We start from the raw sequence: 56,966 nt of genomic DNA, 5'->3' as shown, positions 1-56,966 counted from the left end.
GGTGCTTCTTCTCCATATACCTTTTTCCATATTTTCCTCAGCTCTACTAGCGATTTTTTCTCTAAATTCAATACTTTCTTTTCTGTTTCTTCCTCCATATTTTTAGCCTTTCATAAATAACTTTTCTATTCTGTCTGTTTCTTTCTTTAATATATCGGCTATTTCTTTGTTATTTTTTGCATAATCCATTGCTGTCATTCCAAATTTATCTGCTTGCTCTATTTCTCCTCCGGCTTTCACTAGCTCTTTTATTATCTCTTTTGTTATTCTTCCTTCTGCCCCTGTTTTGCATGCTATATGCAGTGGTGTATATCCTTCATGATCTCTCGCATTTACTTCACCTCCCGCTTCTAATATCGCTCTCACGTTCCCTATTTCCCTCATAAATACCGCACTATGCAATGGCGTTCTTCCTATGTAGTTCCCAGTATTAACATTTGACCCCGCTTTTATTAACTCCCTTACTGTCTTTTCACAACTCATTAAGCTCGCACTATGTAATGCCGTATATCCTCCATCGTCTATAGCATTTACATTTGCTCCTCCTTCTATCAGTACTTTTACATTCTCTACCCTTCCATAGAATGCTGCTAGGTGTAATGGTCTGTCTCCGTTATTATTTTCTATATTTATTTCTGCTCCTTTTTCTATTAGTAACTTTATTACTTTTTCATCAGAAAGGTATGCTGCTAAATGCAACACAGTGTTGCCATCTTCTCCTCTCTCATCTATTTTTCTAAATGAATTCTCCTTTAATTTTTCCAGTCTTTTATTTAAATTGAACATTTTCACTATAAAAACCACAAAATTTTAGTGCTTGGTAATTTTTTTTTGTTTACCTACCACTATTCCAGCTATGCCTGTTTTACCATCAAAAGCAAGTTTTTTTTTACAAAATACACACATTTTTTTCGTATGTTATATTAAAATATAAATTTATATACTTAATATCTTAAGTCTGCCTCCAACACTTCATCTATCATTTCGTTCACTCGGCTCATTATCTTGCTTGCTAAATTTTTACACTCTTCCTTTATTAGCTCCTTATCTCTCTTTCTTATTTCTTTTATCTCTATTATTTTTAACTCCGGTAAATAGCTTCTATCTAACATATATGCTATTTCTTCCACTAAACTCTCTATTTCATAGCATGTCACTTTTCTACTTTTTGTTATTCCGCCTTGTTTTCCTAGGAATTTCCTCGCCTTCTCATTCTCTCCATTATCCCATAGACCATACCTTTCACTCTCCCATATATAATACATTGGTGTTGCACCATATTTATCCAGTTGATTAACTGCAGCTCCCGCTTTTACTAGCTCTTTTATTATTGCAATGCCTGCCCCTATCCTACATGCAGAGTGTAGCGGTGCACATCCACCGATATATTGAGTGGCATTTACTTCTGCTCCTGACCTTATCAACACCTTTACATTTTCTAAACTTTGCACAAATACTGCATAGTGCAGTGGTGTATAACCATTTTTATCTCTTGCATTGACCTCCGCTCCTTTTTGTATTAATAACCTCACTGTTTTGCGATCAGAGATTTCTACTGCATGGTGCAATACTGTTTCTCCTTTTTCATCTTTTTCGTTAATATTCTTAAACGAGTTCTCTAATAATTCATAAAATGACTTATTAAAAGCTTCTCTCTTTTCCTCACTGAACTTCATACATACCTCACTATAAAAACATACGCCAATTTGGCTTTCTTTAGTGCAAGATTAATTTTTTTTGTTTACTTGCTACTATTTAGGTTATGCGTGTTTTAGTATAAAAAGGCAAGTCTTTTTTCGCGTAGTACACCTTTCTTAACTAAATGCTAATATAGTATATGAAGATATAAATATATATGTTTAGTATATTAAGCATATGGGCTGTCTTTCTTTCCAAGACCTGTTCAAATGTCGATGTTCGTGCCACGTTAGTACACCTGGGTAAAACACTAAAATGTAATTTTCTAACTCCTGTATTGAATCCTTTTGCTCTGAATTTAATTCGCTTTCAAAATGAATGTAGTGTTCTGCTACGCTAAATCTTATTATTTTGGGGGTAGAGAAATTCTTTACTTGATAGTGGTGAACGGCAAAAAATCTTTCTAAAATTGGCTTATATTTTAAATTCCACAGTTGTTCAGATAGCTTATCACTTCCTAGTAAAAACCTTTTTCCCCTCTCTTCTATACTACTTACTGGAAAACATGCGTTTATTTCTCCTAAACTCCAACTGTCCGATAATACTATCTGCGCTTTCGCAAACTTTATTGCCGGTAATAAGCTCTGTGGTAGAGGATATAGCGTTTTAAAGTTATTCCACTGATGACTTCTTTCATAAATACCTTTATAATTCTTTGTGTGAGGCTCGGTTTCTCCAAGGATTGCTACATCTAGGCGATATATATCATTGCTTAAAGCTTGTTCATAATGATCTCGCAAGTAATTATCTATAATCTCTACTAATGGACCATTAGACCTGAAAAAATTCACTCTTCCAAATGATAACACTTGGCCATCTTCTTCTATTTTTACACCTGAGTAATCCGATAACAAATTTCCAAAAAAACTTTCATCTAAAATAAATCTTCCAATATTGTAGTGGTCGTTAAAAATTCTCATTAGCCTCGATCTTGCAGGTAATGATAGCTTTGCTAGTTCTACTACTGCATCAACGAAGAAGTCATTCGGAACATCTTTTATCCCTATCTGCAGTTCAAAGAAGTGCTTGCCAGATGGTTCCTCGATAATTGTAATATCTTCTATATTTGCCCATTTTAATGCTATTTTCAGTGAGGCAGGTGTTCCTCTTAAACGCTGAAATTTTATCCCTTTTTTTATCGCCTTTCTTTTGTCTTTTACCCAATGTAGGATTTCTCCTAGCCCATATTCCTCTATTATCCATGGCAATACTTTTTCCCCTGGGCTAAATTTAAATCCTTTTACACAGCTTGGGTCTACTTTGTAATCGATTGCATCAATCAGCGCTTTTTCTTGCTTTGTTGCATTTAGCATTAATTCAACTCAACATTTAAACTTTTTAAGAAAGCACACTCATTCCCCAGTACCACAACATCCTCTTTTGGCTCGATTAATTCTACGTTTTCTACTCCTTCTACGAACAAATTCGCTATAATCCATGATCTTGTCACCTTCCATCCCAATCTTTTCGTTGTTTCAAATTTTTCTATAAATTTCTTCTTCACCGTTTCAATAATATCTGATCTGTTAATGCTAATTTTACTGTGGATATCTATTTCAATAATGTTGCATCCAACTACTGTTATCGTGTCGGTCAATACCCTTATATCATCTCTGGTAACCTGCTTTCTTACAATATCAAGTAGTTCTTCAGACGCTATGCCATTTGTGGATAACCCTGTGGATAAAATTGAGATCTCCACACTTCCTGGCACTTTTGATTCAACCAGCGCATCCTTTACTCTATTATCTGCTGACAGTGCGTGATATCTATAATTTCCTCCTATGCTTGAGCCAACTATTCTTGCCTTGATTCTTTTTCTAAAGCGTTCGTCATCTTCTTCTTTTTGCCTTTCTACTCCATAAAACTCAGCCAAGTTATCAAGATCTTCTCCTGTTGCAAATTTAAGTAAATTACTTTTTATACCTTCATTTATTCTTTGTCTCAGCACAAGCTCTCTCCATGCTGCTACTTCTAAAATCTTTATCGCTGGGTCACTTTCTACTAATGCTGTAAAACTTGCGTCACGCTTCACCAACTCTTCCTTCATTCTCGAGAATATTTCTTCGTAGCTCAGTTTTTCAATTATCTCTGGCTGCTGCATTTTTAAACAACTACTCCATTAATATTTATGAACTTACCTTCTGAAAGATAGACACCTTCTAAATCCAATGTTACTCTCCCTTCTTTTACTTCTGTTATCTTCACTTTCTCTAATTTAAACCTTCTCTCCCATTTTTCTAGTGCTCCTGCTACTGCTGCATAAATTTCCAGCGTAAAATCCCTATTGATTGGCTTGTCAACTAATTCGAACAACCTCGACCCATAATTTCTCCGCATTATTCTGCTATTAATAGGAGTAGTTAATATATCAATAATTGATTGCTTTAAATGTTCTATTCCTTCTAATTCCTTTCCCGTGCTAGCATTCATGCCTCTCATTCTGCAAATACATTTTTGCTATCACCCATCACATGGAAACCACACGATACCAAGTCTCCTGTTCTCGTTACCCCAATACCATTCACAAATACGCTGTTTGACCCTTGCGTTAGTTTCTCTCCTAGAGTTAAGATATCTCCTTTTCGACACACAGATCTACCGTTTACAAAAACGTCGTTACTACCACTCATACAAACATGTGCCGGTATTCCTGTACAATGATCTCCTACACTCACAACGGATTTGCTCATTTTTCTTTAGTTTAAATCTATTCGTTTAGCGCTTAATTTTATTCCGTCCTTTGTCATTTCTATTTCTGATTTCCCCACTTTTAGAGTGATTTTATCTGCTACAGTGATCTCTAAATGATGATCTTTTTTGTCATATGATACCTTGCTTCCATCTTGAAACTCAAAAATATCAGCGTTTTCTTTGCGCTCAGATGGAAAATACTTCTGCTGATAAATTGCCGGTAACACCACCCCTAATGATAATTCCCCAAATGGCGATAATACTATTACTTGCTCATCAATATTCGGCGCAAACCAACTTCTATCTTCTCCTGCTCTTGCTGTTATCCACGGAAGCCAATCTGTTAAAAATTCTCCTACTTTTATCCTTACTCTTGCTTTTTTATAATCCATCTCTTTTACTAGACCTATACGCATAATGTTCGCTAGCCTTCTATTTAGCTCTGCAATAGCAAAATTATGGTCCAACATGCACGTTTCCTATTTCGATAGTATGTGGCGTAATACCGGCTGACCATATAGATTTGCCTACATGCACCTCATGAACCCATTCTATTAACCACACAAGATACGCATCTAATTCTGGTCTAAACTCATCTACTTCCGCTGATAAGAACTCTCCTGGTAAAATATTTTCTATGCCCCAAGTGTTTTTATTTACTACTCTTGCAATTTCTGCCGCTAATGATCTCACAACTAAAGAAGCATTCTCTATTGTGCTATCAACTATTACTCTTGCCTCAAATCTTGCTCTCAGGGCTAATTCCTCTGTTCCCGGATCTTTCCCTGGTTCTAAACTTGACAATTCTACAAATACCGCTGGCGCTAATAATTCTTTTCTTATTGTTGGATACACTTCGCACGTTTGTATTGCTGGTATTTCTTCCTTTAGCGTTGTACAAATCTTCTGATGTAAATCCCTCCAAAACATACGCTCTTAAATAAAATTAAGTTCATGGTCGAAATACTTCTCAAATACTCTTTCTGCTTCATTTTCAGCTAACTCTTTCATTGTTTCCCGAGCTTGCGTGTTTACTTTAATTTCATCTATTGGTAACGGTGTCATGTACCTTCTTTTGAATACTCCTATATGACCATTTTTCATTGTTGCTATAAATGCTCCTTCATACATACGGCTTCCTACCTTTGCTCCCATCTTTGTCTGTTTTATGCTCCCAAATTTTGCTACTCCTATCCACTGCGAACTCAGCTTCACTACCGACCATAAGCGCTTTCTATTTGCTTTATCCACACTTAACTTTTTTCTCATTGCTTTTTTTGGTATTTGTTTTTCTTCGCTAACTTGTTTGACTGTTTGCGATCTTACCCATAGTGCTGTTTTGTTTAATGCCCTCACCGCTGCTTTTTCCACTTTCGCTTTCTCTGCATCTATGCTTTGCATAACTTCTTTGATGCTACCGCTAACTTCAACGTTAATACGCATTTGACGCTTGAATTTTCCAGATCATTCCAGAGTTATCTCTGAGTGGCAGTGAATGTACTTTGTATCTACGGCCACCAATAATAAAGATATCTCCTACTACTGGCTGCAATACATCAAAGACACTCACCTCCAAAATCAACATCTCCCCTACAAATTGGCCTTCACCAATTCCATATAATTTATCTGGTTGTTGCTTTAATATCTGTACCTTGTATGACTTATCCTTTGATTCATACAAAGCTACTTTTCCTAAATGGGCAAAACAATCTTGCAATAATCTCTTAATATTTTCTTGCATATTTTTCTGCTATATACTAACCTTTACATGCTAAGAAGGGGCACACAGGTAAAGCATTCTTCTGCCTCACCACTTTATAGTTGCTCTACCTGTGTTGTTATGTTACAACGACTTTTGCTAATACTCCCGGTCTATGGCACATTGGCAGAGGATTTGACTGAGTATGTAAATCGGTCCCTCTATCAAATCTTCTTGGCTCTTGTTTCGCGTAAAGTGGCTGTCCAAGAGTATTTACTGTCTCATTAAAGTCTGCTGGTGCAAAATACGTTGTAAATGTGCTCGCTGTTCCTAGTGGAAAACAGTTTCCACTTTCTCTTTCTATAAATCTTCTTACGGTTCCTTCAGGGTCGGTTGCTTGCCCTCTATACTCTTCAAATGTTATTCCACAGAACGTAAATCCTGATCTCATGTCATTCCTCAGCGCTGCTCCTTCTTGCCATCTTTCATATGCCTCTTTCACTTTACTATGCGAAATTAGTGCATCAAAAAACTCTGGACTTACCAGTGCATGAATCCCCGTCATATATTCACCACTTAAATTGTCCTCAACATGGCGCAATACTTCCAGACACTTACGCTTTACATCGGTTGTCGCAGTCCCCAATGCAAAATTTACTACTTTTGGCGTAATTTCAAATTCGTTGTAAAGGTTTAATAACTCCGACCCATCAGCATCAAGAATGATTCCCTTCAGCGCTCCCATTCTCAAATGTTCTAACGTTATTGCGTGTTTATTTCTCATTAGCTGCAAATGATCAGTTATTACATCTGCCAATGCTTTCAGTTCACTTTCTGACCCAAATGCCCTTATTCCCTGTACTTCCTCAGGCAACACTACGTCATCATGTGGTATATGTGGAATGGTAAAAGTTCTTATTTTTCGTTTTCCACGTTTTCCTACTGTTGCTGGTGCTCCCGGAACTTGCGTTGGTAATAAACTCAATACTCCGTGGTGTTCTTCTATCGTAATATGACGAAATCTTACTGATCTACTTGGAAATAAATTTAAATTTTCTACGCGACCATAATTTATCGGCAATATGTTCATTGCATTTGTTAATGCTGTCATACTAAATGCCGGATTTGTAAATGGATTTTGCATGTTTTTCCCCTTTAATGCTGTGTGTTTTAAGTTGGTTTTGCTCTTCAGTTGAGCAGTTTAAATTCCCCTACGAATGATAATGCCCCGCGCTTCAAGTTGCTTTATTGCTGCAGCTTTTTGCTCTTCTGTTATATTTGCTGGCCATACAACTGCATGATCTGCTAACATTGCTATACGTGTAATGATTACTGCTTTAGTGGTTTCCGTTGCGTTTACATCACTTGTTATCACTCCTATAGCTGTCTGCGTACCATCCGTGGCTGCTAAGTTTATAATTTTAATTAGATCATCTTTATCACGACCAACGACCGTTCCTAGCTTCAGATTTTGCCCCTTTGCCACGGTTATTTGGTCTCTTGAATATAGATTTGATGCTTCATATTTCAGAAGGTCACCTAAATTATTTCCTTCACTTATGCTTGTCATATTTCTCCCCCTTTTTTTCCTTTGTTTATTCCGCTGTGTTTAAAGTCGCTATTCGCCGCGGTAAAAGATATGTTGCTCTATAATTGGCTATTCTGGCGCATTTTGAACACTTATTTACCGCGGCGTATGTTAGACCGCGTATCAAATGCTCCGACTTTTTGCTACCTGCATCATCAAGTCTTCTGCTGAACTCTGTGGTATTGTACTCAGTATCTCTGTCTTCTTCGTTCTCTCCGCCAGTATCGACATTAATATTTCTTGGGCTTGCTTTGCATTTACATTCTGCTCAATAAATTCTCCTATTTTCTCTGGCATCTTTGATAAATTACATAATCTTATCACTTCTAATACTTCTTTACGGCAGCTTTCGTACCCTAAACATCTTCCTTGCTCAATATCAATATCTATTGCTTGTTCTTTTATCTCAGTTTTAGTCATATTATTTCTCCTATAATTATCTATAAATTCAGAAAACGTTGTGATTCCATCCGCAAGTCCAATCTCTATTGCTCTCTCACCAAAATATAGCCCTGCTTCTGTTGATTTGATTCTTTCCGTGGACAAATTTCTGTTTCGTGCTATGAGCTGGACAAACATCTCATATAGGCGGTCTACTTCTCCTTGCAAGCTTTCCAAACTTTCTGATGTTATTGGCTCATGCGGATTTAAATCGTTTTTTCGATTCCCAGCAAATACTGTGGTATATTTTATTCCCTGCTTTTCATCAAATCCACTTTGATCAATGTGACTTGCTATTACTCCTATACTTCCTACCCCTGATGTTCTGCTTACATACACCTTTTCAGCGCTAGAAGCTATAGCGTACGCAGCAGAGTAAGCATCATCATTTGCTATCGCCACAATCCTCTTTTTTCCACTTTCCCTTGCACTGTAGATAAAATCAGCAAGGTCGAATAAACCGTTTACTTCTCCTCCAGGGCTGTCTATGTCCAAAATTATTGTTTCCACTTCTTTATCTATTAAAGCTTCTTCTATCTCTTCACGTATCTTCTCATATGATGTCATCCCCAACACATCATCAAAAGCTTCTGAATTCTTTGTCAAGATTCCATGTATTGGTATGACTGCTATTCCCTTTTTATTATTTCTTACTGCATGTTTTATGTTTTTAAACGTGCCGGCATGTAATGACAATAGATCAAAACTTCTTTGCTCCATCATTACCGGTCTGTTCAACCACATTGCTTGTTGTTTCATGTCATTTCCGCAAAACTACTTTGTACGTCAGAATCAAAATTTAAGCCCAGTTCACTAGCACGCCTTTGATCTTCAGCAATTTCTTGGTCGACTTCTTCTACATCATAACCAAGTTCCGAAACCACCTCTGACCTGCTCTTAAATCCATTTCTTACTGCCATTTGCTGTGCTTGTTGGTCTTTTAGTGGATCTACCCAATCAAATCCTTGTGCTATCCATTTTACTTCTTCTTTTCCCCCTTTTTTTTCACCTATGTCCAATTCTCCAGATAGTATTGCTAACTCTAACCACCTATCCCATACCGGACGGCAAAATTGAAATACCATTATGTTATGCTGTAACATTCCGCACCTCCGCCGAAACTCTATTAACCCTGCTCGGATTGATGAATAATTGACACCCGTTAAATCCCCTGTTAGCTGCTCATACGTTATCCCCATGCCTACTGCTATTGCTCTGAGCTGCTGTTTCATGAATGCTTCATAGCTTCCCCCAACATCTGATGGTTCTGAAAATTTGATATCTTCTCCTGGATCAAGCAGTTGCATAGTCCCTGGCTCTAAGCCTGACAGCGCTACTCCTTGTTCATTACTCTCTCCTTCTCCCATGATGTTCGCTTCAGGATCAAGTCTGGTAATAAATCCAGCAAACATCGCTGCAGTCTTTTTTCTCACTAATTCCGCATCATCGTATTGATCAAGTTCGTAGAGTTTGAGTAGTACTGTAGAAAGCCATGGTACTCCCCGAATCTGCCCAGGTCTTAGTGGTCTGTAAATATGTAAAACATCATTTGCTGGCACTCTCACTGACTCTCCAAATGATCCTTCACCTGGATGTTCTCTAAATAGGTAATACGCTTCTCTCTGCCCAAGCCTATTGAACTCAATCCCGTTTCTAATTACATTACCGTTGGCAAGGGTTTGATTGCTCTTATTGTCTAAATGCTCTGATTCAAGCACTTGTAATTGCAACGGCACACAAAGACCATCTTCTCGTTTTCTTGTTCGGAGTCTTACAAAACATTCTCCTCCTTCTATCATGCTCCTACAGACCAAAGCTTGTAATCCATAAAATCACTTACTCCGCTACTGTCTGCTTCATCTGTCCATCTCAGCCATAACTCTTGCACTTTCTTCCGAAACTCTCCATCCTTGGCTTTTGATTGCGGCTTTATTCCTGTCCCAACAGAGTTACTCACTATCGTATCGATGATGTTTGCTGCATAGGAGTTCTTTCTTACCATGTCACGAGAGCGGCTACGTAAGTGCTCAAGGCTCTGAGAGAGTAAGCTATTTATACTTCCTACTTCTGGTTGAAAGTGCAATAATCTCCTTCCTGAACCTGACGCATCCCATGCTGAGCTCTTGATTTTTGGCTTGCGGAATAATTGCTTGAATGATTTCAATAACATCATGATATCCAAAAATCTTTTAATTCTTCTAATGTTCCGTTGAATTTATTCCTATCGCATGGTCCTATGCCTTCTACTGAATTTGGTTTAGGACCTGTTTTACCATCGGTATACTGCCATAGAGTCCATTTTTTCCATCCTATTGGTAGTGTTGGCTCTCCTCCCCATTTTGATAACCATAGTGGACATTCAGTTAAAATCGGCGTAGCAAAATCCTTTAGAAAACAAGTACTTCCATAAATCAGTGGCAAACGTCCGGTTACTACATAAACTCGATTAATAAAATCTTCTGCTTGCTTTGGGGTTATGTTTTTTCCACCTTTATTTTCTTCAATGTCGAGGGCTAGCAATATACTTGAACTATCGCCAATTGTTTCGAGAAAATGCTCAGCTTGGTCTTTGCCGCTTTTTTCCCCGACACCAAAATGGTATGCTCCCCAAAGCAATTCCTCTTCTTCAGCGGCTTTCCTTCTTTTTGCATACTCATGATCTATGTACTTCACCCCTTGCGTTGCTTTGTGTATGATGCCCACTATACCATCTTCTTTCACTAGCTTAAAATCCACACTTTCATTCCAATGGGAAATGTCTATTACTGCATTTACATGCTTCCCTGATGCTATATTACCTGTGGCTATAATATACTTTAAATGCTCTAAAAAGTCCGGATACTCATTTTCCATCATATAACTTCTCATACCACTCCTTTATTCGTTGAAATAACAATTTTTCTTTTTGGCTTCACACCTGCGATTTTCAATTCAGATTTAATTCGTTGTCTTAAATCCAATAGATCTTTTATCTGAACTTCTCCATACCTAACCACATGGTCACCATACGCAATCGATACTACTCTCTCTCCGCTCTGTAGCTTCTTTATCGCTTCTTCTACTTGTACTAAGTATTCTTCATTGTACATTTTTCTCGCTTAACCATTTACTCTTTCTCACTCTTTTTGACTTTTTAGCTTTTTCCCCCACCCATTTACTCTCTGGCCAACGATCAATCCCCAGGGCAATAGACGCTGCTCTTGCGTAAATTCGGCAATCTAGTACTTCATTTCGGTCTCTTATTTTTTGCCACTCTTGTTTGGTATATCCTTTTACTACTTTGGTAATTAGTTGCTCTGAGGTTAGCTGCTTAAAATATTCAGGTGGATACTCTGGAAAATGACAATATCCCTGCGCTTTTTCCCCGTTTTTTAAAACATTAAGTAGCTGAAAAAGCTCGGACTTTAATATCGATACCCCAACTGGCCACAGCTTCATTCCTCTCTTTAGCTTTTGTCCGCTAACCGTTACATCTACTCTACTTGGGCTGCTCAGTGGCACTAGCGCTTTGTTTGCTCCTTTTACTGCCATTACTCTCCCAGAGCCCTGGTGACCTCTTACCCAGTTGTATACTTCTTGTGTTGCATACCCAGCATCTACCGCCATCATGCTTATCATGTATTCTAGCCCATTTTCACCGATAAAATGATGATTCAAAAGCTCCGAAAGTTTTCCCCATACTTCTTCTCCTCCCGGATCTCCCTCAAATACCTGGTAGTCTATTGACCAACTTTCTCGGTTTTTTCCCCATGCTACAATTTCCGCCTCTAAACGATCTTTTTGCACATCAACCCCTGCCGTTAACACTATTTTTCCACTTTTTGGCACCATGCCTATCGGATAAGATTCTCTTCGGTTAAATAATTGTTTCCAATCCGGTACTTCTCCTTTGTCTACCCAGGTTTCTCCTAATGTCGTATTTATCCAAACTTTTAGTAGTTGTTCATTTTCTTTGGCATGTAAAAAGTCTTCCACTGCTTGTTTCCAACTATACCAGCCTACTGGGCTATATAAGCTTGATATGTGAAAACCTATTACTTTATCATTATTACATTCTGTGTTTGTTGCTCTCCATTCTCCACGAGCTAGCATTTTTGCCTTTTGATGATTTTCTATTTTGCCGTTACATTCGATACAAACATAATGCGCTGTATTTGGATTTTTATTTTCCCATTTTATTTGTGACCATTTCAGCACCTGATAGTGATCACAATGTGGACAAGGGACAAAAAAGTAACGTTTGTCTGAATTCTCAAATTCCCTTTCTATTCTGCTTATTCCATGAATTGTCGGTGTCGACACTAAAAAAATTTTTCTACGTGTAAATGTATTAGTTCGGGCAATACTGAGCAGTACTGGATCACCTTCTCCTCCTGAATCTCCTGGATACGCATCTACTTCATCTAAAAATAGATTCTTTACTGGCATTGAACGCAGCCCAACTGAACTGTTTGCTCCAGTTATTACTACGATCCCTCCGGGAAATTCCTTACTTTGTACAGTATTCCCTGAATCTCTCGATCTTGGGTCTTTTACCTTACTTTTTAAACATGGCGTTTCTTCAATCAGTGGCGCAAATCTTCCTTTTGACCAACGTTTTCCCATTTCTACTGTTGGCTGCACTACCAGCATTGGCCCTGGTGTTTGGTCGATTACATAACCTATCCAATTATTTCCTGCTTCTGTTCCTCCAATTTGCGCTCCTTTCATGAATACCACTTTTTCAGCCGGTGAAGATGGGGATAAAGAGTCCATGATTTCTTTAAGGTACGGCGTTCTCTCTGTTCTCCATTTCCCCGGCTCTGATGATGCTATCGTTGAAAGTTGACGATTTCTATCTGCCCACTCTGATACTTTGAGCAGTGGATCTGGCCTTAGTCCTGCATAAAAACTACTGCTGTATATCATAATGCTGCAATTGTTGCACTTCTATGCCACTTAAAACAAAAGGCACTTTTTGTCTGCAGTAAACATCTGCTGACGCTTTACTTAAAATCAGTATTGCAACTAATATGTGAATTAGGCTTACCAAGGCAATAAAACGATTCCTTTAGATTGTATGTCATCATTGAAATTCACTTTGTGTCAGCTCTTCCAAAGCAGTTCTGATTTCCTCAGTCAGTGTCTCATGGATCTTTTCTGTGTCATTTATCGATGCTAGTAACGCTGAAACCCTATCTGGAATGTTAAGCAAATTATTACGGACAACTCTTGCAACATTAAATGCTTCAGTTTTTACTTCTTCTACTGAGATAAGTTCACCAATTTCAGCTTTTGCTTTTGCCTCGAGCAGTCTTCCACGCTCCATTTCATTTTTTATCCGGGTTTTTAGCAGCATGGTAGAGAGCTCACTGGTGTTTCCTCTTTTTTCCCCTTCTTCTCTGCCTTTTCTCCTCAGTGGTTGACTTGGATCTCGTATTGCTGCCACCGCTTCATTTGCTTGTTCTCGGTCAATCAAACCATCCTCCAGCTCAACTATTCCCTTCTTTACTAAATAACAGACGTATTGCTTTGAAACTCCTAGTTCTCTTGCCCATTCCGTCTGCGTTACTTTCGACCCTCCTCTTTCCACTTTTTTTCCTCTTTTTACCTTACTGTCTTGATTCTTGAATTTGGGCAAAAGTCTTGCCTGAGCTGGATAGAATAGCTTCTCTTCCTGTATACACCTGCCAACGCTTTATCGTTACATCTACGAAGGCGGAATCAAGTTCTATCGTTCTGCAGATTCTTCCTGTTCTCTCACAGGCAATTAATGTGCTCCCAGAACCACTAAATGGATCAAGCACTGTGTCTCCTGGTCCACTGCTGTTTACTATCGCTCTCTCCATTAACTCCACTGGTTTCATCGTTGGATGCAGTGAGTTGTACGTTGGCTTATCGTAAAACCAGAGATCACTTTGATTACGGCCCCCATGCCACTCACGTTTATTGCCGTTTTTCCAACCATAAAGTATTGCTTCGTATTGTCTTTGATAGTCAGATCTTCCTAGCGTAAAATGATTCTTTGCCCAAATTATGAACGTTGACCAACGACCACCTGCTTCTTCAAATACCTTTTGCAAGGTCGAAAGCTCTGATGATGATGCACAGATGTAAATTGCCCCTTTGGTATATGCTAAAACATGAGTACAAATGTCATACAGAAAAAGTTCGTATTTTTCACCTTGATCATCGTTTAATATCTTCTTGTCTTCTCTTTCCTGACTGTCACCATATGCTACGTTATACGGAGGGTCACACACGGTAATATCTGCCATTTTATCGTCTAATACCGCTTTAAATGATTCAACTAGACAACTATCACCACAGTAGATTCGATGACCACCTAAAATCCACAGATCACCTGGTTTTGTTATTTTTACCTTACCAGCTAAATCAGAAAATTTTTCTCCCTTTTCCCCTTGTTCTTCCCTTCCATCAAGATTATCAAGAAAGCGTTGGACTTTTTCTAGCTCAAATCCAGTCATTTTGAGGTCAAATTCCAAATCTTCTAACTCTTGAATTTCTACCTTCAAAAGATCATCGTCCCACTTTGCCCAGTTAGCTGATTGATTTGCCAGTAACCGAAAAGCTTTGGTTTGAGCTTCACTTAAGTTATCACTGAGCACTACTGGAATACTCTCCATACCCAGTTTTCTTGCTGCTTTAAGCCTTAAATGACCATCAACCACAGTGCCATCGCTTTTTGCAACTATCGGTATACGAAAACCAAACTCCCGAATTGAAGCGCACATTCTGTTTACTACATCGTCATTCTTGCGAGGGTTGCGCTCATATTCGACAAGATTTTCAATAGGATAGTAGTGTATTGCTAAGTTCATATTCCTTGTTATGTTTAAATTCTTGTTAAAAAGTTAATAATCAAAATTAGTCTGACGCTAGAGAGGGCCCGGGGTTTCCCGCCCAAAGCAGCCAGACTGGCGGAAAGGACCCACTTCCTATGGGATACTTAGCATATTAAAATCTTTACTAAAATTATTAACATAGAACATTAATGCCAAAGCATCCGCTTCATTATCGTCTTGAGGAAAAAAACCTTTGCCTTTCACAGCTTCAATAACTTCACTTTTACTTGCATTGCCCTTACCCGTTATAAAGCGTTTTATGGTCTTGACAGGTACACCTTGATAAGGTATATTGTTTTCCTCGCACCAAGCAGTCAGAACGGCATAAAAACCACCATAGCAATGAGCTGCATCAGTTCCAAGATGTCTTCTCACTTCTTCAAAATACACTGCTTCAATATCTGAAAATCTTTCCCTCATCTCATTGAGCCACCTACGAAAATTTAAGAAGTGCATTCCACCTCCACTGAAACGGCTACCATGAAAGTTTTCACTCCCACTTTGAATTACTCCGTCTTTGAGAATAGCCCAGCCAGTTTGTTTGCCGAGGTCTAGTGTTAAAATAGACATCCTAAATTACAAAAACCCCATTTTGATAACGTAATAAGTGACTTGACCTTCCACAATGTAGAATACGCTCATCACTTGCTTCTTCTGATTTCAATAAATACCATGCCCTGTTGAACCACATATCTACATTTGCACCTTGTTTACATAGTAGGACAGCACAGTTCGCTGTTTTTGCTATACGAGCACAACATTTTATAAATTGTCTATGTTGGCAACGATTATTTTCATCTCTTCCAAAGAAATCCAAGTCTTCGTCCAATATCACAAGTTTTGGTTGGAAAGATTTTATGTCTTCAAGCAACTCTTGAAAGTAAGGAGTTGGTTGATTCCAATATTTATCGTTGAAAACTATGAGCGAATTATCTTCACCCGCTCGAGATAATAAACGGATATTGTTGATAAGGTCGGGATCCAGTTGGTACAACTTATTTATTGCACATTGCTTGCGTATGAGATCTTCTTTTTCATCTGTACAAAATACACCGTATGTTTTTACTTGCCTAACATCCATATTGAGCCAGGGCTTGCCAGTAGCAGCGGCTGTCATTAATTGCTGAGCGAGTAAAGACTTACCAACCTCGAAATCACCACTGAGATATGAAACATGCCCTATAGAGAGCCAATCTTGTATGATGAATTCTTTTTCGGGAGGTGAACCAACCCATTTTGAACAATCTATTGCATTTATCATAAAATTACCAAAACATTGACTATGAGCAGCACTAAATATCGTTTGGTTCCTCAAATGTACTATCGAAAAGCGGTTTATAGTTTTTTTGCTGACCAGTAACAAGAATCATCTTACGAGGTAATCTGTTTTATTGCCCCTATACTAATGTATTACCGTGTTTCTCATGGTTTTTTATGATGAATTTGAAAAAAAAAGTTAAAATAATTTTAAGGCAGCTCAGAAATTAAAAAGAGCCTAAACTTTAAGAACCCGCTAAACGGAAGTCCGACCTCCTAGACACCTTACTATTTGAGTTGTTTCCATTTTGGAAATAACTGTTTACTGGGATTTTAAAGAGATTACATGGGTTTTTGATAAAGATCCTATCTTCCCCTATCCACATCACTAATAACGCTATAACAATCCTCTAAAACGTTTTAAAGAATTTAGTTGCAGTAGAGACAATTAATTGGTTAAATTCCTTAAACTTCATTATGGTTTGTTTGTAAGTTATAGGAGATAGATAATGGATGAGAATAAGATTGTATTTTATACTACTCCAGGTGGAAATATAGAAATTGAAGTTTTATGCAGAGATGAAAATCTTTGGCTTACGCAAAAAAGGATGGCTGAATTATTTGATGTGCAACTGCCGGCTATTAGTAAGCATATAAAGAACATATTTGAATCTGGTGAATTACAAGAAAAAGAAGTTGTTTCCTCTTTTGAGGTAACTGCTGCAGACGGTAAAAATTACCCGACGCAATTTTACAATGTAGATACAATCATAGCTGTTGGTTATCGAGTTAATTCTAAAAAGGCTACATCTTTCAGAGTATGGGCTACAAAAGTTTTGAGGGATTTTATCATCAAAGGATTTGCATTGAATAGTGAACGGCTAAAAAACGGCCCAAAGTTTGGCAAAGACTACTTCAATGAATTACTTGAAAAAATCAGGGAAATACGAGCATCCGAACGTAGATTTTACCAGAAGATTACAGATATTTATGCTGAATGCTCTGCAGATTATGATCCAAACTCGGAAATAACAAAACAATTTTACGCAAAAGTACAAAACAAATTATATTGGGCAATTTACGGCTTGACTGCAGCAGAGTTGATATGTTCTCGGGTTGATCATAGAAAGCCGCATATGGGGCTAACTACTTGGAAAGATGGTCTAGGTAACAAAATTCACAAGAGTGATGTAAGTATTGCGAAAAACTACTTGAATGAAAAAGAGTTAAGTGAACTAAATCACATCGTTTCGATGTATCTAGATTATGCAGAACTTCAAGCAAGAAAGAATCGGCTAATGAAAATGCAGGATTGGGTTGAAAAATTGGATGCATTTTTATTGTTCAATGATTATGAAGTACTTAAAGATGCTGGTAAAGTTAGTGCTGAAGTTGCAAAAGCCCTAGCTGAAGGAGAATACAAAAAGTACAGAGTTGTACAGGACAAATTACATGAATCTGATTTTGATGAATTGATTAAAGCAAGTAAAGAAAGTGGGAGAATAACTATCTAACTACAACAAAAACCAGCTTGTAGTTGAGTTATCTGTGTTTGACATCTTGTTTACCACCTTTTGTTTTAATTTCAAGAGCCTCCCTTCAGAGAGCACTATATCTCTGCTTTTTTTGACTACTACAAAAGAAGCTTTTCTGTTGGAGACAATAAATTTTGCTCTTTGTCTCCATTTTAAGCGGCGATCAAATTTTACGAGCTCTGTAGCTTCTCATCTGTTTCTATGGCAGTAGCTATAACTTTTTTCCTTTAGCCTCGTCTACAACTTGCTTATAGAGATCTTGCTTATCTTCATTGCTGAGAGTTTTGCAATATTCTTTTAACTGCTCAGAGGTTTGCGATAAAAGTTGTTGTATTCTCATAACAGTCTCCCTTGCTATATCATAAGTTGTTCAATCTTTATTTGAAAAGTAGAGTGGGCAGCCAGCGAGTTACTTGTTAAGTACTTTTCCAACAACCCCTCTCCGAACCACGCATGATCGTTTCCGTATCACGTGGCTCTCCAATAATCTAACGTTTTAAACGCTAACTATGGATTAGAAAGAGAATAGAGAGAGGAAGAGAAATAGGGTAAACTCCAGTATTTTAGCGATAATAGGAGGTTACCCAATGAATAAGAATATAACAGAATTGTTCTGTTTTGTAGATGATTATTGTAAAATAATAGATGAAAATTTTGCAAACAGACTATTGTCTAATGGTAAAAAACCTACCAGAGTGCCAGAAATAACGTATTCTGAAATTATAACAATAATTCTACTATATCAGCAATCTAGATATGAAAATTTTAAATCATTTTATCAATACTATCTAAAGTTATTACATAAGTCAGACTTTCCAACACTGCCTTCATATGATAGGTTTGTTGCGTTAAAACCGCGAGTTCTATGGTATTTAGCAATTCTGCTACAATGGTTATGTGAGCAAGCAAAAAATACAGGCATTTCCTATATTGATTCAACACCTATTGCAGTATGTCACAGAAAGAGAATCTCAAAAAACAAAGTTTTTGTCGGAATTGCTGAAATAGGAAAAAGCACTTATGGTTGGTTTTATGGTTTCAAATTACATATGGTAATCAATGAAAAAGGTGAAATTCAAGGGGTTATAGCATTTCTCATAATAGTCCGAACAGGTCATAGGAAGGCAGAATCAACAGCACGACGAAAGGATTCGAATAGAGGAATGTTTTTCCTGGCTCTGTTTTTTATAGCAAACCAATAATGCTCAATTTTGTTGAAATCTGGAGAATATGGAGGCAGATACAAAATTTCTGCACCAACTCCTTTAGCAAGCTCGATAATCTTATCAGACTTATGAAAAGTAGCATTGTCAAGAATGACAGTTTGTCCAGGTTCCAAGATTGGTGTCAAAAATTGCTCAAACCATCCATTAAAAACATCCATATTACAGTGGCCTTCAAAGGTTAATGGAGCAACTATCTTTCTTCTACTTAAGGCTGCAACCATACTGATTCGTTGAGTTTTCTTTCCAGATTTTAGGGCATAAAACCGCTGTCCTTTCTGGCAATACCCATAGGGGTAGTCTTCAGTGTTATCAATGCCAGACTCATCTATATACACTAAGTTTTTAGGTTCTTTTGTCGCTATAACCCTTGCAAATTGAGCTCGCTTTTCCTCATTTCTTTCTTTATACCCGTAGGTCTTTTTTTTCTTATGAATCCTATATTTTAAGTGCTCGATGAATCGTTTGTCTACTAATATTGCCCCAAAGCTTAGCCATCTCTGACTGAGTTCTACCACCTTGCTCATTTGCAAATTCGGTAAATGCATTCCAGTCGGTAATTTTATGGTTATAGCCCACGCTTCCAGGCTTTTTTGACTGAAAATCTCCCGTTTTCTCACTTCTTTTCTTCCACTCATATAAAGTTGTTTTTCCAATCTTAAATCTCTTGGCAACAGTTTCTCCACTCTCTCCTTCATCCAATGCTTCCATTACCTTTTTCCTTAAGTCATAACTATATGCTGCTGGCATGCTTACCATCACTACTATAAATCCATATCTTACCTTTTTTGGACTATTATGAGAAGTGCTATACTTTGACAAAAGGTAATGTTGACGATAGGAAACCAGTTCCAGACCTGACTAAAAAATTAGCGGGTTTATTATTTGGAGATAAAGGCTATATTAAAAAAGATCTATTTTTAAAACTACTCGATAGAAATCTCAAGCTTGTGACCAAGATAAAAAAAGGTATGAAAAATGCATTAATCTCGCTAAATGAGAAGATTTTTCTGAGAAAAAGATCTATCATTGAAACCGTCTTTGGTTACCTAAAAAACAGATTAGAAATTGAGCATACCCGCCATAGATCTCCTATTAATTTTTTAGTTCACATTTTTTCCACCCTTATTTCATATTCTTTAAAACGGAAAAAACCTTCTATTTCCAACACTTTCTTTGTCTCCTAATCCATAGTTAGCGTTTTAAGGAGTCACCATCATATTTTCCATATTGGATTTTCTTATGGCATTCATGACAAACAACAAGAGTTTTCCTCTGTCGTTCAATCATTCTCTTTTTCCATTCCGGTAGTTCAGTATTACGTTTACCTAGCAAATCAGCAAGTTTACGTACGTGATGTACTTCAATCTGCTCTTGTGATTTACATAATTCACAAGTTTGTGCCAATAGTCTTTGCTCTATTTCACTACGCTTATTCCATATTGGTATAAGGTTATCACTTATGCTTACCCATTTATTCCATTTTAGCGACACAGCACCAAAGTGTGTAATTAATGGTATCTTTGATGGTAAACGATCTACTCTGATTTGGATGACTTTTCGTTTTTCACCTTCATCGTTTTCAATCGTCGCACCAAATTTTCTATAAATTTTCCTGCAAGTTGTTTTGTATTTAGATGCTAAAGTCTTTACTAATGATACTTCCATCACATATTTCAGATAACTTAGTGTGTGAAGGTTGTAGGCCATTTTATAGTATTGTACAATTCCTCGATATTCAGTTTGATACTGAGCAACAATACTGTAAGCTGTATCAATTGTACGTTGAGGTAAATGTATCGGTTTACCACAACGCATATATTCAGAACACTTTTTCTGCTTTATATGATGTGGTACACGTAACCCAATACTACCGTTAATACATCGTTGTGTCCGATGATCATGTTTGTCATCTGCATGCAAAACATGTATTTCATAACCCAAAAAATTGGCTTTGCTATCACACGCATGTGTAATAAACGTTTTATCTTCATTAAGCATAAGTTTGAGCTCCTCATTGAGAAACCCAGCAATCTCATTCTTAATTTGTTCAGCTTCATTCTTTGGTCCTGCAAACCCTACCAGAAAATCATCAGCATACCTAACATACCAAAGACGTCGATAATTTAGATCGCAAGAATCCTTAGATGGCATACCCTGCACTAATTGACGCAGTTGTTTTGCTTGATCCCAGTTCCCTTGTTTTCTCATCATCGATACTTGCATGGTTAACCTTAAATATTTTGGATTTGTCCTTCTTCGCTTACCTCGGTTATTTGCTGGTATTAGTATATGCTCCACATGTTTATCTAACCGATCGAGTAATATGTTACTCAGAATTGGACCAATAATAGAACCTTGTGGTACCCCACTATGACTCTTATTGTACTTCCAATTTTCCATATATCCTGCTTTTAGCAGTCGATTGATTAGCTGAATAAAACGGTTATCTTGGAAGCTTTCACTCAGTATTTTCAACAACATAGTATGATCAATTGAGTCATAACATGCACTGAGATCTCCCTCTATAAACCATTTTGTACCTCTGCCTTTTTGCATTACTGCTCTTAATGCAGTGTGGCATCCACGCTTTGGTCGAAATCCATGTGAACATTCACTAAATTTAGGCTCATAGTAGGCTTCCAATATTAATCGGATTACTTCTTGAAGTAACTTATTTGACCATGTTGGCAACCCTAACGGCCTGCGTTTACCACTCTTCTTTAAAATATAGATACGTTTTACTGGTGTCCACCGATATCGCTCATAGCGTAAATCCTCTATGATTTTATCGATTTTCTCCAAAGACATACCATCAACTGTTTCAGTTGTCACACCTTCTGTCATAGCACCTTTATTACGACAAAGTTTGCCATACGCTCGAAGGTAAAGATCACTCTGATAAAGTAGGCGATATACGTTTTTAACCGGCAAATTTCTTTGTCCACGTTCACGTATAATGTTAAGTATTGTTTCAGCTTTCCGCATCTTGCGTACCTCCCAATTTCAACATTCAATTATCTGTCACCCTTTGCCCTGTATGTGGCTTTCCCACACTCCCCGGTGATTCGTTACTTTCACGACTACTACGATGACTCCGTAACCATAGAACTCGCGTTCCTTAGGTCATCCCATGTTCCGTCACTAAGAACTGTTCTAGATCAACTTAGGTTTTCCATTCATCCTCTTAAATAAGTTCACTACTTATCGTTCTACAGCCAGAATGTCACACAAACGAAAGTTTAATCTGTGCTTACCGTAGACATGGGGTTTTAAATGCGATACCCATGGATGTGAAGTCCCACCCCTGAAGATTAGAATTCAAGCAGTTTAGCTTTAACCATATTGATCAGGTGTTGCAAGCCGTTATCTTATACATCTTCAGATAACTCTCGCTTTACATACATGCTCTTGTCCTCCTTCCCTTTCGGGTTAAAGTTAGTTGTTCACCTCGAGGCCATTTATTCTGAACCCCGCTTAGCTCCGCTAAGTATTTCTTAATGCGTACCACGGCGCACACTCGCATCTCATAAAGCTCCCACTAATCATTGCCCTAGTCCTATACTTAATTTCCAGTGTACAAAAAGATTTGGTCTACTCTTTGCGATTCTTTCTAGTAACTTAGCTGCTTTGGTTTTATGCCCACTCAGCTTCTTATACTTTGTCTGAAACCACTTCCTGAGTTTTCTATTAAACATTCTTATTATGTCCTCTAGCGCAGTTATGTGATACTTCCCGTAATAGTTAAACCAACCCCTTAGAATTGGATTACATATTCGTGATATATCTTCTATTTCCAAGTTTGTTCTTCTAGCAAATTTCCAGCCTCTAATTTCTTTTCTCATCTTTTTCAAACTTTCTTTACTTACAGTCGGAGTAAAACTTACAAATAAACTACCATCTTTTCTATTTCGTACAAGTCTTTTTCGAAATTCGTACCCAAGGAATGTGAATGATACATTCTCATGATTCTCCTTCCGCTTTCCATCTTGACAATAGATAATTTTGGTCTTTGTATGTTTTATTTCCAATTTACAAATCTTCAGTCTCTGTTCAAGTTGACTCAAAATTAGTTGTGCTTGGTTCTTGCTTACACAATGTATAACACCATCATCAGCATATCTTGCCCACTTTATACTTGGATATTCTCTCCTCATCCATACATCAAAACTATAGTGCATAAATAGGTTGCTTAAGATAGGACTCACTACACCTCCCTGCGGTACTCCGCTGAGACGCTTTATCTTTGTTCCATCTTCAAGCTGTATATCTGCATCTAGCCATCTTTGTATGTATAAGAGAACCCATTTGTTTGCAGTGTGTTTTCTGACTGCTTTCATCAGTAGATTGTGGTCTATGTTATCAAACATTCCCTTGATATCAAACTCTATTAACCAATTTTGGTCGAAGCATCGCTTCCTGGTTTGTCCTATGGCATCTAATGCCGATTTATTTGGCCTATAACCATATGAATCTTCATCAAATACCTTCTCAAGCTCTGGTTCTAAAACACTTCTTACAACTTCCTGTGCTATACGATCGGAGACAGTTGGTATTCCAAGTGTCCTTGTCCCTCCATCTGTCTTAGTTATATCACAAGCCTTCACTGCGGGTGGAAAATAACTACCAGATGATAGCCTATTCCATAGCTTGTAAAGGTTCTTGCTTAAGTCTTGATCAAACTTTTCAATTGTTAGATCATCAATACCTGCTCCTCCTCTGTTTTCTTTAACTCTTTTATAAGCCAAAAACACTAGAGATTTTGGTATGTCAAAAGGCTTTGTTCGTTCAATCACTTTCATCCTCCTACAAGTTGAATGATTTACTAAAGTCGACTAGCTTAACCCCTTCGCTCCATGGTCATTACAACCACTTCTTCACTACTACGAGTTAATCCGCCCCAGTGATTTGTATCGCTACTCTAAAACTTGAGGATTAGCCTCTTGCTTATCTCGCTTTGCATCAAATCGACTGGTTCCTGCAGTTCCTTATCAAAGCCCAGATCAGACTCACGCCACCTTTATGCCGAACACCGCCTACACAGTAGTCAGGTTCCCTGTACGCTTTTAAGAGGAGAACGACTCACTCCCCCTTTCGATGTTCACTTCCCTTTTCGACACGTTCATCAGTGGTTCACTCACGTTCGTCTTTCTGATCCACACCTTCCAGCTTATATGCTGATTTTTCCTTAACGCTTATGACCCTATCTCTTGAATAGAGCCACTTAAGGTGGCTGCTCCTGAAAACCGATTTCGAAGGACCTTCCTTCATCTTCAATAAAGCTTCTCACAAACATTACTTTGTTTGTTACTGCAGCACACAGTCGATAATTTGGATCGCAAGAATCCTTAGATGGCATACCCTGCACTAATTGACGCAGTTGTTTTGCTTGATCCCAGTTCCCTTGTTTTCTCATCATCGATACTTGCATGGTTAACCTTAAATATTTTGGATTGACCCTATCCACTCTGAGAAGTGATTATCTTCTCTTGCTTCCAACCAAGCAATACCTAATTCATACCATCTGGGTAGGGCCACTATAACAGGCTGAATAGAAAAGGCAGTAAATGCTATAAGAGTAGCAATGGTACTTGCTATCGATATAGTACCAGAATACTTTCTTATAGAGCTCAAAATTCTACTGGGCTGGTCAGAAAGTTTTCTAAATCCTAAAAAATCAAAATAGTCTTTGAAAGGATCTTTAGTGTCTGTAACCATAACATTTTTCTAGTTTAAATTTATTTAGGTATACATTAACCAAACCTTAAAATCAAGTTTCTTAATTTTTCAACATGTGCCAAGGCCTATTGGAGCGCACTTTATTAATCTTTATGTAACGATTTGTTAACCAAATTGCATGTGTTTCTAAATCGGCATATTTGATAGTTTTAGTATTACAAACTGAATAGTCGAATTCACTTAATTGAATTATTAAGTCAACTTTATCACAATTTTCTAGAATATCTTCTTTTTTATAAGCTAGCAACACTGACTTATTATTTCCTTTATTATATATGCAGCCATAATCGTTACATTTTAGCCTTTTATCTGAGTTATTGTATTTTTTATGATTCAAAATTTGGTTCTGCCCATTTTGCTTTGCCCATGTTTTGACAACAAAGTTCCTATTTTTTCTGGTGAGAGAATATAGTAAGTTGTCACTCTCCTTTGCAGCAACATTATCAGCACTTATCAAGATATCAGGAGTTCTATACATAGCACTAGAGAAAATACCCAGCACAATAAAGAAAATTCCGAAGAAGCGCCAATTTCTTTCCCACAAGCACAGCCATAATAACCCAAATGTTATTATAATAATTGATGAGGCAGGAAAAGTGCGAATGGGAATAACCAAATACTGAAGACTAGCGATAGCGTTTGTTATATACAAAATACTGTCAATTGGGTGCTCTATAAATGGCGCTATAATCCATTCAATACCTAAAGGAATCAACAAAACATAAATTATTCCAAGTGGAATAATAATTAATGTAACTATTGGTATAGCAACTAAATTTGTGATAATGCCACTAATTGAAAAATAATTAAAATTGTATATCGTGTACGGAACAGTTGCTAAACTTGCTATTACTGAGCTGATCATTATCGATACAAAATATTTCATTATTTTTATTTTGAACAATTTATTAGCATTAATTTGATAACTGGCAACCAGTGCCAAAACCGCAGAAAATGACATCTGAAAGCCTGGCTTTAAAATTGCTTCTGGTTCTACTGAGAGTATCACTGAAGCAGCAAACGCAATTGCTATTAACCCTCGATATTTTCTCTCTATCATTATTGCAACAAGTACTAAAATCACCATGATGTAGGCACGCTGAGCAGAAATTTGCATACCGGTAATCAACAAATAAAACGTGGTTGGCAAGATGGTAAGGAATGCAGATATTTTCTTGGTGTTATACTTAAGAGTTAAAGTTTCAGATGTTGCAAATAAATTACGAAACACTACAAAAAACAGGCCAGCAACAAATGATAAATGCAAACCAGATATGGCAAACAAATGTGCTATACCTGAATCTCGTATCGCATCCATAGTTTTTTGGTCTATTCCGTCCTTTTTACCGATCAGTAATGCAGAAATTATGTCTGCATGTGGTTTTTTGATATTTTGCTGCAGGTTTTCATAAATATATTGACGGAAAGATTCTATATACTCTAGAAATTTCCTTGCTTCAGCCTTTTTGTGCAAAGCTATTTTGCTTGTTGCAAAACCTGTTGCACTTATTTTCTGGTAATATGCTATTCTTGCAAAATCATATGCATGCTCCGAGGGCGCAATCTTTAGAGGGAAGAGTTTTGCTGATAATTTTACTTGATCGCCTATTTTAATGCCTTTTTCCACTTTGGTTCTAACTGATATTCTGATGTTATCTAGAGCTCTATCCGGTGTCATTCCAGCACGTGACGCTGGAATCCATATCTTTTTTTTCTGGATCCCAGTATCAAGTACTGGGATGACAGAAGAGGGCGCTGGGATGACAGAAGGGGGCACTGGGATGACAGAGGAGGATTCTGGAATGGTGGAAGGCTTTGTAATAGAAAGCAGAAATTGTTTATATGAGCCCCTGTCATTAATATCCTTCACTGTGGCAACGATATCTTTTACATATCTCTCTTTATCAAGAATTTGAGTATCAACTAAAGCTGTTCTTAATTTACTAGCTGTAAACCCTATGAGCACTGCAATTAAAGCGATACATAATATCGCGTACCTTTTATACAATATTGCAATCAGAATTAGTGTGGGTAAAAGCAAAAGAAAAATAGATATGGTAAAAGTGCAGCTTGGTTCAAAACTTAGGGAAAAATAGGTTAAAATCCCTACACACTGACACACAGGAAACCATAGTATCAAGTTATATTTTTCATTGTGTAGGTTATGACGTATATAACTAACTATTATGTCAAGAAAAGTTAATAAATACACAAAATATACACCATAATGTAATTTTATTCTTTTATTTTCTATTATTGTATATATAATAACTAAATAAGCAACGACGCGGGATGGAGCAGCTCGGTAGCTCGTCAGGCTCATAACCTGAAGGTCGTAGGTTCAAATCCTACTCCCGCAACCATTTTCCAACTGTGCGAATATTGTGGTTTCAGGTAGAAACTACTTGACAAGCCTCGCCAGCCCCCTTATCATGAAACTGAAGCTATTGTATTTGCTTTCGCCAATCTGCAGATTAAAAGGTAAGGATTACTTAATGTATCGGCGTCTTATGTTCAATTTTTTGCAGTATATAGATACTGTATGTCTTTACAAAACTTCATCTACATCTAGATTTTTATCTAAATAAGCTGAACGCGCTTATAAAGCGTTACAAGACATCAAAAAATGCCAATACTCGACAGAGATAGTAAAAGACTAGCTAACTCGGGGATTCTTTGTCTTTTTTTCTGCTTAGTAAATTTCTTAAACATTTGCAGCGTAAGTTAGTTGCAATTAAAAGCGGCTGAATCTCGCTTATCAAGCGTTTAAAACATAAAAAACGCCAATATTTTAAAGCGGATAATAACCCCAGGGCTTCTTTTGCCTTTTTTTTCATTTGGTAAATTTCTTAAATATTTATGGCTAAACAACAACCGTCATCCCTGTAAAAGTCAAGTAATTCGTCATTCCGCTACGTGTTAGCGGCTAAGAGATACCGTGACGGTATGACGGTTCGCGGCGGCATGACAAGAAAGGAGCAGCAGGATGACGCCTCACCATGTCATTCCAGCGCGTGGCACATATCTGTACGAACATTGTTATAGTAAGAGTTCAAGAAAGATGTCATCTGGAATCTTGTTCCAATGTTAAATGACACAAAGTTGAAAAAGTAGAGCAAGAATTACTTACAATTCAATAATTCTCCAAAATCAATTATGTTTGAAAAGTAATCACTATCTATAACGTCATCACTCACACCATTAACGTGAATAAGAACTGGACGGCATGAAAAGCCTTTTGGACGCTTTAGTGTATCTATTTTCTTTTGTACTTCTTGTATTATTGAATGACCGATTTTATTTTTTGAAAATTTGATTTCGCAAATGTAGAGGGTGTTAAACCTTGTTTGAATCATGTAATCAATTTGACAACCAGCACCTGTCTTCCTCTGAAAAAATGGATTCTCGCTCATCAATTCCTAAGATATTATGTATGCTCTTTCTATTGTTCAGCACCAAATTTTCAAACTGAAGTCCAATCCACTCTGGCAGGGACGTGAATAACCCTATAGAGTAGGTGTCACGATTAATTTTTCCTAGATTTTTTTCAATATATTTTAGATAAAACCTTAAATAATTATCTTGAAGTCTGTACCTTCTGAGTCGTGAATCAGTACCAGTTTTTATATTCCAAGTGTGATCCCTTGCAATAAAACCAGCAAGCTCCAGCTCATGTAGATACTCAGAAATGCGTCCGTGTCTTGCAATGTTTAAAGCAGTACAAATTTCCTCCTGTTCTTTAGCCCCAGTAGAAAGAGCTCTCACTATTTGCTTATAAAAAGCTGTTTTTCGCATGAATAGATCTGAAAATATTTGGTCAAACTCCTCAACTAAAAACCCACCTTTTGTAAAACAAAGCTTTTTAATATTTTCTTCAGCACCATGTTTAAAATTTACCTCTTCTAAATATTTTGCCGGTTACTGCAAGCACCTTAAACTTTTCGTATGCTGAAATATTTTTTGGCCAAAATCTGTTGCAATCAGAAAGTCCCGAGTGTTAAAGTCAACGATATTCTTCCTACAAAACCAGTACTACTAAGTATGTTTTCAGGATGAAACAAACAACAAAAACTAGCTTGTTATAGCTGTGTATCCCAAAAATTCTTTATTTTTCCTAAAAAAGTTGGATCTTTTGAGCCCATCCAAGAAATTTCATCAAATAGCAATAATATTTTCCCTGATAGTAGACGTTCACCAACTGCCCATACTCCAGTCATCATATCTAGCAAAAAAATTGTCTAGCAACTTGTCTAGAAAATTCATTAAGTTGGTGGGATGTTGTAGTATGCTTTTCTGGTGGCAAACCTGCAAATGAGTAATGTTGTTCGAAATACTTACCAAACTCTTGAATTAAACGACTTTTTCCTATACGACGTCTTCCTTTGACTACTACAAAAGAAGCAGTATTTTTTTCTGTAAGTTCCAGTAGTTGCTTTTTGCCTACCAATAAATGATGGAGACATAAAATACAAAATATAAATCTTTGTCTCCATTATACATGATGAAATTGGAGACGTAAATAAGTAAATTTTGATCTTTGTCTCTATAATGCTATAGCTAAACTGACTTACGACAATTTGAAAAACCGTCATCCCGCTACGTGTTAGCGGGATCTAGAGATACCGTGACGGTATGACAAGGGAGAACAGTTGCTACGTGTTAGCGGATGAGATACCGCGAATGAATCCATATCTGTACGAACATTCATTTTTGAAGGTAAACTGCACAGCAAATGGTGTCATTCCAGTGCTTGACACTGGAATCCAGCCTTGCCGTAATCTCATCAAGAACGTTGTGTTTTAACATAAGATCAGCCACTTTTATGCTTATCAACTTAGTGCCCAATCAAAATTCCTGGATCCCAGTGTCTGGGCACTGGGATGACATCCTTCTGGTAGGCTCAAATTGTAATGTTCGTACAGTTGTGGAATGAATCACGGTATGACGGTTTGCGGCGGCATGACGATAACCTCGTCATCTTGCTACTAGTTAGCGCCGCGGCGGTATAGCTATAAATTGTTGATATCTTTTTTATATCACATTTTTAACTTACAATAGTTAGCCAGCGTTTCTTACATTAACCAAATCTTTCAAATTCTGCACTCACCACTACCTATAACTCACTTTCACACAATATTGATTGTTCTTAAAAAGCAATCTAACATTTTTCATTCCTTGATTACGAAGCTTCGATGCAGCTGATTTAGCAGCCTGAGCACTTTTAAAAAATGCGACATATCCCTTACTTTCTGCACTGTCTTGTTTTGGGTGACGTTTCTGCATTTCTTTTTCATATTGCTTTCTGTAATGAGGAGTATTTTGTATCAATTGTTCTGACATCTTTCTTAGGTATTGGACTTTTACCTTTGCAAGCCCTACTTTATGAAATCCTAAGACTTGAGCTGCTTTTTCTGATAAGTCTATTATTCTGCCTTCAATAAATGGTCCTCTATCGTTAACCCTTGTAACAAGCTTTCTTCCATTTTCTAAATTAGTGACAAGAACAAAGCAGGGTAAAGGCAAAGTCTTATGCGCTGCAGAGATCAAGTGGCGGTTAAACACTTCACCATTTGCTGTAAGCGTGCCATGATCTTCTATTCCATACCACGATGCTATTCCTATTTCTTCGTGATGTTTACAGTTTTTTGGGTGATAAGTTATACCATTTATTGTGTAGCTGCTGCCAATTTTATAATGACCTGCAGTGCAATTAAACCTGTTGCTAAAACTGCAGCTACTTATCAAAACAAATGTTAGACATAGAAAGGTTAGGTTTTTTATCATTGTATTCGGTAAGAGGGTTCGATACTATGAGGATTTTAAATTATACTATAATAAATTTAGTAATGAGTAAACATCTACTGCTAAATATTAACAAAACTCAAAAAGGAATAATACATATTATTGGTATAGGTGGAATCGGAATGAGTGCCATTGCTGAAATTCTCCATAATTCCAATTACAAAGTTCAAGGCAGTGATGCGCAGTCAAACGACAATGTAGATAGGTTACAAAAGCTGGGTATAGAAGTTTACATTGGTCACAATGCTGATAATATAAGCCAAGCTCAAATAGTTGTACATTCTTCTGCGATAGAATCTGATAATGTGGAGTTAATTGCGGCAAAAAATAACAATAAAACCATTTTGCATAGATCAGACATACTTGCTGAACTTTTAAGAGATAAATATGTGATAGCGGTTTCAGGTTCAAGTGGTAAGACAACGACAACGGCAATGATTGCTTCCATTTTTGATCATTCTAATATCGATGCAACTGTAATTGTGGGAGGAATACTAAATTCATACCAGAGTAATTCAAGACTTGGAGGTAGTGGCATTTTTTTAATCGAAGCTGATGAATCAGATGGAACTATGCTAAAAATTCCTGCAAATATTGCTGTCATAACGAGTATTAACGACGATCATATGGATCATTATGGTACATTTGACGATATTAAAAATGCGTTTTCTCAGTTTATAAGCAAAGCAGATTTTGCAGTTTTGCCTGATTCTGTAGGCATTAATTATGATGCAAGTAACTCTATGATGTTTGGATTTGAGGGTGCCAATATTAAAGCTGTTAATATTAAGCAGCATGCTAACAGCATAGAATTTGATGTATTGAACAACTGGATTCCAGTATCAAGTACTGGAATGACAGAAGAACAGGTGTCATCCCATCACCTTCTGTCATCCCAGTGCCTGACACTGGGATCCAGAAACATAAAAAATGTAATACTAGCAAACGCAATAGGGATGCATAAGGTCAGCAACGCCTTAGCTGCAATATCAGTTGCGATAAAGCTCGGAATTAGCGATGCAGACATTAAAAAAGGCCTTTTTGAATTCAAAGGAGTAGCAAGAAGATTTTCTTTAATTGCCGATATTAAGGGTGTTAAGCTAATTGAGGATTATGCTCATCATCCAAACGAAATACAAGCAACTTTAACAGCAGCACGTTCGATTACCAAAGGAAAGATAATAGGAATTATCGAACCACTTCGTTTTGCTCGCATTCGTAATTTTTTTGATGAATTCATACGAATTTTCATGATATTTGATTATGTCATCCTCACCCCTGTTCATCCCCCAGAAGACAAGCCTATTCCTGGTTGTGGGATTAATGATATACAAGAAGCTTTAATCAGTAATGGGTTTGATAGCGTAAAAATCATGAATGATTCTCTACTCATTTCACATTTTATTAGTGATTCGACAAGTCCAGGTGATATAGTATTATTTATTGGTGCTGGTAGTAATATAGCTAAATTGGCAAAGGAAGCTGCAAAGCTCATAGCAGAAACTATACAAACGTCTAGTTAAGCTATAGAATAAACGCAAGTACTGGTGTCATGAAAGTAGCTGACACTGGAATCTAGTCAATTATATATATGGAAAATGAATTTAATTGAGAAAAAGAATCCGGACCGGGAGGATTTATATGATAAAATTGTGTAATAAGGCTGGATCCCAGTGTCGAAGCACACAACTGTACGAACGTTGCGATATGGGGGTAACTTCCACTAAGAATGATGTCATCCCAGTGCCCAGACACTGGGATCCAGAAAACTTAATCGTAAATGAGCACACCAGGTGGCTGTATAGTAAAAGCTGGATTCCAGTGTCAAGCACTGGAATGACACCATCCGCTACTCAAATTACCTGTATATTGCAATGTTCATACACTGAAATGTTACAGCGCTGGGATAACATCTTCCGAGACAGAACGTTCCGTGCACACAATTGTGAATCTAGTAAAGGGTTAATATGATGAATAAGATAATCAACAACGTATTTGCAAGAGAAATTTTAGATAGCAGGGGTTACCCCACTGTTGAGGTAGAGATTGAGCTCTGTGATGGAGCAATAGGCAGAGCATCTGTACCTTCTGGAGCTTCAACCGGTAAATTAGAAGCCTTGGAACTCAGAGACCAAGATGAGAAAAGGTATTGTGGTAAAGGAGTGCTGAAAGCTGTTCAAGCTGTAAATGGGATAATAGCAGATGAAATCATTGGAATGAATGCAGCGGACCAAAATGCAATTGATAAAGCATTAATTGAACTAGATGGAACAAAAAATAAATCTAAACTTGGAGCAAATGCAACTTTGGGTGTGTCTCTTGCGGTTGCAAAAGCAGCAGCAAACAGTTTCAAAATACCGTTGTATAGATATTTGGGAGGAGAGCAGATGAGTGTTATGCCGGTTCCATTCATTAACATAATTAATGGTGGAGTACATGCAGACAATAAGCTCAATTTCCAAGAATTCATGATTCTTCCAGTCGGTGCTGAGACTTTCAGTGAAGCAATCAGAATATCTGCGGAGGTGTTCCACAACTTACGTAGCATTCTTAAGAAAAAAGGTTATAGCACAAACGTAGGAGATGAAGGTGGTTTTGCACCAAATATTGAAAGTACTGAAGAAGCACTTGATTTGATCATATACGCTATAGAATCAGCAGGTTATTCAGCGCAAAATCACTTTGCACTAGGCCTTGATGTTGCTTCATCTACTTTTTATGAAGATGGAATTTACAAATTTGAAAACAGAGATCTTACTTCAGAGAAATTGGCTGAATACTATTGTGACCTTGTGGAAAAATATCCAATAATTTCTATAGAAGATGCAATGAGTGAAGACGATTACGAAGGTTGGAAATTACTTACTGCAAAATTGGGGAGTAAAGTTCAATTAGTAGGGGATGATTTGTTTGTTACAAATTGTGAACTGATATGTAAAGGAATAGAGGAAAAAATGGCAAATGCTGTACTGATCAAGCCAAATCAAATAGGAACGTTAACAGAAACTTTTGCTGCTATTGAAATGGCAAAATCAAATGGCTATAAAGCTGTTATTTCTCATCGCTCAGGTGAAACAGAAGACACAACAATATCTCATATAGCAGTTGCATCAAATTGCGGGCAGATAAAAACCGGGTCGCTATCGCGTTCTGATAGACTCGCGAAGTATAACGAGCTAATGAGAATAGAAAGCGCATTAGGAAAGGATGCTAAATATTATCGTGGGTTAGCATGGGTTTTATAGACGAAGTAAAATTGTGTTTAAAAGCCGGTGACGGTGGTGACGGCTGTGCAAGTTTTCGTCGAGAAAAGTTCGTTGAATTTGGTGGTCCAAATGGTGGTAATGGAGGAAAGGGTGGAAACATAGTTTTCATCAGCGACGCTAATCTCAACACTTTGCTTCATTTTCGTTATAGAAGACACATTAAAGCAGATAGTGGGAAAAATGGTGCAGGCAGGGATAGATCTGGCACAGCAGGGAAAGACGTTATACTTCGAGTTCCAGTCGGTGCACAAATAATTGATGAAGAAAGTGAAGAGATAATAGTCGATCTTGACAAGCCTGATATGGAATTTTTAATAGCACAGGGTGGAAAAGGTGGACTTGGAAATACTAATTTTAAATCTTCTACTAATAAGGCACCAAGACATTTTACTTACGGTCAGCCTGGCAAAGAAAAACATGTATTGTTAAAACTAAAAGTTTTATCAGATGTTGGAATTATTGGCATGCCAAACGCAGGTAAATCAAAATTTTTGACTCGCTGCTCAAATTCCGATACAAAAGTAGGCGATTATCCATTTACCACCGTAAGACCCCACTTAGGTGTGGCAAAAGTGGATGATAGCGAAGTTGTAATAGCAGATATTCCTGGAATAATTACTGATGCTCACCTTGGAGTTGGGCTCGGACATAAATTTTTAAAGCACATAGAAAGGTGTCAAATTTTACTTCATTTAATTGATGCAACTCACGATGATGTTATTTCAGCTTATAATTGTACACATAATGAGCTGGAGCTTTACGATAGTGATCTTGTTGAAAAAGAAGAGATTGTAGTATTAAACAAATGCGACTTATTGAGGGAAGCAGAAATTCTGGAAAAGAAGAATCACCTAACTAATTATCTTAATAAAAAAGTGCTGTGCTTATCAATTAATGGTGATTTACAGCCTATTTTGAGATTATTAAGTAAAAAATTGAAAAAGAGTAATTTTAAGGAAATCGATGTATATGATCCTTTTAAGATGTGAATTTCATTTATTTTATCATATAACTAGAATATATTTGTACGAACATTGTTTTTGAAGGTGATTTGCACAGTAAATGGTCAGCGCGTGACGCACAACTGTACGAACATTTGTTTTTGTTAAACACAACAAATGGTGTCATTCCAGTGTCAGCTACTTGCATCTACCACACAACTGTACGAACATTGCAATTTGCAGGCAATTTGCGTGGCAGATGGTGTCATCCCAGTGCTTGACACTGGGATCCAGCCTTTTCATAATCATCAAAACGTTGTATTTTAACATAAAACGGCTACTTTTATGCTTACCAACTTAATAAAATTCCTGGATCCCAGTGTCAAGCACTGGGATGACATCATAGGGGCGCTGGGATGACACCCTCCTGCTAGACAATGTTCGTACAGTTGCACATCTACCATGCAAGTTACCTGAAAATTGCAATGTTCGTACACTTGACTACTTGGATCTAGTATGATTTAATTAACCAAAAAGTAGGCATGAAAAAATTATATAGTGAACCAGTTTGCATGATGCTAAGAAGGAAAATATGGATAGAAAAACGAGAATAGAATCAGACAGCTTAGGGGAAGTAAAAGTACCAAGTGAACATTACTGGGGAGCGCAGACTCAGCGTTCTTTAGAAAATTTTAAGATTGGCACAGAAAAAATGCCAGAGCCTCTGATTAAAGCATTAGCAATAGTAAAACTTGCAGCAGCACGTGTTAACATGAAGCAGGGTAGCATAGATAATAAGGTAGGGGACGCAATCTGCGCAGCCACAAGGGAAGTAATAGATGGCAAATTTAATAATGAATTTCCGCTTGTTGTTTGGCAAACCGGATCCGGAACGCAGACTAATATGAATATGAATGAAGTGATCAGCAATCGCGCAATAGAGATTTTAGGTGGTAATTTGGGTAGTAAATCTCCAATACATCCAAACGATCATGTGAATTATGGTCAGTCGTCAAATGACACCTTTCCAACAGCAATGCATATAGCAGCAGCAGAGCAAATAAACTGCTTGCTTATTCCAAATCTTGAAAAATTGCATAAGGTGCTGGATAATAAGGTTCAGGAATTTAAAGATATAATAAAAGTAGGACGTACTCATCTGCAAGATGCAACGCCCCTAACACTGGGACAGGAGTTCTCTGGCTATGCAGCCCAGATTAAAAAGGGGATAGAGAGAGTAAAATCAACTTTAAGTGATATATATGAGCTTGCACAAGGTGGCACTGCAGTTGGCACGGGACTCAATACTAAAAAGGGTTTTGCTGAAGATTTTTCAAGCCAAGTTGCAGAAATTACTAACCTTCCATTTACTTCAGCAGGCAATAAATTTGAAGCGCTAGCAGCAAATGATGCTTTAGTTGAGCTCAGTGGAACACTCAATACAGTAGCAGTCAGTTTAATGAAAATTGCAAATGATATAAGGTTGCTTGGTTCTGGTCCAAGATGCGGAATTGGGGAAATAATGTTACCGGAAAATGAGCCTGGTTCTTCAATTATGCCAGGTAAAGTGAATCCAACTCAGTGTGAAGCGGTGACTATGGTATGCACTCAAGTTATGGGAAATCATGTTGCTGTAACAATTGGTGGCTCAAGTGGTCATTTTGAACTGAACGTGTTTAAGCCAGTGATAATTTACAATGTTTTGCAGTCTATAAGACTTTTAGCTGATGCAAGTTTAAATTTTACAGAAAAATGTGTAGTTGGTATTAAAGCAAATGAAGAGAGGATAAAAGATTTACTGAATCAGTCGTTGATGTTGGTCACTATATTAAATACGCATATAGGGTACGACAATGCAGCAAAAATAGCGAAGCTTGCTTATAAAGAAAATATCACTCTAAAAGAAGCAGCAGCAAAACTTCAACTGCTCACTGAGGAGGAGTTTGAAAGGATAGTGAAACCAGAAGAAATGGTAAATTATTTGTAACCGCTCACAAATTTCCACTTAATTCTTCAATCTCACTAATAGAAAGGCCAGTAAACTTGACAATAGTGTTGACATCAACATTATTAGCCAGCATTGCTTTTGCGACTTCAATTTTCCCTTCCTCTTTACCAATTTTTTTACCTTTTTCAGTAGCAAGATCAAGTCTGTATTCAAGAATAGCTTCTTCTTTGCGTAGATCCATTATCCTTTCTTCGTAAGCTACTAAATCTTTTTCGTTCCAACGAAACTTATCTAACTCATCATATGCTAGCTTTATTATTGGTGCTTTTTCTGCTATCTCTTTTAAGTCCTCTTCTGTTGTTTCTTCTGCGTATTTAAAAAAGAAACACCACCTTTCTACTATACTTTCTAGCTGCTCTACTTTACTTTTTGAAAATTTGGGCAATTCTATAAAGATAAATTGAAAATCTTTTAAGTAATGTCCATTAGTTTTTATATCACGTATATTATGAGTAGAGATATAACCAACTTCTTCAGGAAGTAAGTTACAATTTGATATAGCAATAAAGAAGACTTTCTTTAAATCAATGTAGTTGCCAGATTTATCTAATTGTCCTGAATAAGCCTTAGCAGCATACAGTTGGGCACGTTTCTCAAAGCCCTTGTCTCTAGCGAGCTGCATTTCTGCTATATATCTATTTCCGTGAGAATCCTTGCAGAGAACATCAACAATACTTTGTTTATCAGAGGCAACTTCGGGATCCATAATAGTGCTAAGAAACTCAACTTCTTGTATTGCATTTATCTCAGTAAACCCTAAAATATCGTTCAAAAAGTGGATCAGGATATTCTTATTTTTTTCCGTTCCAAAGATTTTTTTGAAACACAAATCATTGCGAGGATCGAGAAATTTTGAAAGAGCCATGGCAAAAATGCTTGAAAATATTAATAATTATACACTATTATTAATAATTATTCAATCATATTTTTGAAGATAGCTAGTTTCTGTATTTACTTTAAATTGAAGAAAGCTCAAATGAAAGATCGTGTTTTGCTAAAAATCACAGAATGCAGTCTGGTTACAATTATTTATCACTAGTGCCTAAAGTGATCTCCTTTATCCTCTCATCTGCTAATATTTTTAATTTCTCACCATATCTATAATAATTTCGCTTTATAACGTATAACTCATCAGCAGAAGAAGAATCTAATTTAGGGTAATATTCGTAATTGCAATTTTCTTCGATGTCCTCAATGCTTATAGATGATGCTAAAAATGGAGACAAAACTAGTAGTAAAATAAGTAAAAAGCTTTTCATATCAATTATTTAAACTCAATTGTGTTATAAATATATTAATAGCGAAAAAAGAAAAACAAGGTTTAATTTTCTTTTTTATTTGCGATTTATCTATTAATTAACCGTGAAAGGTTACGTGTAATGCTCCTTCACATAATTATCAATAATTGCCTTAAATTCTTCAGAGACATTATCACCTTGTAAAGTTTTGAAATATTTGCCGTTTTTGTAGACTGCTGAAACAGGTTTTTCTCCATATCCAGGCAAGCTGATTCCCAAATTTGCGTGTTTGCTTTCTCCAGGACCATTTACTATGCATCCCATAACAGCAATGCTCATATGCTCTACACCTGGATTTTTTTTCTTCCACATCGGCATATGAGTTTTTATATAGCCATTCACCTCTTCAGTTAATATACGAAAACGATCGCTACTCGTGCGCCCACAACCAGGACATGAATTAACCTGAGGGTTAAAGTGTCGCAAGCCTATAGACTGCAATATTTCCTGACACACCACCACTTCATTAGTACGCGATTCACCAGGACGTTGAGTCAAAGAAGCCCGTATGGTATCTCCAATGCCATTTTGCAATAAATAAGTAAGCCCTGCTGCGGTATTTACCACACCTTTATTGCCCATACCAGCCTCAGTTAAACCCAAATGCAGTGCATAATTGGAAGATTTTGCAAGTGCCGTATAAACTAAAATTAAATCTTGTACTTTGCTAACTTTACATGAAATGATTATTTTGTTTGAACTTAGACCAATTTCTTCAGCTTTTTTTGCACTATCAAGAGCAGACATTACAAGTGCTTTGCGCAGTATAACATCAGAAGGCCTTGAATTACTAAGCGAAGAGTTTTCATCCATCAGTTTTTGTAAAAGGTATTTATCAAGACTACCCCAATTTACTCCAATTCTAACCGGAAGAGTATGCATTATTGCATACTCTATAACCCTTTCAAACTTCTCATCACGTTTGTGGCCAAAGCCTATATTGCCTGGATTGATTCTAATTTTACCCAGCATTTTGATGTTGTCTGGATAATCTTGAACTAATTTATCTAGCTCATACTGACCACAGCCTACCAATATTTTACCGTCAAAACCTTCTTTATTTATCTCTTCTACTATATAAGGTATTGCTCTTGCTACCTCCTCTGAATTCAAAGCAATCCGTACTAACTCTGAACCTGCACGTGCTAGTTCTGTTATCTCTTTTGCATAATGTTTTGCGCTACTTTTTATATTATCAGAATCTATATGCACGCCAAGCGCCATAGATTGTACAACTACAGGATTATTTCCACCTATCTTTACTTTTCCAACTTCTACAACATGAGTTTTGTGCCTGGAAATCGGCGATAATTCATATGCATCATCATTCAATATTAGGTCTTTATCTAGCATATTATTAATTGTGATACTATTTTACTGTGTCAGCTACACTGCCAAATGAACTCGAACCATTCAAACTATAAGCATCTACGTTATCCAAATTAGCAATAGAATCATGTGAACATGTTCTTTTTGATGGAGTTTTTTTTATAGTGATATTCATAGGAGAAACTTTTTTTTCTCGTGTTGAAGTAATTTTTTTTCCTTCTTGTTCATGCTGCTCACTTTCATACTGCTTATTTTCATACTGGGAAACTGGCTCTTGATCTATAAATACAGCACCCCTTAAACGCGCGATATTAATACCATGCTGATTTATCATAGCGCTCTCTTCATCGTCGACTATGCAAGCTTCCATGTCATTTGGCTCATTATCAAGACTAGCAATTTTTTTCTCTTTTAATTTTTTGATTAGATCTTCTTTATTTATAGCTCGATCTTGTGACTTTTTTTTCTTGAGCAATTCCCTACGCTTCTCATACAGTTTATATGACTCAGCAAAATCCTCATCTGTATGAAAGTTTGCACCACCAGGGTTACCAGGAGGTATGTATTTCTTACTGAGCTTTACCTTAGACTTAGCTTCAGCACTATGCACAGTAAAAAAGCTAGAAACCAAAAACATTAATATAAACAAAACTTTAGAAAAAATCCTAAGCATATGGTGCTATAGTAAATATCGTGTTTTAAAAGATAGCAATTAACAAACTTTAAGTAAACCAGAATCTTTACTAACTTTACAATAATATGTCACAAATATTTTTCTAAAAAGTGATATGTTTGCTATCAAAAAACCTACATAGGCTAAGAGAAGAGTAAGGTGTTACAAGCTATGTAACACCTTCTTAAGAAGAGTGTTATGCAGCTATATAGTTTGCACTTTTAAGTTATTCTGTAGTTTTTCAGTACCATCGGTAGTATCTACATTACTAAGTTTTGCTTTTGGTGTATCTTGATCAAGCGAGTTCTTTTCTTTCTCCCTCTCAAGCTTAACTCCCTGATAGATGCAGAATGCAACAAAACAAGTTATCGCTGTTACAGCAACAGCAGTGGCTATGGTACAAATTAGTAGTGTTTTTTCTTGTTCTCCTACTGCTTCTGTAAGTGTTTCCACTTTTTCTTCCACGTCTGCGAGTCTTTCTTGCAAACCGTCTAAATACTTTTGTATACTTTCGAACCGTTCAGCATCGATCTTTTGAGTTGCCTGCAATTCCTCTAACCTGCTAAATGCAATTTGAAGTTGATCAGCGTTGATCTGTTGACCTTTTTGCAATTTTTCTAGTGCACTGAATGCCTTTTGAAACTGCTCAGCATCCACCTGTTGAAGTTTTTCTAGTGCTTTTATTGTCGATTCATTAGAACCGAAAAAAAAATCATGAAGCCAATTTGTTGACATTTTTACCCCCTAGTTAATTAATATATTATAATTTTACATTCCCAATGTTTAAATTATTATTAAATTAACTGTCATTATGTATTGACCTTTTAATAATTTTGTTTGACTTGCTTTTTGAAAGTGCGGAAACTTAAATTAAGGTATTTACAAGGTTGCAAAAAAAGAAGCCCTGTTATTCAACCAATATCTCTCTCTTCCCTGAGTAATTTGGAGCGCTGATAATACCTTCCTTTTCCATTCTTTCAACGATGTTTGCAGCTCTGTTATAGCCTATTCTAAGTTGTCGTTGAATGTAACTGGTTGAAACTTTTTGATCTCTTTGAATGATGGCCACTGCTTGGTTGTAAAGGTCGTTTTCTTCATCCTCTGTTTCACCTTCTGATTCCACAGAAGAATTTTCATCTTCTTTGGTGATTTCCTCCATGTAATTCGGCTCACCTTGCATTTTCAGATGATCAACTATATCTTGCACCTCATTATCACTTACAAATGGGCCGTGAACTCGAATGATCTTACCACCAGAGGCCATATAGAGCATATCACCCATGCCGAGCAATTGTTCAGCCCCTTGTTCGCCAAGTATTGTGCGGCTATCTATCTTAGAAGTAACAGCAAAACTGATTCTTGTTGGAAAGTTTGCCTTTATCACACCTGTTATCACATCCACGGATGGACGTTGTGTTGCCATTATGATGTGTATTCCTGCAGCACGAGCCATCTGAGCTAAACGTTGAATAGAGCACTCTATTTCTTTACCGGCAACAAGCATTAGATCTGCCATTTCATCCACGATCACTACAATATATGGAAATGTCTCCATCTTGATTGGTATTTTTTCAAACAAAGGTTTGCCTGTTGTTGAATTAAAGCCAATCTGCACAACGCGCTCCAATTCTATTCCACTATTCATCGCTTCTGTGATTTTCTGATTATAGTTTATTACGTTGCGCACATTCAAATACGACATCATGCGATAACGATTTTCCATTTCTTTCACTATCCACTTAAGAGCGACTACAGCCTTTTTTGGCTCTGTTACCACTGGCGTTATTAGATGCGGTATTGCATCATATATCGAAAGCTCAAGCATTTTGGGGTCGATCATTATCATCTTACATTCATCAGGACTTAATCGATAAACGAGTGAAAGAATCATAGTGTTAATCGCAACTGATTTACCCGACCCTGTGGTTCCAGCAACAAGCAAGTGGGGCATTTTAGTCAGATCTGCAATAACTGGTTTTCCGCTTATTTCCTTGCCAAGCGCAATTGGAAGATTTAAGTTTGCATTCTGGTATTCTGGGGATTCAAGCAAATCACGCAGCATTACAATTTCTCGTTCCTTGTTCGGCAACTCTATTCCCATAGCATTTTGCCCACGAATTATTGAAATACGTGCAGAGAGTGCACTCATTGAACGTGCAATATCATCTGCAAGGCCAATCACTCTTGCAGATTTCGTGCCAGCTTGTGGTTCAAGTTTGTATAAAGTCACAACCGGCCCATAGCATACACTGATAATTTTTCCTTGCACGCCAAAATCACTCAGGACTTGTTCCAGCAGAGATAAATTTTTATTGCTCTCCATTTTATTCAGCTGCTTTCTCTGCAAAGACTCCTCTGCTTTAGAAAGTAAATGAATGCTTGGAAACTCGAACTCACTGGAAGGTTTAAAAATTTCTTCGGTCTGTCTTTTTCTTGGTTGTTGTTTAGTAATTCTATGTTTTTCTTCTACTATTAATGGTGCAACTGAATATTCAGCAGTTTTATGTGATCTGAAGAATGGAACATTTACAAATAAGCAAGCTATTTTTTTACATAAGAAGAATAGAGAGTAAATTGTTCTCTTCCAACCAACCGATCCTATAAGACCTATTGATGTTACTATCACAAATACATAAAACGGGCAGTTATTAATTAGTGCATTCCCTATTATTCCACTGTGTCTGTACCTTGCAGTGATGCCTAGCGAAAGTTGTGGTAGTATAGCACATATCCCTAAATTGATTAATATTAAATAGAGAATTTTTAGCAGCCTTTTTGATGGCCTGAAGATCAACAAGTAAACTATGGTTGTAGCTATTGTAACACTAGTTAATCCAAGAAATTGAACCAATATATCAGCTAAATATGAACTTACTATTCCACCTAAATTTGTCACTTCCTCATTTGTAGCTGTGTTTAAGGAAGGATCTTTATAGTTGTAGCTAAAAACTGATATATATATATATATTAAGAGTGATAGATATACTGCTGCTTTTAGATATCTTTTTAGCATCTACTTAAAAGTAGTAATTCATTGTATATTGTACAAAGCGAATTGCTATTAGCAATATCATTATAGATAAATCTAATCCGTTGAACGGTGGTATGTATCTTCTGATAATTTTTAGTGGTGGATAAGTCAACTGATTCAAGGTGCGCATTATGCGATTGACAGTATCATTATACACGTTCACTATATTAAGCCTAATCAGCAAATCTAGGATAATCCAACATATTAGAATGAAGCTATAAAAATCAAGTAACGTGTTGAGTAGATATATGATTGGATGCATAGCTTTGCTTTAATTGACTATATTGCACTTGTATTACATGAAAGGTTAAAAATCAAGTCTTGTAGCAATTATACACTTTTATGGTATTACAGGTATAAATGATAAATTACCAGTATTTTTATTAACAGATATATCTACAATTTTTGAGCTTGGATCTTTTGCTGTTTCGTAAAATTGTTCAGCTTTTTTTAACATTAATGTTGCATCTGCAAGCATAACATAAGTGTAAAAACTGTCTGGAACAATCAAAAAATCTTCAATATATTGATCGTATGAATAAAGGTTTACAGCCAATTCTAGTGTCTTACAAATTTCTTCAGAGGTTAAATTAGCAACTCCTGTATCGGGGCAAAAGCCAACTGCCCCTTCATTAGGATCAAAAAATATATATTTACTATTTTCTGCTTTATACACCAACATAGAATGTGCAGAGCTTACGTTATAATCATTATTATCTATGGGGTAATCGCTATCACTATTGGAGGTGTAATAGGAATTATCAGTACCATTCTTTTTACAGTAAGTACCACAAGCAAAGATAAATTCTAAGTAGCGTTCTGTTCCTACATCCTTTAAAGCACGTTTGACTTGTTCTTGATCAATGTTAACTTGTCTTCTCATCAAGGATAAATCTTTACATAGTTGATCGTATATCATTTCATCATAAAATGATTCTCCTTCACGCCTGTCAATGCTCTGAACATCAAGAACAGGTAAGCATTGCGCTAAAACCTGTATTGCTAATAACTTAGTCGTTTGTCCTTGTCCTGTATCAACATAAGCTATAAAATCTTGCTCAGATACAACATAATCATGCTTGAGAAGCTTAGCAAAATCTTCTTTATTCTTTAGTCCTATAGCAGTAATAAAATAATTTAACGGATGACATAGCCCTTCTTCGGGGTCAAAACCCAAAGTTTCTTCAAATCTATTCTTCAAGTTCATGCTTTTTGATATGTTGCTTGACATAAAATGATTCAAATCAAATCGGATAGCTTGCTTGCTTTCAAACAATTCCTCGTATTGTTCTTCAGGTGATAAAACTGGTACTTTATATGAATATCTACCATTTTTTCTACGTATACCTTCTACATCTTTAATAATGCCTTGTTTTACGTTTTTACTAATGGTAAAGTTATTTTTACGATCTATCATATTTTTTTCAGGTTTAAGTTCTTTTTGGTAGTGTAATTTAAAAATGTTACTATTTCTTGTCCTGAAAAAATTCTATCAATTTCTTCATTTTCAATTTTGAAAAATACCTGAATTTGAGATTCATTTTTGAAAGTATAAACCTTTAATATATTAGACTCAGCAATATTACTAACATATTCCTTAATATACTCCTTAACATATTTTGGCATAAACATATTCCTAAAATTTCAACTATATAAATTAATAATATCATAATTCATACTGTTTAAGTAATCAATATTTTAATTTAATATTTTAATAAAAAAATATTAAACTTAATTTATTATGCTAATATTTAATAAAATTAATTAAGGAGAAATGTTTAGTAATCTTTTTACTATAGCTGACCCAAGCAAGGTTTCCCCATGTCATACCGCCGCGGTATCTTGGCATAGATTCCGCTAACTATAGTAGTTTCTAAAATGAATGATAAAATTCCATTATGGTACTACCAACTAAAAGCTGCAAGTCTGTATAGTGGTGCATTAGAGGTCTGAGGCGACTTTTGATGATATGCCAATAGTGTTCTATAGGATTCAAATCTTACTTTTACCCACAATTTTGAGAGGTTATGATGTGAAGCATAACAATGCTCTCCTTAAGGTTTTCATAGCCCCGCCATAGAGTCATAGACCCTGGTAAATTATCACTTTTTCTATTCATAAATCCACCCAATTTTCCTAACCAAATAATAGCTTGTTTTATGTTTGGAGGTTCTTCGGGTAATGTTGCTACCCGATACTCACGCATGTAAAGGACCTTCCACTCTTCGTTGCTTAAAATTTTAGTACAAGTTTCCATGGGATTTGATAAAGCCACTTTTGTCAAATATAAAATTTTAAACGCGATTATACTTTTTATAGCAATTAACTTCTGTAATCTTTCTTTTGTAGCTAAGCGAGAGCTTTCTATCTTACATCCTGATTTTAAAATCCTAAAATACTCTTCAATTTTCCATCTTAGCTTATACCAATTTATCTTTTCTATGGCATCTAAAGTATGGTACATTAGTTAGTAGAGTCCAGTCGACAGCTTCCAATCCATCAGGAGCTTTTGCACTTACCACATATACAGGGACTTATTTTATGTATTGTATCTTTTGACCCATAAATGGAAGAAGATCTGATAGGCTTTCATATACTTAACTTCAATATTAGCTTTCCTTGATCTCTGGTTTCCACCTTTAGTAACTTCTAGAGAAATTTTCTTTTTTACTGGCAGTTGAGTGATGCGTGTTTGCAAATCTGTTTTTCCGACTTCAGTACAGATAAATCTTCTATTAGCTCGATTGCGGATTACATAAAAACTACCTAACGTCTCAGCCACCCATAAAAATTTGAAGATGTCTGCTTCCCTATCACCAAGGGTAACAAGTTGTACATTTGGAGGAAGGTTGTTTATAGTTTCTTTGAGAGCTGTTATCCACTTATAACTTTCTTTTTCTTCTATGGAGGTACGGTATTTTCTGTTTGCTTTTTCTTGTGCCGTTTCTTCTTCCCTAATAGAACGCGCCCAACATTGTTGGGAAGATAGACCTAAAGGTAATCCGTCTTTGCTAGGCACTATGCAACAGTAAACCCATTTTATGCTTTGTATAAGCTTTAGAAATACTGCCTAGTCTCTTGGTCTTTATATGAGAGTCAAAATCCAAATAACTTGTATCTTGAACTGAAAATACCAACTGGTTTCCTTTTATTCTTTCCTTAGTTTCTTTATAATGGGAAGAATAAATTTCCTTATCTTCAAGCTTTTCATTGCTTATATGCACCCTTAGCTTCTTTCCACCCACTACAGCTTTGATTAATTGAACCAGATGCCTTACCCTCTATGCAATAACTTGTTTTTATAAGTCTTTTATTAAGCCTTATATCTCCCAAATTAATGTGTTTTAACTCTCTTTCCAGCCATTTATCCCCTAAGTGTTGAAAGTATCAAAAATAACGTGATATGAGATGATCAACGGCATGTAAATTACCTCCCGACAGTAAAACAATCGAACGTATAAAAGAGTCATTTAGATCCAATGTGAATTGCAGTAATGCTATTTTGAACCCATGTAGATTATTTTTGATTTTATAAACAAGAAATAACAAAGCAGATCATGTAAATATACACCTTCATGCCACTCATAGTATGGCTTAAAAAGTGCTTATATCCAAGATTTTGCTTTATAAATTTAAAGAACACTTCTATATCCCATCTGCGCCTATATAGCTCTGTTACTTCATAAGCTGGCATTTCAAACAAGTTTGTCAAAAACCATATTTCATCTCCAATTTTATTTCTGATTTTTATTAGCCGTAGATCATTGCCACTTTACCTCGTGCACGATAAAGATTAACTATTATATCTTCTAAAATCTCTGATCCATCCGATTTTTGTTCTCTTATAACTTTGTTCCTGCTTATAACATCATGTTTTCTTCCTACTTTAACTCTTGTGATAAATTTGTACTCCTTTTCATCAAATTCGGCAAAAGTTCCAACTTTTCTGATTCCTCTATCAAATAATAAAATATCCTCTTTTTCAACTTTAGCTTCATTAATTGCTCTCACTAATGCTATATCTTCACTACTTTCTTCTTGTCCTTTACAAAATCTTATACTTGTCGGCAATTGATCCTTTAATCCTACACTCACTTTAACTTGACTGTCGTTACTTTTACCGCCTATTTTTAGCCCATCTTTTATGAGATATCCCGATAAATTTATGATCGTCGAATCAAACTTATGTAAGTTATTTGATGTTTTTTGGGGTAATAGCTTTTTAATCTTGCTCATCAAATCAATATATACTCCCTTAAAATATTCTGGATTTATAACTTTTAACCTTTTTGACAAACCACTGTATGTTACTGTACTTTTATCGCTATTCTTATCCATTATACACCTGTTTATTACCATTTCTAGCGCTCTTAGGCTTGTTTTTTGCCCCATTAATATTAACTTCATTAGACCTTTAAATATAATCTTGCCCAACAATTTAGTATTACATTTATCTACTTCACTTAATTTTCCTAGCCTTTCTAAATCCTCATCTTTTATTAAATTTAGTACTCTTTCTATTTGATCCATTATTGCCTCCTTTTTCTTGCAATAATAGTTCTTTATGTCTTTTTTGTGTTACTTTCAACACTTATGCGCCACGGCGCTAACGAGTAGCGGAATGACGAGTTACTATACCGCCGCGAACCGTCATACCGTCACGGTATCTCTAGATCCCGCTAACACGTAGCGGGATGACGGTTTTTCAAATCGTCGGTAAATCTAAGTCAGTTTAGCTATAGCCAGTGTAGGTCAAGCTAATATATGACAATTATCTGCTCGATGAAAACGAAATTAAATACATTTTTAATATTTTTATAGAAATCTATTAGTATAGATTTTGTATGCTGTTCTAATGGCTATTTTTAAATGCTTAATACTCCTCTTCATTATTTCTTGCACACACCTGCCTACTAAGCAACATCTTACTAATATAGACAACGAAGATCATCATAATATAGGTGAGTACGATTATTCGTTGCAACAATATAACACCTCTTTGGAGAGTAATGAACCGGCAATACCAGAAATTATGCCTTTACCAATAGAGTTTCCCGATCTCACGACCAGTAGTCAGCTTATTTCTATTAATGTTAGTGAAGAAGTATCAGTAAAGGATTTGCTGATTGAGATAGGAAAACTTTCTGACGTTAACTTGGACATAGATCCCAAAATATCAGGTAATATTATTTTAAAGCTAAAAGATAAGAATATAAACGAAGTAATGCAGAGTATAGCCAACAGCGCCAAATTGCGTTACTCAACAAATAATGATGTAATTAGAATTGAGCAGGACTTGCCATACGCACAAAATTATTACGTAGACTTCATCAATATTCAACACTCTGCTCAAAGCAGTTTTGTCATTAGTAACAATATTACCAACAGTGATGGAAATAACGCTGATAGGGACTATAATAATGTTATGAAGTCTCAATATAGTAGTGACTTATGGAATTCATTAGAAAAAGGCTTGAATGCAATAATGGATGTTAATGGGGTGGATGATGGCGAATTCCTTTCATCCAACAGAGAAGCTGGTGTTATTATTTTGAATGCTAGAAAAGATATTCACAAAGCTGTTGAAGAGTATATTAATAAGGTTAAGAAGTTAGCGTCTTCTCAAGTAATGATAGAGGCAAAAATAGTTGAAGTTGTGTTAGATGACAAATATCTTTCTGGTATAAACTTAAATGACTTACGCGATGGAACTCAGTCTATAATAAATCAAGATAACTCCATTATTAACCTAGCAATGAACTTTGGTGCGAGTGATCTAGGAGATTTAGTAAAAAATTTAGACAAATTTGGCACTTCAACCGTAATTTCAAGCCCTAGAGTACATGCTATAAATAATCAGCAAGCGATGATTTCATTTACCAAAAACCATATTTATTTTACTTCCGATATACAAAAAGATACTAGAAACTCTAATCAGACCTTAATTACCAAGATGAATAGCGTCCCAATAGGTGTTGTGCTAATAATCCACCCAAGCATCAACATTGATACTAGTGAAATATTCATGGATATACATCCAACTTTATCAAGAATTAACGGCTACACTAAAGATCCAGATATAGAGTACGTCGCACAGCAGAGTAAAATGAAATTAAATAGCGACATTCCAATTGTTGAAATCAGAGAAATGAACTCTATGTTAAAAATTAAGAGCGGTGAAATTATGGTAATCGGCGGGCTTATAGAACATAGAGAAGATAAGCAAAGCTTATTGCATCAGAAGTCAAAAAGGCTAGCGAATAATATTAGAACAGTAGAAACTGTCATTTTTTTAAAAGCAACAATCGTACCAACATTTGGTTTGTTAGACAGAAAAGATAAGAATTTATATATATATTAAATCATTACTAAAAATTAAATATCAAACCAACTTCAATATTGTGAGTAGATATGTCATCTGCAACAGGTATCGGAATGCTAAAGTAACGATAGCCGAGAAAGGTTTTGACTTCTGGGATTATTGAATAATCAACACCAAGTTTTATTTGATAAGCAAACCAAGGAACATTGAGTGGCATTGAATTTTGGGGTGACCCATTAATCCTTTTTAATCTAAAAACTGTTGGCCCTATGCCAAGACCGATGTACGGAGCAAATTGTGTATCCTGAACGCTGGGATTATAATAGAAGTTTAACAAAAACGCAAATATACTTGCTGATTTATCAAATACCAGAGGAGAAGTACTATCTTCAATATTGACTCTAGAATACATGGCTTCAAAATCAACTCGGCCATTTTCCCCAGCATAGTAACCTAAAGATACGCTCCTAAGCCACTGGAAATCAATTTTACCGTTAAACTTCTGTATACTCTCAATTTCATTTACTAATCCCACTTTGATAAGCACTAATCCTAAGCTTTTTTCCCAAGAAAGCTTAGGATTAGCTGTATCGATTAAATTAATAAGCCTTTCTCCTATTGCCTTTATACCATTTACAAATGTTTCTGAATTATCATTGTATATCTTACCGCCGTTAGCACTAACATAAAAATCAAGTTTTTTTGATTTTTCTTTTGTAGGCTCAGCTTGATCTGCAATACGTGACCACATATTTTTCTGATCAGCTACTTGGAGAATAGAAGGTTGTTCAATAGGACTACTTTCAAGTTCTTGATATTTTAAATCATTTATTAGTATTTCTTTTTCAGTAATCTCTTCAGAACGTATTACACTTTCATTATTGTCTGTTTCTAATTTTAAGGGTTGTACTTGCTCAATGTGTGTACTATTACTAATATAAGTAATAAAAAAATAGACACATGGAATGAAAATTAAAAATAAAGCAATAGATATTTTAGTTATCACAAATGAACCCATAATTATCATTTATAGTATAACTACTATATCATATATTTCTTTAATGTACAAAAAATTAAGGTAAGATACTTCCGATTAGATAATTATTTTCCACTCTTTTAACATTAACTTTCACAATACTCTTGGCTTGAGCTTTTGATTCAAGCTTTACTAATGCAAAATTTTCTGTTCTACCGATATGATTTTGCTCAACCAGAACACTTTGTTCAGTGCCTATCAAAGATTGATAAAAGCTACTCATCATTTCTCTATTCATTTCTCTTAAATTTTTTACTCGTTCTTTACGCACATTCTCTGGTACTTGTGGCATTCGTGCAGCAGGTGTATTCTTCCGCTCTGAATATGGAAAAGCATGTAGGTAAACTATATTTGTTTTTCTCAGTAAATCAACTGTATCCTGAAACATTTCATCAGTTTCTGTTGGAAATCCAGCAATAATATCAGCGCCAAATGCTATATTAGGCCTCAAGCTCTTCATTTTATGACAAAATTCTATCACTTGTTCTCTGTTGTGACGACGCTTCATTCTCTTTAGTATTAAATTATTACCAGATTGTAGACTCAAATGTAAATGAGGCATAAGTCTTGACTCATTAGCTATTAAATCCATTAATTCGTCGTCAACTTCAGCAACATCGATAGAGGAAAGTCTTAGTCTCTTCAACTCTGGTATATCTTTTAAAACTCTCCTAATCATTGAACCAAGTGATGGCTTACCCAACAAATCTGTACCAAAGTCAGTAATATCAACACCTGTAAACACTACTTCTTGATATCCATTTTCTATAAAGATCCTGATTTGCTCTATAATACTGTTTATTGGCACAGATCGATTATTCCCTCTTGCCTCAGTAATTGAGCAAAATGTGCAGCTATGATTACAACCATTTTGAATTTCAATAAATGCCCTTGATTTATCTTCAAATCCATTAATTAGAACAGGTTCTGACTTGTTTGCTTGGTTATCACTGACTAAGATTTTATCATCATTTAGTAAGTAACTTTCAGCTTTTAGCTTATCTTGATTACCGAGCACTTTACTTACACCAGGAATATCACTATACGATTCAGGATCCAACTGAACAGCACAGCCAACTACGATAATTTCTTTACTTGGGTCATTTTTATAGATCTTACGTATTTTTTGCTTTACTTGACGTTCTGCTTCGTTTGTCACTGCACAGCTATGCACCACAACAACATTTTCTCTTTTTGCTTTTTTTAATGCTTCTTTGATTAACTCACTCTCGTAAAAATTTAGACGACAACCAAATGTTATCACTTCATTCATGCTAGTATTCTTTAGACCTTACAATTTAAATTATATCAAACATCCAAGCAAAGTCATTAAGCCTCTTGCATGACCATTGTTTTGGTAGATAAATGCTATGCAAGCAGCGGACACTGGTTTTCATCCAAGAGGGTGTCATCCAAGTAGCCGACACTGGGATGGCTTTGTTGCATAGCAACGTAAGTTTTTTCCAGAGTAAATAATTTTATGCGACTATTTCAAATTTAGGCATACCAATTGCAGTAAATTTGTTCATTAAGTAGCATTTAATAAGTAGTTCCTTCTCTCTATTTGTCTCAGATTTATTCTTAAAACTAAACCCAAATATTCGCTTCAACCTTGAGAAAAATCCTTCAATATACGATCTTTTTCCGTAATTTACTTCTTCTTTCCATCTTTTTATACCATTCTCACCATGTAATTTCATTAACTGAATAGCGGCATTTCTATCAAGCATATAATCCAATTTTGGATGCTCTGCTGCGTTGTTTTTCGGAGGAATTTTCGTTTTTATGCCATATTGATTACACAGCTTATAGAGCTTTTTTTCTATCATAGGCCCTATCTGCATATAGTGCTTTTATAGCATATTTAACATCAAATTTCCCCAATGCTCCATAGTGATCAGACCATTACTGTATTTTGTAGCTATGACTTGTTTGCTCAACATTATGTGCAATTTTCTTACTTGTTTATAGCCGCGATACTCTCTATCTTTGCTATTTTCTTTGCTGTGTGTTGTTGTATATACTAATTCCTATACTGTCTATAGCAATTTCGATATCTTCCATGTTATTTTTATCAACTCTGCAATCATTGATCTTAATATCAAGTTTCTTTTGATGCTTGTGAATAGCTGATAACCTGCAAATTTTTTCCTATTTGTTCAATGTATCCCTCTAAAAATCCCACTCAAACCTATTCTGAATAGATGGGTTATTATATGTATCAAAATCACCACTTTATTGCTGTAAATATTGTTGCCACCCTGCATTTTGGCCCAATTTCATACCAATTTTCGATAGCTTTATCGATGTAACGAAAAATATTTCCTCTTTTTTCTAGAAATTTGTTATATTCGTTTTGGTTACTGACTTTCATTTTCTGTGGCATATTTTTTCTTCAACAGTTAAATGGTTATTTATAATGAATTTTGTCAGTAGCCACCAGATTTTTTCGGTTGCTATGCAACAAAGCCATCCCAGTGTCTGGGCACTGGGATGACAAGAAAGAGGCTACTTGGATGACACCCTGACAACCGTCATCCCGCTACGTGTTAGCGGGATCTATGATAAGATACCGCGAATGAATCGCGGTATGACGTAGGGAAACTTAGTCAGCGTTAGCCATACTTTTATACTCACCAACTCAGTATCCAATCTGGATCCAAGTAGTCAGCTACTCGGATGACAGGAGAAGGTACTAGGATGACACCATCTGGATGCAAATTTCCTTAAACGTTCGTATAACTCAAAACTTTACTTTAGATCAAACTGCTGTATAGTGACTTTATAGCTTCAATTTTGTAATGAACATACCTAGTATAGGAAATTGTGATCTTCACAATAAAACCGTCTTACTCAGAGTTGATTTCAATGTTCCTATAAAAAATGGAGAAATTCGTGATGTCACTCGTATTTTGAGAGCATTGCCTACTATTCAGTATTTAGTAAATGCGAGTGCAAAGATTATTATTATATCGCATTTCGGACGCCCAAAGGCCAGAGACAATAATCTGTCGCTAAAAAATGTAATTGACACTTTATCGCAGTTACTAAATAAAAAAGTGAAATTCATTGATGATTGCGTTGGTGAAAAAGTGCAAAAAGCAGTGAGTGCTATGGATGCAAGAGATATAATATTACTAGAGAATCTAAGATTTTATAAAGAGGAAGAGCAAAGTGACTCAAATTTTGCCAAACAACTAGCATCTCTAGCGGATATATATGTAAATGATGCATTTTCTTGCTCTCACAGAGCTCACGCTTCTATTTCACGCATTACAGAATTTTTACCCTCCTATGCAGGATTTTGCTTACAAGATGAGCTAAAGTATCTTGGAAAAGCTGTATCGTTTAAAGCTAAACCTATTACTGCGATAGTTGGGGGAGCCAAAATGTCAACTAAGATAAAAATGCTTATAAAGCTAACAGAAAAGGTTGATTACCTAGTTCTAGGTGGTGCAATAGCCAATAATTTTTTGTCATTTAGCAAAGTAAATATAGGGAAATCTTTCTTTCAAAATGGTGTTGACGACCTTCTACATAATATTGTTGAAACAGCAAATAAAAACAATTGCAAAATAGTTGTGCCAGAAGACGTTCTGGTTGCAGTAAACTCTGATTACAGCACTAGTATTTCAAGAAAAACTGAGTCCATTTTGGACGGTGATATAATTTTGGATATCGGACCACAAACTTTGAGTACAATAAGCAGTATAATAGCAAGCAGTAAGACTCTGCTGTGGAATGGACCTATTGGTGTTTTTGAACATTCAGCTTTTGCAAATGGTACAATAGGGGTAATGAAAGTCGTAAGTGACTTAACGCACAAAGGAAAGTTAACCAGCATAATAGGGGGAGGCGATAGTCTATCTGCAATAAGCGCTGCAGGCCTTACCGATAAGGATTTTACATGTGTTTCCACTGGTGGAGGAGCGTTTTTAAGTTGGCTGGGTGGCGATGAAATGCCGGGAGTTGCTGCTCTGCAAAAATGATTAGATTAAAACTTTTTTAAATTGTTTCTTATAAGCTAGCTTTTTTGTGAACGTGATTATGTCGAAGACAGTTAAACTAATTTTGTGTTTAATAATACCAATAATAGGATTTATTTTTTATATTAAGGATCATTATTTTCACACCGGCTATGTAGAAGAAAATGTTAAGGTCAATTTTGAACCATTTTTTAGTTCACAACCAGCCACCGTTTCCAGAATTAACTGACTTCGATAGAGGAGTGTTGAAAGTTTGTGGAGATTGAGGAGCACATCCAGATAAAGAAGATTTCAAAATTTTACTTAGTTGTCCGCAGCATCAAGAAGTAGTGAAAGGAATATATGATGAGCTTGATCATCAAGTGATTACGCCAGATGCGGATTTGGAGTTATTTAAAGATGAACTGGCTAACATTTGGTTTACAAATAGTGGAAGTGAAAAAGAAACTATAGGGTTTGGACATATTTTTTGTGGTGAGCCAAACGATAAATTAGGTGGTATGCATTTTGTAGGTAGATATGTTGAAGCTCAAGAAGATAAATGGGCAGGTGCAATTTGGAATCCTATGCAATAAATCAGATATTAAGCCACCAGTTTATACATTTGGAATGAAATATTTAGGTAAGAATGGGGAAGTCATTCCGCTACGTGTTAGCGCCGCGGCGGTATGATGTAGGAAAACCTTAGCTATAGCTTTAGAACTCCCAAAAGGTCAGGAACATTGAATGACTTGACAGAAAGTTCAAAATAAATTACCCATATAAAATGTCCTTGAGTCATAATTTTTTATATGTTAGATGTGGTATCAATTGCTTCAGATCATGCTGGTTATGAATTAAAATCAGAAATAAAATCCTATCTGGAAACCCTAGGTTATAGAATGGTAGATCAAGGCTGTACTGCTAAGCAAAAGTGTGTAGATTACCCAGACTATGCTGTTAAAGTTGTAGAAGATATAACAAACAAAAAAGCAAATTATGGGATATTAATTTGTGGTACAGGTTTGGGCATGAGTACTGTGGCAAATCGTTTTGAAGGAATCTACGCTGCTTTATGTAACAGTGTTGAGATCGCAAAATTAGCTCGCGAGCATGGCAACGCAAATGTACTGTGTCTTGGTGCAGGATTTACTGCGAGTGGATTAGCAAAAGACATAGTCAAACAATTCCTCGAAACAGAATTTTCAAAAGAAAGCAGACATAAAAAACGCCTTGATAAACTCAGCAATATAACCTCTAAGAAAACAAAAACTTATAACGAAGATGAAATATCAAAATTCGCTAAAATAGCAGGCCAGTGGTGGGATGAGAACGGCAAATTCAAACCATTGCACATGATGAATCCTGTTAGAGTATCTTACATTATTGAGAAAATAAAAGAGTTAAAAAAATGCGATTTAAAAGAATTATCATTGCTTGATGTTGGATGCGGTGGTGGCATTTTGTCAGAGTCAATGGCACGCGTTGGCATTAACGTTGTGGGAATAGATGTATGTGAAGAAAACATCAAAGTAGCGCATTCACATGCGAAAAAAGTAGGGTTAAATATAGAATACACGCACACCAGCATTGAAGAGTTAAGCAATGACAAGAAGTACGACGTGGTTCTGCTGATGGAAGTAGTTGAGCATGTAGATAATTTAGAATTCTTTATGAGAAGAGCAATAGAACTGCTAAAACCGGAGGGGTTAATCTTTATATCCTCAATAAATAGAACTATCAAATCCTTCTGCCTTGCAATAATTGGTGCAGAGTACATATTAAATTGGCTGCCAAAAGGTACACATAACTGGAATAAATTTCTCAAGCCGTCAGAAATTGCAAATCACTTAAGAGAAAATAATGTAACGCTGCAAAACATGGCTGGCTTGGAGTACAACGTGATAAAGCGTGAGTGGAATCTAACTAAAGGCGTGGATGTTAATTATATACTTTATGGAAACATTGTAGTTTGAGAAGGTTCTAATGTCATCCGAGTAGCTTGACTACTTGGATCCAGAAAAAAGAATGGTGTCATGAAAGTAGCTAACACTGGTTCCTTTATGACGATGTCATCCCATTTGGTGTCATTCCAGTCTGGAATCCAGCCTTTCCATAATCATCAAAAACGTTGTATTTTAACGTAAAACAGCTATTTTTATGCTCACCAACTTAATAAAATTCCTGGATTCCAGCGTTACGCGCTGGAATGACAGCAGTCCTACGTCATACCGCCGCGGTATCTCTTAGCCGCTAACACGTAGCGGGATGACGATTGTTGGTGAACCTAAGTTACTTTAGCTATATATAAAAGGTTTAAGTGGTTGTATTGATGTATCTTTGTATTAGAAAACACCCAATAAGCAGAGTTGTAAGTGGAATAAACCACAAAATGTAAGTGCTAGATTTTACAGGTGGTACGATTATAATTGAATTGCCGTAAGAATTTTTTAACTCTGAGATTATCTCTTCATCAGTGTATCCATCATTGATTTTTTTACGAATTGCTTCTCGCATGTCATACGCAATCTGAGATCCAGATTCAGACAATGATTCGCCAGAACATATTGGACACC

The 56,966-nt window shown here is 36.2% G+C and carries 67 protein-coding genes, 1 tRNA gene and 4 pseudogenes (2 of these 72 only partly in view); 15 read left to right on the top strand and 57 right to left on the bottom strand.

The features are described from left to right. The 23 genes and pseudogenes from ABWU69_RS00965 to ABWU69_RS00855 all read right to left on the bottom strand — a co-directional run. Window positions 1-98, bottom strand: partial view of a DUF2924 domain-containing protein gene (locus ABWU69_RS00965; RefSeq protein WP_353285214.1) — the beginning only. It extends 337 nt beyond the left edge of the window; only the first 98 of its 435 coding nucleotides appear in the window; the start codon lies at window positions 96-98; its stop codon lies beyond the left edge, outside the window. A 4-nt stretch (window positions 99-102) separates the two neighbouring features. Further along, window positions 103-786, bottom strand: coding sequence for an ankyrin repeat domain-containing protein (locus ABWU69_RS00960; protein WP_353285213.1), 684 nt, complete (start codon window positions 784-786; stop codon window positions 103-105). A gap of 158 nt (window positions 787-944) precedes the next feature. Beyond that, entirely contained in the window at window positions 945-1,676 is a 732-nt protein-coding gene (locus ABWU69_RS00955) for an ankyrin repeat domain-containing protein (protein ID WP_353285212.1), read from the bottom strand. Window positions 1,677-1,859: 183 nt separating this feature from the next. Beyond that, entirely contained in the window at window positions 1,860-3,011 is a 1,152-nt protein-coding gene (locus ABWU69_RS00950) for a phage tail protein (RefSeq protein WP_353285211.1), read from the bottom strand. Continuing rightward, window positions 3,011-3,802, bottom strand: a complete 792-nt coding sequence (locus ABWU69_RS00945; RefSeq protein ID WP_353285210.1) for a baseplate J/gp47 family protein — start codon at window positions 3,800-3,802, stop codon at window positions 3,011-3,013. Before ABWU69_RS00945 ends, ABWU69_RS00950 begins: the two co-directional genes overlap by 1 nt. A gap of 2 nt (window positions 3,803-3,804) precedes the next feature. Beyond that, on the bottom strand, window positions 3,805-4,140 hold the full coding sequence (locus ABWU69_RS00940) for a GPW/gp25 family protein (protein WP_353285209.1): 336 nt from the start codon (window positions 4,138-4,140) through the stop codon (window positions 3,805-3,807). Then, on the bottom strand, window positions 4,137-4,391 hold the full coding sequence (locus ABWU69_RS00935) for a PAAR domain-containing protein (RefSeq protein WP_353285208.1): 255 nt from the start codon (window positions 4,389-4,391) through the stop codon (window positions 4,137-4,139). The genes ABWU69_RS00940 and ABWU69_RS00935 overlap by 4 nt, the downstream gene beginning before the upstream one ends. Before the next feature lie 6 nt (window positions 4,392-4,397). Then, window positions 4,398-4,862, bottom strand: a complete 465-nt coding sequence (locus tag ABWU69_RS00930; protein ID WP_353285207.1) for a phage baseplate assembly protein V — start codon at window positions 4,860-4,862, stop codon at window positions 4,398-4,400. Next, window positions 4,849-5,322, bottom strand: coding sequence for a hypothetical protein (locus ABWU69_RS00925; RefSeq protein ID WP_353285206.1), 474 nt, complete (start codon window positions 5,320-5,322; stop codon window positions 4,849-4,851). Before ABWU69_RS00925 ends, ABWU69_RS00930 begins: the two co-directional genes overlap by 14 nt. Before the next feature lie 6 nt (window positions 5,323-5,328). Next, window positions 5,329-5,835: a phage tail protein gene (locus ABWU69_RS00920; RefSeq protein ID WP_353285205.1), complete on the bottom strand. Its 507-nt coding sequence runs from the start codon at window positions 5,833-5,835 to the stop codon at window positions 5,329-5,331. After that, entirely contained in the window at window positions 5,825-6,133 is a 309-nt protein-coding gene (locus tag ABWU69_RS00915; protein WP_353285204.1) for a hypothetical protein, read from the bottom strand. The genes ABWU69_RS00920 and ABWU69_RS00915 overlap by 11 nt, the downstream gene beginning before the upstream one ends. 97 nt (window positions 6,134-6,230) lie before the next feature. Next, window positions 6,231-7,235, bottom strand: coding sequence for a major capsid protein (locus ABWU69_RS00910; protein ID WP_353285203.1), 1,005 nt, complete (start codon window positions 7,233-7,235; stop codon window positions 6,231-6,233). 57 nt (window positions 7,236-7,292) lie between these two features. Beyond that, window positions 7,293-7,661: a head decoration protein gene (locus ABWU69_RS00905; protein ID WP_353285202.1), complete on the bottom strand. Its 369-nt coding sequence runs from the start codon at window positions 7,659-7,661 to the stop codon at window positions 7,293-7,295. A 141-nt stretch (window positions 7,662-7,802) separates the two neighbouring features. After that, entirely contained in the window at window positions 7,803-8,879 is a 1,077-nt protein-coding gene (locus ABWU69_RS00900; RefSeq protein WP_353285201.1) for a S49 family peptidase, read from the bottom strand. Next, a pseudogene (locus ABWU69_RS00895) lies at window positions 8,876-10,290 on the bottom strand (phage portal protein). The gene ABWU69_RS00900 and the pseudogene ABWU69_RS00895 overlap by 4 nt, the downstream one beginning before the upstream one ends. Beyond that, window positions 10,290-10,988: a glycoside hydrolase family 25 protein gene (locus tag ABWU69_RS00890; protein ID WP_353285200.1), complete on the bottom strand. Its 699-nt coding sequence runs from the start codon at window positions 10,986-10,988 to the stop codon at window positions 10,290-10,292. Before ABWU69_RS00890 ends, ABWU69_RS00895 begins: the two are co-directional and overlap by 1 nt. Beyond that, window positions 10,985-11,209 (bottom strand): gpW family head-tail joining protein, encoded by a 225-nt coding sequence (locus ABWU69_RS00885; protein WP_353285199.1) that lies wholly within the window; start codon window positions 11,207-11,209, stop codon window positions 10,985-10,987. The genes ABWU69_RS00890 and ABWU69_RS00885 overlap by 4 nt, the downstream gene beginning before the upstream one ends. Next, window positions 11,199-13,028, bottom strand: coding sequence for a phage terminase large subunit family protein (locus ABWU69_RS00880; RefSeq protein WP_353285198.1), 1,830 nt, complete (start codon window positions 13,026-13,028; stop codon window positions 11,199-11,201). The genes ABWU69_RS00885 and ABWU69_RS00880 overlap by 11 nt, the downstream gene beginning before the upstream one ends. Continuing rightward, on the bottom strand, window positions 13,012-13,152 hold the full coding sequence (locus ABWU69_RS00875) for a hypothetical protein (protein ID WP_353285197.1): 141 nt from the start codon (window positions 13,150-13,152) through the stop codon (window positions 13,012-13,014). Before ABWU69_RS00875 ends, ABWU69_RS00880 begins: the two co-directional genes overlap by 17 nt. Before the next feature lie 33 nt (window positions 13,153-13,185). Further along, window positions 13,186-13,692: a hypothetical protein gene (locus tag ABWU69_RS00870; protein ID WP_353285452.1), complete on the bottom strand. Its 507-nt coding sequence runs from the start codon at window positions 13,690-13,692 to the stop codon at window positions 13,186-13,188. Between the two features lie 19 nt (window positions 13,693-13,711). Then, complete coding sequence (locus ABWU69_RS00865) at window positions 13,712-14,941, bottom strand: DNA modification methylase (protein WP_353285196.1); 1,230 nt, start codon at window positions 14,939-14,941, stop codon at window positions 13,712-13,714. 117 nt (window positions 14,942-15,058) lie between these two features. Further along, the gene (locus ABWU69_RS00860) at window positions 15,059-15,535 is read right to left on the bottom strand and encodes a crossover junction endodeoxyribonuclease RuvC (RefSeq protein ID WP_353285195.1); all 477 of its coding nucleotides are present in this window, start codon (window positions 15,533-15,535) and stop codon (window positions 15,059-15,061) included. Between the two features lies 1 nt (window position 15,536). Beyond that, on the bottom strand, window positions 15,537-16,226 hold the full coding sequence (locus ABWU69_RS00855; protein WP_353285194.1) for an AAA family ATPase: 690 nt from the start codon (window positions 16,224-16,226) through the stop codon (window positions 15,537-15,539). A gap of 505 nt (window positions 16,227-16,731) precedes the next feature. Between ABWU69_RS00855 and ABWU69_RS00850 the strand changes: the two genes are divergently transcribed. Continuing rightward, window positions 16,732-17,736 (top strand): virulence RhuM family protein, encoded by a 1,005-nt coding sequence (locus ABWU69_RS00850; protein ID WP_410541781.1) that lies wholly within the window; start codon window positions 16,732-16,734, stop codon window positions 17,734-17,736. Between the two features lie 232 nt (window positions 17,737-17,968). Here the strand turns inward: ABWU69_RS00850 and ABWU69_RS00845 are convergent, their stop codons facing one another. Continuing rightward, window positions 17,969-18,097 (bottom strand): hypothetical protein, encoded by a 129-nt coding sequence (locus ABWU69_RS00845; protein WP_353285193.1) that lies wholly within the window; start codon window positions 18,095-18,097, stop codon window positions 17,969-17,971. A gap of 247 nt (window positions 18,098-18,344) precedes the next feature. Between ABWU69_RS00845 and ABWU69_RS00840 the strand changes: the two are divergent. Further along, window positions 18,345-18,842: pseudogene (locus ABWU69_RS00840) on the top strand (IS982 family transposase); the annotation flags it as partial. Window positions 18,843-18,871: 29 nt separating this feature from the next. Here ABWU69_RS00840 and ABWU69_RS00835 read toward each other — a convergent pair. Continuing rightward, window positions 18,872-19,730, bottom strand: a protein-coding gene (locus ABWU69_RS00835) for an IS630 family transposase (RefSeq protein ID WP_353285192.1) whose coding sequence is annotated in 2 segments (ribosomal slippage) — window positions 18,872-19,427 and window positions 19,426-19,730 — 861 coding nt in all. Because the reading frame shifts where the segments join, the coding sequence is not laid out codon by codon here. A gap of 62 nt (window positions 19,731-19,792) precedes the next feature. Between ABWU69_RS00835 and ABWU69_RS00830 the strand changes: the two are divergent. Beyond that, a pseudogene (locus ABWU69_RS00830) lies at window positions 19,793-20,167 on the top strand (transposase); the annotation flags it as partial. Window positions 20,168-20,174: 7 nt separating this feature from the next. On the opposite strand, the gene ABWU69_RS00825 reads toward ABWU69_RS00830, so the two are convergent. The 5 genes from ABWU69_RS00825 to ABWU69_RS00805 form a co-directional block, all read right to left on the bottom strand. Next, on the bottom strand, window positions 20,175-21,968 hold the full coding sequence (locus ABWU69_RS00825) for a reverse transcriptase/maturase family protein (RefSeq protein WP_265034303.1): 1,794 nt from the start codon (window positions 21,966-21,968) through the stop codon (window positions 20,175-20,177). A 557-nt stretch (window positions 21,969-22,525) separates the two neighbouring features. Beyond that, window positions 22,526-23,776: a group II intron reverse transcriptase/maturase gene (gene ltrA, locus ABWU69_RS00820; RefSeq protein WP_353284965.1), complete on the bottom strand. Its 1,251-nt coding sequence runs from the start codon at window positions 23,774-23,776 to the stop codon at window positions 22,526-22,528. A gap of 428 nt (window positions 23,777-24,204) precedes the next feature. Continuing rightward, window positions 24,205-24,411, bottom strand: coding sequence for a hypothetical protein (locus tag ABWU69_RS00815; RefSeq protein ID WP_353285191.1), 207 nt, complete (start codon window positions 24,409-24,411; stop codon window positions 24,205-24,207). An 8-nt stretch (window positions 24,412-24,419) separates the two neighbouring features. Next, the gene (locus ABWU69_RS00810; protein ID WP_265025942.1) at window positions 24,420-24,698 is read right to left on the bottom strand and encodes a hypothetical protein; all 279 of its coding nucleotides are present in this window, start codon (window positions 24,696-24,698) and stop codon (window positions 24,420-24,422) included. 61 nt (window positions 24,699-24,759) lie between these two features. Continuing rightward, the gene (locus ABWU69_RS00805; RefSeq protein WP_353285451.1) at window positions 24,760-26,907 is read right to left on the bottom strand and encodes a ComEC/Rec2 family competence protein; all 2,148 of its coding nucleotides are present in this window, start codon (window positions 26,905-26,907) and stop codon (window positions 24,760-24,762) included. A 98-nt stretch (window positions 26,908-27,005) separates the two neighbouring features. On the opposite strand from ABWU69_RS00805, the gene ABWU69_RS00800 reads away from it, so the two are divergent. Next, a tRNA-Met gene (locus ABWU69_RS00800) sits at window positions 27,006-27,082 on the top strand. A gap of 553 nt (window positions 27,083-27,635) precedes the next feature. Continuing rightward, entirely contained in the window at window positions 27,636-27,764 is a 129-nt protein-coding gene (locus ABWU69_RS00795; protein ID WP_341812812.1) for a hypothetical protein, read from the top strand. Between the two features lie 77 nt (window positions 27,765-27,841). On the opposite strand, the gene ABWU69_RS00790 is transcribed toward ABWU69_RS00795, so the two are convergent. From ABWU69_RS00790 to ABWU69_RS00765, 6 genes are all read right to left on the bottom strand, one after another. After that, entirely contained in the window at window positions 27,842-28,075 is a 234-nt protein-coding gene (locus ABWU69_RS00790; protein WP_265025941.1) for a hypothetical protein, read from the bottom strand. Between the two features lie 4 nt (window positions 28,076-28,079). Then, window positions 28,080-28,514 carry a hypothetical protein gene (locus ABWU69_RS00785; protein WP_265034775.1) on the bottom strand — a complete coding sequence of 145 codons (435 nt, stop codon included), beginning with the start codon at window positions 28,512-28,514 and terminating at the stop codon, window positions 28,080-28,082. Window positions 28,515-28,798: 284 nt separating this feature from the next. Next, window positions 28,799-28,948: a hypothetical protein gene (locus ABWU69_RS00780; RefSeq protein WP_265025939.1), complete on the bottom strand. Its 150-nt coding sequence runs from the start codon at window positions 28,946-28,948 to the stop codon at window positions 28,799-28,801. A gap of 105 nt (window positions 28,949-29,053) precedes the next feature. Beyond that, window positions 29,054-29,311: a hypothetical protein gene (locus tag ABWU69_RS00775; RefSeq protein ID WP_265034777.1), complete on the bottom strand. Its 258-nt coding sequence runs from the start codon at window positions 29,309-29,311 to the stop codon at window positions 29,054-29,056. A gap of 60 nt (window positions 29,312-29,371) precedes the next feature. Continuing rightward, complete coding sequence (locus ABWU69_RS00770; RefSeq protein ID WP_265034779.1) at window positions 29,372-29,503, bottom strand: hypothetical protein; 132 nt, start codon at window positions 29,501-29,503, stop codon at window positions 29,372-29,374. 325 nt (window positions 29,504-29,828) lie between these two features. Next, window positions 29,829-30,503: a septal ring lytic transglycosylase RlpA family protein gene (locus ABWU69_RS00765; RefSeq protein ID WP_320157466.1), complete on the bottom strand. Its 675-nt coding sequence runs from the start codon at window positions 30,501-30,503 to the stop codon at window positions 29,829-29,831. Between the two features lie 26 nt (window positions 30,504-30,529). On the opposite strand from ABWU69_RS00765, the gene murC reads away from it, so the two are divergent. From murC to cgtA, 4 genes and pseudogenes are all read left to right on the top strand, one after another. Next, window positions 30,530-32,044 (top strand): UDP-N-acetylmuramate--L-alanine ligase, encoded by a 1,515-nt coding sequence (gene murC, locus ABWU69_RS00760; RefSeq protein ID WP_265034782.1) that lies wholly within the window; start codon window positions 30,530-30,532, stop codon window positions 32,042-32,044. 202 nt (window positions 32,045-32,246) lie between these two features. After that, window positions 32,247-32,363 (top strand): annotated as a pseudogene (locus tag ABWU69_RS08000) (WPE palindromic element domain-containing protein); the annotation flags it as partial. Window positions 32,364-32,488: 125 nt separating this feature from the next. Next, window positions 32,489-33,766: a phosphopyruvate hydratase gene (gene eno, locus ABWU69_RS00750; protein ID WP_265034785.1), complete on the top strand. Its 1,278-nt coding sequence runs from the start codon at window positions 32,489-32,491 to the stop codon at window positions 33,764-33,766. Next, window positions 33,754-34,776, top strand: coding sequence for an Obg family GTPase CgtA (gene cgtA / locus ABWU69_RS00745; protein ID WP_265034787.1), 1,023 nt, complete (start codon window positions 33,754-33,756; stop codon window positions 34,774-34,776). The genes eno and cgtA overlap by 13 nt, the downstream gene beginning before the upstream one ends. Before the next feature lie 7 nt (window positions 34,777-34,783). Here the strand turns inward: cgtA and ABWU69_RS00740 are convergent, their stop codons facing one another. Both ABWU69_RS00740 and ABWU69_RS00735 read right to left on the bottom strand, forming a co-directional pair. After that, window positions 34,784-34,936: a hypothetical protein gene (locus ABWU69_RS00740; RefSeq protein ID WP_265034789.1), complete on the bottom strand. Its 153-nt coding sequence runs from the start codon at window positions 34,934-34,936 to the stop codon at window positions 34,784-34,786. Between the two features lie 149 nt (window positions 34,937-35,085). Beyond that, on the bottom strand, window positions 35,086-35,214 hold the full coding sequence (locus tag ABWU69_RS00735; protein ID WP_265034791.1) for a hypothetical protein: 129 nt from the start codon (window positions 35,212-35,214) through the stop codon (window positions 35,086-35,088). Between the two features lie 106 nt (window positions 35,215-35,320). On the opposite strand from ABWU69_RS00735, the gene fumC reads away from it, so the two are divergent. Continuing rightward, window positions 35,321-36,715, top strand: coding sequence for a class II fumarate hydratase (gene fumC, locus ABWU69_RS00730; RefSeq protein ID WP_265034793.1), 1,395 nt, complete (start codon window positions 35,321-35,323; stop codon window positions 36,713-36,715). Between the two features lie 4 nt (window positions 36,716-36,719). Here the strand turns inward: fumC and ABWU69_RS00725 are convergent, their stop codons facing one another. The 14 genes from ABWU69_RS00725 to ABWU69_RS00660 form a co-directional block, all read right to left on the bottom strand. Beyond that, window positions 36,720-37,601 (bottom strand): Rpn family recombination-promoting nuclease/putative transposase, encoded by an 882-nt coding sequence (locus ABWU69_RS00725; RefSeq protein ID WP_265034794.1) that lies wholly within the window; start codon window positions 37,599-37,601, stop codon window positions 36,720-36,722. Window positions 37,602-37,761: 160 nt separating this feature from the next. After that, complete coding sequence (locus ABWU69_RS00720) at window positions 37,762-37,995, bottom strand: hypothetical protein (RefSeq protein WP_265034796.1); 234 nt, start codon at window positions 37,993-37,995, stop codon at window positions 37,762-37,764. Between the two features lie 111 nt (window positions 37,996-38,106). Continuing rightward, a complete protein-coding gene (gene ispG, locus ABWU69_RS00715; protein ID WP_265034798.1) occupies window positions 38,107-39,387 on the bottom strand; it encodes a flavodoxin-dependent (E)-4-hydroxy-3-methylbut-2-enyl-diphosphate synthase in 1,281 nt (426 codons plus the stop codon). Window positions 39,388-39,403: 16 nt separating this feature from the next. Next, window positions 39,404-40,036 carry a TRP75-related protein gene (locus tag ABWU69_RS00710; protein ID WP_265025927.1) on the bottom strand — a complete coding sequence of 211 codons (633 nt, stop codon included), beginning with the start codon at window positions 40,034-40,036 and terminating at the stop codon, window positions 39,404-39,406. 204 nt (window positions 40,037-40,240) lie between these two features. After that, window positions 40,241-40,771, bottom strand: coding sequence for an HlyD family secretion protein (locus ABWU69_RS00705; protein WP_265034799.1), 531 nt, complete (start codon window positions 40,769-40,771; stop codon window positions 40,241-40,243). A 172-nt stretch (window positions 40,772-40,943) separates the two neighbouring features. Then, on the bottom strand, window positions 40,944-43,049 hold the full coding sequence (locus tag ABWU69_RS00700) for an FtsK/SpoIIIE family DNA translocase (RefSeq protein ID WP_353285190.1): 2,106 nt from the start codon (window positions 43,047-43,049) through the stop codon (window positions 40,944-40,946). Between the two features lie 4 nt (window positions 43,050-43,053). Beyond that, a complete protein-coding gene (locus ABWU69_RS00695) occupies window positions 43,054-43,329 on the bottom strand; it encodes a YggT family protein (RefSeq protein ID WP_341818369.1) in 276 nt (91 codons plus the stop codon). Window positions 43,330-43,407: 78 nt separating this feature from the next. Then, complete coding sequence (locus ABWU69_RS00690; protein ID WP_353285189.1) at window positions 43,408-44,484, bottom strand: hypothetical protein; 1,077 nt, start codon at window positions 44,482-44,484, stop codon at window positions 43,408-43,410. Next, window positions 44,481-44,693, bottom strand: a complete 213-nt coding sequence (locus ABWU69_RS00685) for a hypothetical protein (protein WP_265025921.1) — start codon at window positions 44,691-44,693, stop codon at window positions 44,481-44,483. Before ABWU69_RS00685 ends, ABWU69_RS00690 begins: the two co-directional genes overlap by 4 nt. Window positions 44,694-45,072: 379 nt before the next feature. Next, on the bottom strand, window positions 45,073-45,531 hold the full coding sequence (locus ABWU69_RS00680) for an IS4 family transposase (protein WP_265026145.1): 459 nt from the start codon (window positions 45,529-45,531) through the stop codon (window positions 45,073-45,075). Window positions 45,532-45,606: 75 nt separating this feature from the next. Continuing rightward, complete coding sequence (locus ABWU69_RS00675; protein ID WP_182365498.1) at window positions 45,607-46,086, bottom strand: hypothetical protein; 480 nt, start codon at window positions 46,084-46,086, stop codon at window positions 45,607-45,609. 188 nt (window positions 46,087-46,274) lie between these two features. Continuing rightward, window positions 46,275-46,427: a transposase DNA-binding-containing protein gene (locus ABWU69_RS00670; RefSeq protein ID WP_353285450.1), complete on the bottom strand. Its 153-nt coding sequence runs from the start codon at window positions 46,425-46,427 to the stop codon at window positions 46,275-46,277. Between the two features lie 169 nt (window positions 46,428-46,596). Beyond that, window positions 46,597-46,761: a transposase gene (locus ABWU69_RS00665; protein WP_353285449.1), complete on the bottom strand. Its 165-nt coding sequence runs from the start codon at window positions 46,759-46,761 to the stop codon at window positions 46,597-46,599. 56 nt (window positions 46,762-46,817) lie between these two features. Continuing rightward, window positions 46,818-47,597, bottom strand: coding sequence for a hypothetical protein (locus ABWU69_RS00660; RefSeq protein ID WP_265034540.1), 780 nt, complete (start codon window positions 47,595-47,597; stop codon window positions 46,818-46,820). A gap of 34 nt (window positions 47,598-47,631) precedes the next feature. On the opposite strand from ABWU69_RS00660, the gene ABWU69_RS00655 reads away from it, so the two are divergent. Together ABWU69_RS00655 and ABWU69_RS00650 are read left to right on the top strand one after the other, a co-directional pair. Then, window positions 47,632-47,757, top strand: coding sequence for a hypothetical protein (locus ABWU69_RS00655; protein WP_265034597.1), 126 nt, complete (start codon window positions 47,632-47,634; stop codon window positions 47,755-47,757). A 165-nt stretch (window positions 47,758-47,922) separates the two neighbouring features. Further along, a complete protein-coding gene (locus tag ABWU69_RS00650) occupies window positions 47,923-49,428 on the top strand; it encodes a type II secretion system protein GspD (RefSeq protein WP_265034596.1) in 1,506 nt (501 codons plus the stop codon). 7 nt (window positions 49,429-49,435) lie between these two features. Here ABWU69_RS00650 and ABWU69_RS00645 read toward each other — a convergent pair whose 3' ends face one another. The 4 genes from ABWU69_RS00645 to ABWU69_RS00630 all read right to left on the bottom strand — a co-directional run bounded on the left by ABWU69_RS00645 (window position 49,436) and on the right by ABWU69_RS00630 (window position 52,811). Continuing rightward, a complete protein-coding gene (locus ABWU69_RS00645) occupies window positions 49,436-50,395 on the bottom strand; it encodes an outer membrane protein (RefSeq protein ID WP_265034595.1) in 960 nt (319 codons plus the stop codon). A gap of 67 nt (window positions 50,396-50,462) precedes the next feature. Continuing rightward, the gene (gene mtaB, locus ABWU69_RS00640; protein WP_265034594.1) at window positions 50,463-51,698 is read right to left on the bottom strand and encodes a tRNA (N(6)-L-threonylcarbamoyladenosine(37)-C(2))-methylthiotransferase MtaB; all 1,236 of its coding nucleotides are present in this window, start codon (window positions 51,696-51,698) and stop codon (window positions 50,463-50,465) included. A gap of 205 nt (window positions 51,699-51,903) precedes the next feature. Then, complete coding sequence (locus tag ABWU69_RS00635) at window positions 51,904-52,269, bottom strand: transposase (protein WP_265026174.1); 366 nt, start codon at window positions 52,267-52,269, stop codon at window positions 51,904-51,906. Between the two features lie 383 nt (window positions 52,270-52,652). Next, window positions 52,653-52,811, bottom strand: coding sequence for a hypothetical protein (locus ABWU69_RS00630; RefSeq protein WP_265034593.1), 159 nt, complete (start codon window positions 52,809-52,811; stop codon window positions 52,653-52,655). 415 nt (window positions 52,812-53,226) lie between these two features. Here ABWU69_RS00630 and ABWU69_RS00625 point away from each other — a divergent pair, with 415 nt between their 5' ends. The 3 genes from ABWU69_RS00625 to ubiG all read left to right on the top strand — a co-directional run bounded on the left by ABWU69_RS00625 (window position 53,227) and on the right by ubiG (window position 56,366). Continuing rightward, complete coding sequence (locus ABWU69_RS00625) at window positions 53,227-54,414, top strand: phosphoglycerate kinase (RefSeq protein ID WP_265034592.1); 1,188 nt, start codon at window positions 53,227-53,229, stop codon at window positions 54,412-54,414. A gap of 326 nt (window positions 54,415-54,740) precedes the next feature. After that, window positions 54,741-54,986, top strand: a complete 246-nt coding sequence (locus tag ABWU69_RS00620) for an EndoU domain-containing protein (protein ID WP_265034591.1) — start codon at window positions 54,741-54,743, stop codon at window positions 54,984-54,986. Between the two features lie 216 nt (window positions 54,987-55,202). Then, on the top strand, window positions 55,203-56,366 hold the full coding sequence (gene ubiG, locus ABWU69_RS00615; RefSeq protein WP_353285188.1) for a bifunctional 2-polyprenyl-6-hydroxyphenol methylase/3-demethylubiquinol 3-O-methyltransferase UbiG: 1,164 nt from the start codon (window positions 55,203-55,205) through the stop codon (window positions 56,364-56,366). Between the two features lie 340 nt (window positions 56,367-56,706). Here the strand turns inward: ubiG and ABWU69_RS00610 are convergent, their stop codons facing one another. Further along, window positions 56,707-56,966, bottom strand: partial view of a cytochrome c-type biogenesis protein CcmH gene (locus ABWU69_RS00610; protein WP_265034589.1) — the 3' portion only. Its footprint extends 127 nt past the window's final position; 260 of the gene's 387 nt are visible here — the last part of the coding sequence; its start codon lies beyond the right edge, outside the window; the stop codon is at window positions 56,707-56,709.

Origin of the sequence: Wolbachia endosymbiont (group A) of Beris morrisii (genome assembly GCF_964028185.1) — a bacterium.
Classification (GTDB): domain Bacteria; phylum Pseudomonadota; class Alphaproteobacteria; order Rickettsiales; family Anaplasmataceae; genus Wolbachia.
This window is presented reverse-complemented; position numbering and strand designations above follow the sequence as displayed.

Coding starts and splice junctions, on each gene's coding strand:
- murC (WP_265034782.1), top strand. CDS start 30,530: ATGAGGATTTTAAATTATACTATAATAAATTTAGTAATGAGTAAACAT.
- mtaB (WP_265034594.1), bottom strand. CDS start 51,698: ATGAATGAAGTGATAACATTTGGTTGTCGTCTAAATTTTTACGAGAGT.
- ABWU69_RS00900 (WP_353285201.1), bottom strand. CDS start 8,879: ATGAAACAACAAGCAATGTGGTTGAACAGACCGGTAATGATGGAGCAA.
- ABWU69_RS00630 (WP_265034593.1), bottom strand. CDS start 52,811: ATGCCACAGAAAATGAAAGTCAGTAACCAAAACGAATATAACAAATTT.
- ABWU69_RS00855 (WP_353285194.1), bottom strand. CDS start 16,226: ATGATAAATGCAATAGATTGTTCAAAATGGGTTGGTTCACCTCCCGAA.
- ABWU69_RS00685 (WP_265025921.1), bottom strand. CDS start 44,693: ATGCCAAAATATGTTAAGGAGTATATTAAGGAATATGTTAGTAATATT.
- eno (WP_265034785.1), top strand. CDS start 32,489: ATGATGAATAAGATAATCAACAACGTATTTGCAAGAGAAATTTTAGAT.
- ABWU69_RS00890 (WP_353285200.1), bottom strand. CDS start 10,988: ATGAGAAGTTATATGATGGAAAATGAGTATCCGGACTTTTTAGAGCAT.
- ABWU69_RS00950 (WP_353285211.1), bottom strand. CDS start 3,011: ATGCTAAATGCAACAAAGCAAGAAAAAGCGCTGATTGATGCAATCGAT.
- ABWU69_RS00910 (WP_353285203.1), bottom strand. CDS start 7,235: ATGCAAAATCCATTTACAAATCCGGCATTTAGTATGACAGCATTAACA.
- ABWU69_RS00810 (WP_265025942.1), bottom strand. CDS start 24,698: ATGGTTACAGACACTAAAGATCCTTTCAAAGACTATTTTGATTTTTTA.
- ABWU69_RS00850 (WP_410541781.1), top strand. CDS start 16,732: ATGGATGAGAATAAGATTGTATTTTATACTACTCCAGGTGGAAATATA.
- ABWU69_RS00920 (WP_353285205.1), bottom strand. CDS start 5,835: ATGCGTATTAACGTTGAAGTTAGCGGTAGCATCAAAGAAGTTATGCAA.
- ABWU69_RS00710 (WP_265025927.1), bottom strand. CDS start 40,036: ATGCTTAGGATTTTTTCTAAAGTTTTGTTTATATTAATGTTTTTGGTT.
- ABWU69_RS00720 (WP_265034796.1), bottom strand. CDS start 37,995: ATGAAAAGCTTTTTACTTATTTTACTACTAGTTTTGTCTCCATTTTTA.
- fumC (WP_265034793.1), top strand. CDS start 35,321: ATGGATAGAAAAACGAGAATAGAATCAGACAGCTTAGGGGAAGTAAAA.
- ABWU69_RS00940 (WP_353285209.1), bottom strand. CDS start 4,140: ATGAGAGGCATGAATGCTAGCACGGGAAAGGAATTAGAAGGAATAGAA.
- ABWU69_RS00865 (WP_353285196.1), bottom strand. CDS start 14,941: ATGAACTTAGCAATACACTACTATCCTATTGAAAATCTTGTCGAATAT.
- ABWU69_RS00695 (WP_341818369.1), bottom strand. CDS start 43,329: ATGCATCCAATCATATATCTACTCAACACGTTACTTGATTTTTATAGC.
- ABWU69_RS00935 (WP_353285208.1), bottom strand. CDS start 4,391: ATGAGCAAATCCGTTGTGAGTGTAGGAGATCATTGTACAGGAATACCG.
- ABWU69_RS00770 (WP_265034779.1), bottom strand. CDS start 29,503: ATGAGATTACGGCAAGGCTGGATTCCAGTGTCAAGCACTGGAATGACA.
- ABWU69_RS00650 (WP_265034596.1), top strand. CDS start 47,923: ATGGCTATTTTTAAATGCTTAATACTCCTCTTCATTATTTCTTGCACA.
- ABWU69_RS00660 (WP_265034540.1), bottom strand. CDS start 47,597: ATGGATCAAATAGAAAGAGTACTAAATTTAATAAAAGATGAGGATTTA.
- ABWU69_RS00680 (WP_265026145.1), bottom strand. CDS start 45,531: ATGTACCATACTTTAGATGCCATAGAAAAGATAAATTGGTATAAGCTA.
- ABWU69_RS00930 (WP_353285207.1), bottom strand. CDS start 4,862: ATGTTGGACCATAATTTTGCTATTGCAGAGCTAAATAGAAGGCTAGCG.
- ABWU69_RS00765 (WP_320157466.1), bottom strand. CDS start 30,503: ATGATAAAAAACCTAACCTTTCTATGTCTAACATTTGTTTTGATAAGT.
- ABWU69_RS00955 (WP_353285212.1), bottom strand. CDS start 1,676: ATGAAGTTCAGTGAGGAAAAGAGAGAAGCTTTTAATAAGTCATTTTAT.
- ABWU69_RS00960 (WP_353285213.1), bottom strand. CDS start 786: ATGTTCAATTTAAATAAAAGACTGGAAAAATTAAAGGAGAATTCATTT.
- ABWU69_RS00790 (WP_265025941.1), bottom strand. CDS start 28,075: ATGATTCAAACAAGGTTTAACACCCTCTACATTTGCGAAATCAAATTT.
- ABWU69_RS00915 (WP_353285204.1), bottom strand. CDS start 6,133: ATGCAAGAAAATATTAAGAGATTATTGCAAGATTGTTTTGCCCATTTA.
- ubiG (WP_353285188.1), top strand. CDS start 55,203: ATGTTAGATGTGGTATCAATTGCTTCAGATCATGCTGGTTATGAATTA.
- ABWU69_RS00705 (WP_265034799.1), bottom strand. CDS start 40,771: ATGTCAACAAATTGGCTTCATGATTTTTTTTTCGGTTCTAATGAATCG.
- ispG (WP_265034798.1), bottom strand. CDS start 39,387: ATGCTAGATAAAGACCTAATATTGAATGATGATGCATATGAATTATCG.
- ABWU69_RS00775 (WP_265034777.1), bottom strand. CDS start 29,311: ATGACGGTTTTTCAAATTGTCGTAAGTCAGTTTAGCTATAGCATTATA.
- ABWU69_RS00860 (WP_353285195.1), bottom strand. CDS start 15,535: ATGTCTATTTTAACACTAGACCTCGGCAAACAAACTGGCTGGGCTATT.
- ABWU69_RS00885 (WP_353285199.1), bottom strand. CDS start 11,209: ATGTACAATGAAGAATACTTAGTACAAGTAGAAGAAGCGATAAAGAAG.
- ABWU69_RS00690 (WP_353285189.1), bottom strand. CDS start 44,484: ATGATAGATCGTAAAAATAACTTTACCATTAGTAAAAACGTAAAACAA.
- ABWU69_RS00635 (WP_265026174.1), bottom strand. CDS start 52,269: ATGCAGATAGGGCCTATGATAGAAAAAAAGCTCTATAAGCTGTGTAAT.
- ABWU69_RS00655 (WP_265034597.1), top strand. CDS start 47,632: ATGTCTTTTTTGTGTTACTTTCAACACTTATGCGCCACGGCGCTAACG.
- ABWU69_RS00625 (WP_265034592.1), top strand. CDS start 53,227: ATGAACATACCTAGTATAGGAAATTGTGATCTTCACAATAAAACCGTC.
- ABWU69_RS00825 (WP_265034303.1), bottom strand. CDS start 21,968: ATGCGGAAAGCTGAAACAATACTTAACATTATACGTGAACGTGGACAA.
- ABWU69_RS00725 (WP_265034794.1), bottom strand. CDS start 37,601: ATGGCTCTTTCAAAATTTCTCGATCCTCGCAATGATTTGTGTTTCAAA.
- ABWU69_RS00700 (WP_353285190.1), bottom strand. CDS start 43,049: ATGCTAAAAAGATATCTAAAAGCAGCAGTATATCTATCACTCTTAATA.
- ABWU69_RS00925 (WP_353285206.1), bottom strand. CDS start 5,322: ATGTTTTGGAGGGATTTACATCAGAAGATTTGTACAACGCTAAAGGAA.
- ABWU69_RS00785 (WP_265034775.1), bottom strand. CDS start 28,514: ATGCGAAAAACAGCTTTTTATAAGCAAATAGTGAGAGCTCTTTCTACT.
- cgtA (WP_265034787.1), top strand. CDS start 33,754: ATGGGTTTTATAGACGAAGTAAAATTGTGTTTAAAAGCCGGTGACGGT.
- ABWU69_RS00880 (WP_353285198.1), bottom strand. CDS start 13,028: ATGATATACAGCAGTAGTTTTTATGCAGGACTAAGGCCAGATCCACTG.
- ABWU69_RS00845 (WP_353285193.1), bottom strand. CDS start 18,097: ATGAGAATACAACAACTTTTATCGCAAACCTCTGAGCAGTTAAAAGAA.
- ABWU69_RS00665 (WP_353285449.1), bottom strand. CDS start 46,761: ATGCCAGCTTATGAAGTAACAGAGCTATATAGGCGCAGATGGGATATA.
- ABWU69_RS00905 (WP_353285202.1), bottom strand. CDS start 7,661: ATGACAAGCATAAGTGAAGGAAATAATTTAGGTGACCTTCTGAAATAT.
- ABWU69_RS00945 (WP_353285210.1), bottom strand. CDS start 3,802: ATGCAGCAGCCAGAGATAATTGAAAAACTGAGCTACGAAGAAATATTC.
- ABWU69_RS00740 (WP_265034789.1), bottom strand. CDS start 34,936: ATGCAAGTAGCTGACACTGGAATGACACCATTTGTTGTGTTTAACAAA.
- ABWU69_RS00815 (WP_353285191.1), bottom strand. CDS start 24,411: ATGCAAGTATCGATGATGAGAAAACAAGGGAACTGGGATCAAGCAAAA.